Below are 57,671 nucleotides of genomic sequence, written 5' to 3'. Positions count from 1 at the left end.
AAAAAAGCGGCCTCCGATCCTGAGGCCACTTCTGCAAAACTTCTTCGAAGCTGTTTTCTTCATCCGCTTCAATGCCTTATAGGCCTCAATGCTTTCGACCAAAGAGCAGCTCAACGCCTCCAATGATCGTGCGGCCGGGCATACGTACATTTAAGACTTCCGCATATCCCGTATTCGCCAGGTTGCTCATCTGTAAAAACGGTCTGACAACGCCGGCCTCTCGAGCGACCGAAGCATCCCACACGGCATAGGGATCCTTTCCATAGCGCTGAAGAACTCCAAGCCGCGAATGCACCAAGATGGAGCGAGGCGCGTTCCACGTCCATTGCAACCGTCCATTGTTTACCGGGTAGTTGAATACATATCGGGACTCCAACCCGCCAAGGCTATTCTGCTCACCCTTCAGAAGCGACCAACTGAGACCAATCTGAGTGCGCGAAAGGGGTCTCCAATCAGCGCTAGCTTCTACTCCTGCAAAGTGCAATCCCGACAGGTTGGTTGCCCGCCATTGTCCTGCCCCTGATGTGCGGATGTAATCAATGGTGTCCTTCTGTCGAGAATAAAAACCCGTAATGATTGTCGTTAAGCGCTGCGACGGGAACCAACTCAAACCGCCCTCGAAGTTCCATGCCTTTTCGGGTTTTAGATTGGGGTCTCCAATTGTGCTTGGGTCCTTGTAGTAGAGATCCAGGTACGTAGGAATTCGGAAACCGTAGCTTACTGAGGATTGCAGTTTGATACGTTTAGGAAGCCAGAGTGAACCTGCCGCCATCGGGCTCGACACCCACCTGCCACCACTAAACAACTCTTCCCGAATACCCAGGGAAACGGATCCTCTGGCCGGAACTCTCCAATTCACCTGGCCATAACCTGCTCCGCGATTCCTCCCGTGATTTCCCAAATTTGTGCTTTGAATTTGCTCCGTCAACTCCTCAATGCCGCTGAGTAGAACGACATTAGAACGCAGATTGGACCGCCGGCGAAGGGAGCCCTGGAAGCCACTATCCACATGCTGATTTTTATAGCCAAGCGGCTGATTCCTTTCGAGAAGGAAAATATCGGAGTGCCGTCGGTATCCGGCATCAAGCTCGGTCTTGGAATCAAATTGATGATTCATACCAGCAAACCATCCTTTGGTTCGCTCCCAGGAATCATAGTTCCCGAAGAATTGATCAGCGCCGAAAGCGCGATCGTCCCCTGCGGCTAGAATCTCTGTATCGCCAGCACGCGAGTGGAAACGGCTATCAGAGCTGACATTCTCTGTCCGGTAGTCGCGGCCGCGGATAAATCCGGTCGAAAACTCGCGATCCCCTGAAAGTACTTCACTCCACCGGCTTTCAACAAGAGAACCACTCACGGCCTCTCGATTCGTTCCAAAGCTGCCGCCCGCAAGCTGTACCCTGGCGCCACTAAGCTCGGGATGCCATGTCATAAAGTTGACAATCCCACCGATAGCGTCCGATCCGTAAAGCGTCGAGCCTGCGCCATGCAGAATATTGGCGCTCCCAAGACCAATCGACGGAACAGGAATATCCAGATTGAAGTGAGAAGTCTCCGCACTATCCATTCTCAGCCCATTGAGAAGAACCAACGTCTGCTCGAAGGATGCACCGCGGACCAGGATATCCGACATGATTCCCGCCCCTGCACGCTGTTGAATGTCAACGCTGGAATCCATCCGCAGATAATCCTCGACAGAGGGATACGCGAGCCGATGTTGGTCTATATCGATATAGACGACCGGTCGTGACGCCTCGCTCACGCTGATCGGTTCTACATTTCCCAGAACAATCACATTCGTTTCTACTGTCGGAATTTGCTGGCAAGCATTCTGTGCCGGTAGCGCGGTAATCGACACGCCAAAGAGGAAAGTCAACAATCGGAGTTTGGGTTTCATGCCTGCAGCTCTACAGCTCCTATACCTCCCGATTCTGCAAGCAAGGTGTATTCAAAACAATCTCGATTTGATCTGATACTAAATAGTTTAGTTGCTATACTATTGAACGTGCGAATCAATGCATTTCTGGCCGAAAGCCCGATGTTCGCCATCAACCGTGCGTCTCGTACGTTCGACTCGTTTGCGAAACGTACACTTCTTGATAACGAACTGAGCTTCATCGAGGGCCTCATTCTAGCGGCGATCTTCTTCGAATCGCCAGATCCGATCACCCCATCGCAGTTGGCAAAGACCTTCGAAATGACCAGAGGGAACATTAGTCATTGCATTTCATCGTTGGAAGCGAAGGATCTTCTGCAACGCCGGGTCTCTCCGCACGATGCTCGAGCATTTCTGCTAACGCTAAAGCCCGCTGGAAAGCGCACAGCCGTCCGTGTCATCGGTGCATTTGATCGCCTGCAGCAGAGCTTTGAACGTGAGGTCGGAAAGAGAGCCTTAGAAGATGCTCTCCGCGTTGTCCGTCAGATCGAACGGGTTATGAGCTAGGATTCAGACAGAACTCTCCCCGGCCAGGCACCCATACCATCTCGGGTCCATCTTCAAAGCAAAACTGCCCTCTATCACTGCGCATCAATCCGAGGCGCGCGGTATGGCGACCTAATTGCATTCATGAACTGGCAGCAGATGCGGAGAGGATGTTTACCCGTCATTTGCAGGAAAGTTAAACCGCCTGACGGGAAAAAATTACCTGCCCACATTGAGCTCGCATGGCGGAGAGTACGAAAGGAAAGAGATGAAAGCGAATTGGTTCCTTGGTGCAGCACTTGCTGTGTCGGCTTTATCGGCACCCGCATTCGGACAGGTCTCAATTGGAGTCATGATCGGAACGCCGCCCCCGCCGGTGCGGTATGAGGCGCCACCACCTCCTCCAGAGGAGGGCTATGTGTGGGTGCAGGGTTACTGGGTTCCGGACGGACCGCGGTATGCCTGGTATCCGGGACGCTGGATGCGTCCGCCTTACTACGGCGCTGCCTGGCATCCGGCCTATTGGGAACACGACGATGACGGCTACCGTTACCACAGGGGATATTGGGACCACCATGATCGTGGGCGCCATCTCGGATGGTACAAAGACGATCAAGGTGAGAAGCATGGTCACGGGCATGGTCATGGCCACGGCCATGACGACTAGAGCATTTTCCCTGTAGGTGTAGAGGGGGCTCCGAATCTATGGGCATTTTCCAGTGAAAAGGCCGCTGCACACCAATTCCGGAATACCCAGCAACAGGGAAAATGCTCTAAGCTCTGAAATCTGTGAACCCGCCTGTGACGCGATGATGTCGCGTCACGGGCGGCAAGGATCACGAAGAATAGAATTCTCCCTGTATACCCGAAGACTCCCTTATAGATTGACGGCCCTCCATTGGCCGACCAGGTCCTCTGCGGCCTGAGGCCACGTTGGATATTCGAATTGAAAGCCGGCGTCGAGCAGACGACCGGGAACGACCTGGCGGCTCTTGAGGACTAGTTCGGATTCAGTACGCAGCAGGAAGGTACCCAGCTCCAGCATCCACCTTGTCGTCGGCAGACCAAAGCGCGCACTCCATGCTTTTCGAAGAATGCTAAGAAACTCGCGATTCGGTAATGGGTGGGGAGCAGCCAGGTTTACGGCTCCAGTGAGCTCTGTCCTGTTGATAATGAACTCGACTGAGCGAATGAAGTCGACCTCATGAATCCACGAGACGAACTGAGTGCCGGGCAGCGTCGTCCCGCCGAGACCATGGCGAACAAGATTCAAAAATACATCGAAGACTCCGCCTCGATCAGCGCTGAAGGTCATGGCGCTCCGGAGGGTGACCTTTCTGGTTCCAGGAGTCGGGGTGGAGAAGAAACTCTCTTCCCAGGCCTTCGCAACCTGAATTGAAAAGTTCCAGGTGTCGGGAGCTCCTGCCTCGTTGCCGCCAAACTCGCCCGTCGCTTCATCCATTGGCCGGTCAAGTGCGTGGCGGTAAATGGTCGCTGTACTCGCGTTGAGCCAAACTGGAGGCGGATGTTTGATTTCAGCAATCGCTTGATGCAGGACCCGCGTCGACAGCACACGCGAGTCAAGGATCGACCGGCGATTCTTCCGGGTATAGCGGCAATTTACGCTTCTACCGGCGAGGTTGATCAAAACATCGCTGCAATCGAGTTCGTCGAGCCACGGCCCCAAGGCGAGGCCATTCCAATGAACCACGCGCCACGGCGACTTTTGCAACCTACGGCTCAGAACAACCACACTATGCCCATTCCGGTGAAAGTGCCGCGCGAGGATCGTTCCAACCTGCCCGCTCCCTCCAGCGATCATGATCTTCATAGCGCAGTGTCCTTGCTCCACTGGGGAGTGCCAGGCAGGTACAGTTCCCACGCTGAAGACTCCGCAACGCGCTTAATGACAGCATTGCGCTCGCGCACCAGAGCCAGCATGTAGCGCCGCAGGAAAAGAGTCTCGGCAATCGGACCGAACAGCGGAACAGGAGCGGCAATTGAGAAAATGTTTTTCATCTCAGTTCTGCCGGATTCCAGGCTCGCGAACAGGTGATCCGCCTGCATAAGACGGAAAATTCCGCGAACCATTGTGACCTGGAAGTAGCGGGGCGATTCCAGCGCAGTGATCTCGTTGGTGAGGTTGTGCCAGAGCCCAAAGTGCTTGGCACGCCACGTGACCTCTTCCGACAGGCCAACAAGGCCAGAGGTAACGCCTCCGACCGCCAATGCTTGCTCTCCAGAATGAATGTTCGAGAGCAAATGTACTTCGACGCTACGAGATAGATCGAAACAACGTTCGATCGGCGCTTCAATGATGGTGGTCTCTTCGAGTCGAATCATAGGTTGCTTTCACTCCCCGGCAGAAGGTCTACCTGTCGCAAAAGCAGAAGAAGCTTGGTTCTGATTGGCTTCAAAACTGTGCAAGTCCCGATAACGCCTTGTTGATGGCCGAATCATTTTGACCATGTCCAAATAGTGCGCACAATGCAGTACTCGCGTCAAGATATTTTCGAACATGTTCAAAATTTTCGGCCTCTTTTCCGCTCCGAGATCCCCAAGCGGCGAAGCTAATGAGTCATGTATCGGCAGCAAGCTGGAACGGCGAGAACTATCATGTCGGAGTGCGACTTCATCTGGCCAGCCTCGTTGAGGAATTTCGCCAGCACGCTGCGGACACCGCAGTGGTGGCTTATCGAGGCAATCGGCGCTATGCGACAACGTATGGTGAGCTCGCGGAGCTCGCCGGCCGGTCTGCTGCCGAACTCCAGCGCCGCGGAATAGCCCCGGGGGAACGGGTTGTGCTCTGGGGTGAGAACTCAGCGGAATGGATTGGCGTCTTCTTCGGCTGTCTGCTGCGGGGAGTGATCGCGGTTCCATTAGACGCGGCAGGTTCGGCCGAGTTCGCCAATCGCATCGTGAAAGATGTTTCGCCGAAGCTTATCGTGGGTGATCGCGGCCTGTTGGCTTCTGTAGACAGCGATGTTCCGCGGTTATTGTTCTCAGAAGTGAACACGCAGCTGCCAGCCGCGCCGATGTTGTCGGTGAGCGATGCCGTCAGCGGTGAGACACCGTTTCAGATCGTCTTTACATCGGGCACAACCGCGGAGCCGAAGGGAATCGTTCTTACGCATCGCAATGTTCTTGCGAGCCTGCAGCCTATTGAGGCCGAGATTGCCAAATACCTGCAGTACGAGCGGTGGGTGCATCCATTGCGTTTTCTACATACCCTGCCGCTGAGCCATGTTTTCGGCCAATTCATGGGCATGTGGACGCCTTCCCTGCTGGCAGCCGAGGTCCACTTTGGTGAACAGCTTGAGCCGTCGCGGATGATGGAGCTGATACATCGCGAACGCATCTCAGTCCTGGTCACCGTGCCGCGTGTGTTGCATCTGCTTCGGATGCATCTGCTGTCGCACTATGATTCGCTCGCACACGACCTGGAATCCGCAAACGATCTCCCGGTCTGGAAGCGATGGTGGCGCTTCCGGCAGGTGCATCGCGCTTTCGGGTGGAAGTTCTGGGCGGCTATCTCCGGGGGAGCGACGTTAGCTGCCGATCTTGAAGATTTCTGGAACAAACTTGGCTTCGCGCTGATTCAGGGATATGGCACGACAGAGACAACCGCCCTTGTGACGCTCAATCATCCATTTCGCATCGGACGCGGAACAATCGGCAAAGCCCTGCCAGGTCGCGAGGTTCGCATCAGCGACAACGGCGAGATTCTTGTTCGCGGAGACATGGTGGCAACCGCGACGTGGCAGGGGGGCTCATTGCGTCCGCGCCAGGCAGAGTGGCTGGCAACCGGTGACCTGGCGACGAAGGATACGTCCGGCGAGCTGCGGTTCCTTGGCAGAAAGGGAGACGTGATCGTCACCGGTGCAGGGATGAACGTGTACCCCTCAGATCTCGAAGAGGCGATGGCCAAACTACCCGGAGTACGCGGATGCGTCGTGGTCCCGTATGAGACAATCCAGGGCCCGGAGCCGGTTGCGGTGGTGCTCCTTTCAGGAGGCGATTCCGATCTTAACGTACTTGTCGGTCAGGCAAACCGTGGGCTGGCAGAGTATCAGCACATTCGACGAGCATTGCGGTGGCCTGATCCGCAGTTCTCATACACCTCGACGGGGAAGCTCTTGCGCAGGGAGGTGGCAGAGTGGGTTCGCGCGACGCTCTTCAGGCAGGACGGAACTGCGGAGGTCGCCGCGGAAGCCGATGCCCTACTCAATCTGATTGCGGAGATCACCGGCGAATCGATCACGGGCGGCGGCGACAGTCTAAGGCTGTCAGAGGATCTCCATCTGGACAGTCTGGGGCGTGTACAGTTGCAATCGGCGCTCGAGCACCGGTGGGCCTTCGAGCTTGAGGACGATGCCATTGCCGGAGTGGAGACGCTGGGCGATTTGCGGGCATTGCTGGAGCAGAAGGAAGGAACATTCCCAGCGGTAAAGGCAGCTCGTATCGCGGGTGAGGTCGGCCCTGCTTCGGTGAGCCCTGGTGAAGTGGCGACTGCGATGTCCCTGCCTCAAACAGCGCTCCCGAAAGAGCGGTATGTATCTCAGCTTTCGCTTTGGCGATGGCCGTGGAGTTGGCCGATTCATGCGGTCCGCGTTGCTTTTATCGAACTCACGATGCGTCCCCTGACATGGTTGCTCGCGGCACCACACGTAGCGCGAGAGAAGGCTGAGCTACCGCCAGGGCCACTGCTGATCATTGCGAATCATGTGACAGCCTACGATGGCGCACTGATCTTATATTCACTCCCGGCAAAACTGCGGCAACGGGTTGCAATTGCAATGTCTGCTGAGGTTCTTCTGGATCTTCGGAGGGGGCGAAACCAGCAGAGCACGCTTCGTAATCTGCTCGCACCTACGGGGTATTGGCTGGTGACGGCGTTGTTCAATGTATTTCCTCTGCCGCGGCTGCGTGGATTCCGGAAAAGTTTTGCCCATGCAGGCAAGGCAATGGATCGAGGCTACTCCGTACTGATTTTTCCAGAGGGGGCCCGTAGCCCCGACGGGAAGCTACAACCGTTCAGGCCCGGAATCGGCCTGCTGGCGCAGCAGTCGCGCGTACCTGTTGTGCCGGTAGCGTTGATCGGGCTGGGCGAGATGCGCACAGGCAAGACTCGATGGTTCCGGTCAGGACAACTGGAGGTGCATGTAGGCGAGCCTGTAGCCGTCGAGGAAGGTGCAGAGCCCGCGCAACTAACCGCAAAGCTCGAGGAGAGCGTACGGCAGCTTTTATCCAAAGATTAGATCCGTACGGATGTTTGGGATTCGTCCATACCGCATCTCATAGAGCAGGAGGCTGGCAGTGAGCATCCTACTTTGGGCGGTAACTGTGCCTTTGGCCATATTGCTGATTGGGGCACTCTTTCAAGCGATAGGTTCAGCGATTGATCGCCGCCGCTATCCTGCACCCGGCAGCCTTGTTCCGATACAGAATAGCCGCCTCCACGCCTATGCGGAAGGTCAAGGCGAGCCGACGATCATCCTGGAATCAGGAATCGCAGCGTCTTCGCTGAACTGGAGAACGGTGCAATCAGAGTTAGCGCAGTTCGCGCGTGTGATCAGTTATGACCGTGCAGGTTTCGGGTGGAGCGAGGCGGCCCATACCCCGCGTACGATCGACAATTTAGCCTCCGAATTAGAGAAGATGCTTGACGGGCTTGGCATCTGTGGACCTCTTATTCTGGTCGCACATTCGTTCGGTAGTTTGATTGCTCGTGACTACTGTTACCGCAATCCCAATCGTGTGGTTGGCCTTCTGCTACTGGATCCAATCGATTGTGAGCATTGGCGCACGCTGCTTCCCGAAGGCCGGGAAGGATTGGCACTCGGCGCCAGGCTGGCAAGACGCGGCGCCTGGCTAGCGCGGGTAGGTGTGGTTCGTTTTTCCCTGCTATTGCTGTCGGCAGGAGCAAAAACGCTACCGAAGTGGATCGCACGCATGGCAAGTGGCACCGGCGGCGAGGGTGTTCTCGCGCGCGTCACGGGCGAGGTCAGCAAGATGCCACGCGAACTGTTGCCTGCGGTACGCGCACACTGGTCGCGCCCGCAGAGTTTTGAGACCCTGGCCCAGTATTTGTCTCAACTCACGCGGTGCGTGAGTGAAATTGCTTACACATCGCTAGGTCATCTTTCGTTAACTGTGATTTCGGCCGAAAGTGCAACTGAGTCAGAAGTAAGGGAGCATCACAAGCTAGCTTCCCTCTCCAGCAAAGGCGAGCACATCATTGCTGAAAGGAGCGGCCACTGGATACAGTTGGACCGGCCCGATCTGATCGTTAGCTCGTTACAACGCTTCTATGGCGTGTCTCGGAATCCCGTTGTTCCTTTCCTTTAGAGGCAAAGCCGAATCTCCGAATGGTTTGTGCTCAACCGCTACTTCCCTCTTCGTAAGAGCGATTGGCGACCCGAGACGACGAAAGAGAAGATGTCAGATATCCAGCTCGATCTCGTGACACGATTCGGAGCCTGCCCCCTTGATTTGCTCCGCAAGTTCTCGCTGCAGACGCACCTGAACAGTCTTGCGGAGCGGAATCATGGATAATCCGGAAACTAATAGGCGCGTGGGATATCCACCATCCGTAATACCTCAGTCTAGTTTCTGGGGATTTCCGTTAGAGCAGATCTCCTGAAGGTATAGAGCGGAGTTTCGCAGATTTATCCAGAGCTGCGGTGTTAGGAGAATTGCTCTAGAGTACCCGCCTTAGCGCTGTACCTTCGGCGCCTTAATCTTTGGTAATCCTCTTTAAGCAATTTGAGGCCAGCGTGCATCTTAGTCCATGTGAGGTGAGGTTATGCCACTCGGCTCGCCGGCCCCCTGTAAGGTTGTCATTCTTACGTTCCTTCTGTTCTCACCCCCGCTAATCGGCCAGTCCGTCGAATTGGCCGCTGCTAAAGGCAATGACCTTGCCATTGGGATCTCGCCCCCTCCGCGACCTCCAGCCAAGGCTTATCGAGCTCCGGGCAGTGAAGTTTCCGTCACTCTGATGATTCCAGACGGCGATTATCAGCTATTCAGCGCGACGACACGATGCTACGCATGGACGGTGGGAGTTGAATACGAGCGTCCTATGATGCACATGTTCAGAATGCGTGTAGACTATGCCGTCGAGGCGATTCCGGTCTTTCTTCTAAGCCAGCCAGCAAGGTCGGATTTTTGGGGAAATGGTATAAGCCACAATCAGAAGCCAGTCCCTGGCATTTCCATCCTGCCAATCGGGTTTCGGTTCCTGTTGTTCGAGAAAAGCAGAATCAGGCCTTTCGCCGTTGGAAAACTAGGAGCAGCTATTTTCAATCAAAAAGCGTTCTCACCCGCCGCGAGCAAATACAACTTCAATATCCAGGCCGCAGCCGGCCTCTTATTCAGGATGAAAGGGAGATATGACCTGCGCGTGGAACCCTTCGAATTTTTCCATATCTCTAATGGTTATATGGCTGCAAGTAACCCCGGCATGGACCAGATCGCAGTCCGGGTAGGAATTACGTATCACCTTTCATCAACAGCACAGAATTAATATGCATCCGTGCGAATGGCGGTATATGTTCGCATTTCCTACAGATTGTCAATAGAAGTGGGGCCAGGGCCTCGACGGAGAATTCAGAGCAAATCTTCCACCCCGGAAACGAGCAATACCTTTTGTAGACTCAATCATCTACCATAACGACTCCTGACGTTCGAGTGTTCCACGAGTGCTTTCTGTGATTCAACGCCTCTTCTTGCCTTGTCCGTCATCATCAATTGGTGCACAGTCGAGTTACTCGGTGAAAGCAATGAAGCCGCTCCGAGCAGACTTAGGTACAGATATAACTCTTAGTATGACGACACCAGCTAACCTATAGGTTTTCCATTCATGGATTCAAGAATCGTTCCCGCGACGGAGTAGGCGCCACTGAATTAACGGAGTTTCATGCAGAATTCTTTATCCACTCTATCTAACGGGCATGCAGACGCCGGCTTGCGTCGTGTGGTACGGATCGTCGCTCTGGCCAATCTGACATATTTCTTTGTTGAGTTTGCGGTCGCAAAGCGGATTGGATCCGTATCCCTGTTTGCCGACAGTATCGATTTCCTGGAAGATGCCGCTATCAATCTGCTTATCGTCATCGCCCTTGGCTGGTCTCTCAAGAGACGTGCCCGAGTCGGAATGTTGCTTGCAGGTATCATCCTTATTCCAACAGCAGCTCTCCTCTGGACTGCATGGCAAAAATTAATTGCGCCAAGGCCCCCGGAACCGCGGCTGCTGTCTGGCACAGGGCTCGGGGCCCTTGTTGTGAACTTCGGTTGCGCTCTCTTGCTAGCCAGGTTTCGCCATCACAGTGGGAGTTTGACGAGAGCTGCTTTCCTGTCAGCCCGCAATGACACGCTGGCCAATATTGCCATCATCATGGCAGGACTCATCACGCTTGGGTGGCGCACTGGCTGGCCTGACCTGATTGTAGGTTTTGGCATTGCCATCATGAACGCGGATGCTGCGAAGACCGTCTGGAAGGCAGCCAGCAAAGAACGCATGTCCGCTGAAGACCATGGCTGATAATCATAAGATTGGATGCTCGCAAAACGAGGTCCACCGGTTTTGGATCGGCTCTGGGGGACCTGGCTTCACTTGACTCACCTGGACGATCCTGCGTATTTCTTTAGAGCCAACCTCGGGATTGAGTCCGGGTTCCAAAACCAAGGCATGGATGAATACCAGAGTTTGATTGGGGACAAGTTCGCGATGATGGAATTTCATATTTCGAGAGGCGCGCGAGAGCGTTACCAGTTCGCGGGAAACCTCTTTTCGTTTACGGGCAACGTAGTCTTCGCGAATGTGTCGGCTAGCCGTGAGTTTGCGCACCGGATGAATCAGGTCCGTGACGTGCAGAAGCATCCGGAGCGTGCGATGCATGCGGGAGCGCTTTACGCCATGGGGTTGATTGACGAGGCCAGCCATGTACTCCTGGAGCGCTATCGGCAAGAGCTTGATCCCGCCGCAATGACAGATGCCCTCACCTGGTTCTCCGGACACGTCGGATCGCGTGAATTGGACCGGATGCTGCTGAGCTTTGTGGAGCAATTTCCCGGCAGCAGCGTCTATCGCGGGCTGCAAACCCCGAAGGAATGGCTCGCAGGATCGACCGATGGTACACCGCACCGGGCGGTCGCGCTGGAAGAGATGATGCTGCTTTGGCTGGCAAACCGCAATGAGGCCTTCCGGCCATTCGAAGAGTTGTTCGAGGACAGGAGCCTGGCGGAGCAAACCGCCTATCGGAGCGTCGTGGAGAAGCTGCCGGCTTATTTTGCGACCCGCCCCCTTGTGCCGATGGAGGACTCCGAGCCGCAAAGCCTGTTTGACGTATTGCGAGCGCCCGCGGTGGCCGCTCCAGCCTCGCTGAGGGAACAACTTGATCTAATCCGGATAAAGTGGAGACGGCTGATCGGGGGTAGTCTCGATCGCTTATTGTCGATCGCAGGCGAGATCCTGCAGGAAGAAGACCTGGCTATCTGGCTGCAATTCAATCCACCGAACGCTGCGAGCGAAGCGGCTGCCAGGGCCGCTGTGGAGGCCGCAGCAGCAGCGGCAGCGCAACGACGCAGGGAGAGCGGAAAACAGCAATGGCCTTCGAGCGTGAGCCATTCGGAAGTGCCGCAGTTTGGCGAAGCCGTCCATGAAACTGAAAAGTTCAGCCCGGACGTGGCCTGGATGCCCGGCGCCGTGTTGATCGCCAAGAGCACTTACGTCTGGCTCGCGCAGCTCAGTAAGCGATACCAGAGGCCGATTCATCGGCTGGATCAGATCCCGGATGAGGAATTGGACACTCTGGCACGTCGCGGGATGAACTCGCTGTGGCTGATCGGGATCTGGGAACGCAGCCGGGCGTCGCAAACAATTAAGCAGCTCTGCGGAAATCCAGATGCGGTGGCTTCAGCTTACTCGCTCTTCGATTACACCATCGCCGAGGATCTGGGCGGGGAACCCGCGTACGTGAACCTGCGGAATCGCGCCTATGCGCGGGGCATCCGGCTGGCCAGCGACATGGTGCCAAACCATATGGGTATCGATTCGCCATGGGTCGTAGAGCATCCGGACTGGTTCATCTCGCGGCAGGATAGTCCTTATCCTGCTTACAACTTTGATGGCCCTGACCTGTCGCAGGACCCGCGTGTAGAGATCAAGATCGAACGCCACTATTACGAGCAGACGGACGCAGCGGTCGTGTTTCGGCGGCGTGACCGTGCGTCAGGGGAGACAAGGTACATCTATCACGGAAATGATGGCACGAGCTTCCCGTGGAACGATACCGCCCAACTGGACTATCTGAATCCCGCTGTACGGGAACAGGTCATCCAGACCATTCTGCATGTGGCACGCCTGTTCCCGGTCATCCGCTTCGACGCTGCTATGACCCTCGCAAAACGCCACTTTCACCGGCTCTGGTTTCCGGGCCCCGGCAGCAGCGGAGCGATTCCCTCCCGCGCCGAATACGGGATGTCGAATGACGAGTTCAATGCGCATATGCCGCATGAGTTCTGGCGGGAGGTCGTCGACAGAGTAGCTGCCGAGGTTCCGGGAACGCTCCTGCTGGCCGAGGCCTTCTGGCTGATGGAGGGTTACTTCGTCCGAACGCTCGGAATGCATCGTGTCTATAACAGCGCCTTCATGAACATGATGCGTGACGAGGAGAACGCAAAATATCGTTCTGTGCTCAAGAACACGCTGGAGTTCGACCCGGACATTATGAAGCGTTACGTAAACTTCATGAGCAATCCTGATGAGCGGACGACCATTGATCAGTTTGGCGACGGCGACAAGTGCTTCGGAGTTACGGCGATGATGGCGACCTTGCCGGGGTTGCCGATGTTCGGTCACGGTCAGATAGACGGGTTCACCGAGAAGTACGGCATGGAGTATCGGAGGCCGCGGTATGACGAGACTCCGAACCACTGGCTGGTGGAACGACATGAGCGCGAAATAGCTCCCTTGCTGCACCAACGGGCACTCTTTGCCGAGAGCAGCAACTTCCTGCTCTATGATTTCTTTAACGACAACGGCACGGTCGACGAAAACGTCTTCGCTTACTCGAACCGGCGCGGTGACCAACGCGGACTCGTTCTCTACAACAACCGTTACTCCACGACAAAAGGGACCGTCGACTGGTCGGCGGCCTACGCCGACAAGCATTCGGGACAACTGCGCCAGCAACGATTAAAGGATGGTCTGGGTCTAAGCGGCGATCCCGCGATCATACTCAGGTATCGCGATTCCCTGACCGGGCTGGAGTATCTCCGGCGCGCTCAGAATACGGCAGAGCAGGGACTGAGCATCGAACTGCACGCCTACCAATGCCACGTTTTTCTGGATTGGCGTGAGATGCGTTCGACCGCAGACAAACCATGGGACCGCTTGTGCGACGAGCTAAACGGGCGCGGCGTTACCAATCTGGAAGATGAGCTGATCAACCTGGCATTGCGGCCAGGACACGACGCGCTCCGCAGACTGCTGGATCCCGCGCTGGTGCGAATATTCGCCGAGCTGTCCGAACATCCGCATACGGCCAAAGGCTCGGAGAAACAAAGGAATATCGAGCTGCAGAAAGAGGAGTTCCTTCAGAACGCATGGACACGAAGCCAGGATTTCCTGCGTGAGTCGCAGCTTGCGTATGGCGCTCGCAAAGAGGCATCTCTCGCAGTCAGACCGACGGATCCAGCCGTGCTCGCAGAGAAGTTCCGCGAGCGTGTACGTGCCGCGATGAATATCCCAGCGCTCGAAAACCTGTTCCCTACGCCTTGGAAGGTCGGGGCTCGCCGATTACTGCCCAGCCTGAGCCCCGAATTGATCGCCACCGCCATTTGGGGTCCAGTGCTCAGCTGGTGTGTTTTGGAACTGCTCGCAGAATCGATCGATCCGCAGAAACCGGAGCGCGCGGCACTCGATCTGTTTGATCGGCTACGCCTGCGGGAACCTTTGGCACACGCCTTCTCTGCATTGGGATTCGAAGGGGAAGAAAGCTGGCGTGCGGCGGCTCGAATCAAGGTTGCCCTGCTGGTTGAGGCCGAAGTAACCAGGCCCAAAGCCGTCAGCACAATGGCTCAACCTGATAAGCCGGAAACAATGCCAGTTAAAGGCGTAGCTGCATCTGCAATTGCTACGAAAACTGCTCCGGTCAAAGCGCCAGAGGAGCAGGAGCAGAAGCAGGCTGCCGCGGCTCTCTCACCTATCCTGTGGCACGACCCGGATGTGCGCTGGCTAACCGGCGTACACGAGGCGCAGGGGCATACCTATTTCGTCAAAGAATCCTACGAGGCGTTGATTTGGTGGCTCCAGTTGCCAGCTCTGCGTAAGGTAGCTGGCAAAGAAGTGCCAGACCAAAGCGCAATCGCGGAGTTAAGTAAGGCGATCAAGCAGGCCCTGGAGGCAGCTGCGTCCGCGGGCTACAGGCTCGATGTGCTCCTTGGGAGCGGCACCCCTGAAGTGAAGGCATGCTGATCTATCCAGGATTGCCCCGGCTTCCTGGACTTACCGGCGATGCGGAAGTTTCGAACTCAATTGACGATTTCTCTCAAAATCACTCATTGAGACGCCGATTTATGTCCTGAAGCGTTCCAAGTCAGGCACGTTGAGCGCATAGGTCCGAACCTCCCCTTGCGTACCAAGGGGAAACCATGAGATTCTCCCCTTGCAATCAAAGGGGAGCACGTGGACACCAAACTCGAGTTTCTTCGCGGCACACTCGATGTTCTTATCCTCAAGGCATTGGTCTGGGGACCTCTCCATGGCTACGCCATCACCAGCCTTATTCGGGGACACAGTGATAATGCCCTGCTGCTGGAAGAGGGCACGCTCTATCCCGCTCTCTGGCGGTTACAAAGCAAAGGGCTCCTTGCGGCCGAATGGGGACTATCCGAGAACAATCGCAAGGCAAAGTTCTATCGGCTCACATCTGAGGGACGTCGCCAGCTATATCAGGAGATCAAAATCTGGGAAGCGTATGCGACCGCTGTTGCCAAGGTCCTTAGCGCGAAGGAGCCTTCTCTGTCGGAGGTAGCGAAATGATACCCACTCCCATGTGGCGCCGCTACGCACGTTTTTTCGGCGCAGACCCTGCAGCTGACGTCGAAGATGAATTGCGATTTCATCTCGAAACCAAAACGGAAGAGCTGATCGCGCAAGGCTGGCAGCCGGATGAGGCGCGTAAAGAGGCAGAGCGGCAGTTCGGAGATCTTAGCACTATACGGAAGGTTGGCAGGGCCTTCGGACAAAAAGACGAGAAGCGCAAACATTCCAGGGACTATTGGAGCGATGCTCGCCAGGACCTTCGATATACCTTTCGCATTCTTCTTCGTGATCGTGGATTCGCCGTAATCTCGGTCTTTATTCTGGCCCTGGCGATCGGCGCCAACATTGCTGTTTTCAGCGTAGTGAATTCACTGCTTTTACGGCCGCTTCCGTTTCCTGAGTCGGATCGACTGGTATGGATTGCTCCGCCGCCGAGTGAATGCGGCCTTTCCTGCGCTACTTACTCTGCCGACGCATACGACGAATTCCGTGCCGGAAACCGTACGTTTCAGGACGTCACAGGCTACTTTGCCTTTTCGACGGCGGACAATCTGCGCCTGAGAGGTCATGGAGACCCAATCCCAGTGACCGGTCTCGATGTCATCGGCAATTTCTTTCAGGTGCTGGGAGTTCAGCCGGCGATGGGACGTCTCTTCACGGCTGACGAAGGACGTAATGGCGGGCGGCCTGTAGTGTTATTGAGCAATGCCTTCTGGCGACGGCAATTCGCCGCAGATTCAAACATCGTCGGCAAGGCGATCAGCCTGAGCGGACAGGCAGGCGAGTTGGTTACGGTTGTCGGTGTGTTGCCGGCAAGCTTCGACTTCGGCGCTGTGTTTGCCCCGGGTACCAAGGTCGATGTCTTCACCCCCTTGTATCTCGATCAGGCTCGCAATTGGGGCAATATTGTAACTCTTGTTGGCCGCCTCAAGCCGCACGTCACGATCGCGCAAGCACTCGACGATGCCAATCGTATTGCTCCAGATATTTATTTCAACGTGAAATACCCTGAGACAAAGGGCCGCTACAAAGGCAATCTCATTCCCGTGGCGCTCAAGGACCATGTTACGGGCGCGCTACGTCGTTCCCTGATTATCTTATGGTCCGCGGTAGGCCTGATTCTTCTTATTGCTGGAGTGAATCTGTCCAACCTCATGCTTGCCCGCTCGGCCGCCCGCGCCAAGGAGTTCGCTATCCGTGGCGCACTCGGCGCAAGCCGCAGCCGGGTTGTGCGTCAATTGCTGATAGAAAGCCTCGTGCTCTCATCTGCGGGCGCGGTTCTCGGTGTTGCCCTGGCTGCGACTCTGCTCAAATGGCTTTCACATCAGGGTTCGCTGGCGCTGCCACTCCTCAGCACCTTACAGATTGACAGCCACGCGGCAGGCTGGACGGTTCTCATCGTCACCTTCACTGCCCTTCTCTTCGGATTTCTTCCAGGATTAAGGATGTCCAGGATCAATCATCAGGAGGTACTTAAGGATTCAGGGCAAGGAGCGGGTCTTGGTCGCACCCATGACCGTCTACGGTCAATTCTTGTTGTCTCTGAGATCGCCCTTGCATGTGTTCTTCTGATCACTGCCGGATTACTGTTGCGCAGTTTCCTAAAAGTGCTAGATGTTGACCTTGGGTTTCGGCCAGACAGTGCTGCCTCGATCAAACTTGATTATGAAGACAGCGCTCCCACCTCCGAGGCAGCTGCGGCCAAACGCGGCGCGATCTTTCAGCAGGTCATCGCGCAGATCAGCGCGCTACCAGGGGTTGAAGCTGCCGGTATAGCAGACTATCTTCCGCTTGGCCCAAATCGTCAATGGGATGAACCGGCTCCACAGGGAAAGACCTTCGCACCCGGCACGCTTCCCGCTCCTCTTGTGTATGTTGTTTCGCCGGGCTTCTTCCGTGCGATGGGCATTCAGCTCCAAGGCCGAGATTTCACCTGGGCCGACAATCTGCAGAGTCAACGGGTTGTTCTCATCAATCAGTCTGCTGCACGAGTCTACTGGCCAGGCGAAAGCGCCGTGGGAAAGATCCTTATGCGCGGCAACGAGGCAGACCATGTGATTGGAGTCGTGGATGATGTTCGTGAAGAGAACGTTGAGTCAGCGACCGGATCGCAGATCTATTATCCGGCGACACAGCAAAATCCTGCTGGAGCCCAGCTTGTCATCCGCACGAGTCTTCCGCCGGCTTCGCTTGCCACGAGCGTTCTTCATATTCTGCGTGCATTGAATCCCAGACAACCTGCCGCTGAGTTCCGCCCTCTTCGCACAATCGTCGATCGTGCCGTCTCTCCGCGTCGCTTCTTCATGATGCTTGTGGGGGCCTTCGCGTCTCTCGGCATCCTGCTTGCGGCCTTGGGCATTTATGGAGTTATCTCCTACTCGGTCACACAAAAGACGCAAGAGATCGGGGTTCGCATGGCGCTCGGGGCAAGCTCGGGCCGCGTCCAGCGTGATGTCATTCTTAACACATTACGCCTCGCGGCCATTGGAATTCTGGTGGGGACAAGCGTCTCGATCGCATCGTCTCATCTCATCGCATCCCTGCTTTTCGGTACTTCACCTTGGGATATGGCTACCTATACTGCCATGATGTCAGCGATCATTGCGGTGGCCCTGATGTCCGGATATTTACCAGCGCGGAGGGCTTCTCGTGTAGATCCGCTTGCTGCTCTCCGTGTTCAGTAATAACAAAAGCCAACCCATGGCTGTGGCAAAGGCTCTCGCTCCCGCCCTGCAGACGGATCAGAGTCTGGGCGAGTAGATCGGTCATGGGACTTTTTACAATTGCGAGACATCACCAGCGACTCACAGCGGACATACTGACGATCGTAGCGTCTAATTTTTCCAATTGAATCGGAGGTCTGTATCTGAGAGGAGAGATTTCAATCCTCTAGAAGGAGCTGACCGGTGACTGCAAAGACGAGACTAGAGCATTTTCCCTGTTGCTGGGTAGCCCGAAAGAGGAGTAGAGCGGCGTTTTCATTGCGGAAAACGCCCATAGATGCAGAAGCCCTACTCTACACCTACAGGGAAAATGCTCTATCGCTGCATAAATAATTGCAGGACGAGTGATCGCGACAGTGTCCCGTACATCCGAGATGATCGCTTCAGCGTGATATGACCTATCCACCTCGGTTTGGCATTTGCCTCCGGTCCGTAATTTACCCAATTGACCGCCATTGGAAAGGGCGGTATAAATCCTCTATCTGGTGTTCGGGAAGGCGGTGCGAGTCCGCCACTACCCCGTAACTGTAAGCGTTGAGGACGGGCACTTTAGGGTCACTCGGGCGAAAGCCCGGGGAAGGCCGCCTTAGTCCAGCGAAGCGCAAGTCAGGAGACCGGCCAGATACGATCGGGCTGATTCAACTTCGCTGGGAGAGTTGAAGAGCTTATCCACGTGCGATCTGACCGCCCGTGGCAGCTGCCTATTACCAATCCCGCTCGGCGTCCTTGCAGACTCTCTTTGCAAGCGCCAGGAGCGATGTATGCAGAACCCTGAAGCTGCTTCCGTGACTCTCGTGCTCGGCGGTGTGCGCAGTGGAAAGAGTCGCTACGCTCAACAGCTCGCGGAACGCTGGGAGCGTGTAGCGTTTATTGCCACAGCCGAACGCCGCAACGACCCGGAGATGACAGCCAAGATTGAGCGCCACCGCGCCGATCGGCCCACACATTGGACGACGGTTGAAGAGCCCCTTCGGATTGGCGAGACGATTCAGCAATCAGCTAAAGATCACGAGATCATCATCGTCGACTGCCTGACTCTTTTCGCTTCAAACCTCTTGGAATCTTGTGGCGCAGACCGGTCAAAGCAGGAGTTTCAGATCGATCAGCTTTGCGCGACGCTGCGTAACACTGCCTGCTCCGTCGTCCTAGTGTCAAACGAAGTGGGCAGCGGAGTCGTGCCTGCTTACGAACTGGGCCGCCAATTTCGTGACCTTGTTGGCGAAATCAATCAACGTGTGGCATCGGTGGCAGACACAGTGCTGTTCATGGTCGCCGGCCTTCCGCTCGCACTCAAAGGCAGCATTCCACGCGAGGCTGGCGCATGAAAGGCTTTTTGATCGCCGGCACAGCCAGCAGCGTAGGCAAAACTACGGTCACCCTCGCACTCATTGCGATGATGATGCGACGACAGATTACCGTTCAGCCATTCAAGGCGGGACCCGATTTTTTGGATACCGGTCACCACACGCGTATTGCCGGACGAACCGCTAGAAATATCGATACCTGGATGCTCTCGATCGATGCCAACCGTGACGTTCTTCGTCAGGCGTCAACCGGCGCTGAGGTCATTGTGGTTGAGGGCATGATGGGGCTGTTTGACGGCAAAGACGGCATAACCCAAAGCGGCAGCACCGCCGAGATCGCAAAGCTGTTCGAGCTTCCTATCGTTCTTGTGCTCGATGCAGCCAAGACGTCGCAAAGCATCGCCGCCACCGTACTCGGTTTCGAGTTATTCGATCCAGACCTTCGCCTTGCTGGTGTGATTCTCAATCGTGTCGCCAATCAACGCCACTTCGAGATGTTGAGGTCGTCCATCACTTCGTCCTGCCGGACGCCGGTGTTGGGATGGCTACCGCAAGAGCCCGCGATTGCCATTGCTGAGAGACATCTCGGCCTTAGGACGTCTGAGGAACATTACGGGGACGACTCTGCCGGCCTGCAACTTGAGCGATTCGCTTCCGTTGCCGAAGACCACGTCAACCTGGAAGCATTGCTCTCGCTTGAGTGCGGCGTCTACTTTGAACAAGACCTTTCCCTCACCCCAACTTCAGCGGAAACCCGGGTTCGTATCGGAGTTGCGAGAGACAAAGCGTTCAGCTTCTACTACGAAGACAATCTCGATCTATTGCGCGCCGCCGGCGCCGAGATTGTTTCGTTCAGTCCCATGCAGGATGCTGCGGTTCCGGAAGATCTCGACGCCCTCTACCTTGGTGGAGGCTATCCGGAACTCTATGCAGAGGAATTGAGTTCCAATCAAGGGATGCTCCAGTCGATTCGCGATTTCGTATCCTCCGGTAAGCCGGTCTACGCCGAATGTGGGGGCATGATCTACCTGTCCCGCTCCATCGCGAGGACGGACGGAGCGTCCTCTCAGTTCGCTGGTGTGCTTCCCTTCACGTTCGAGATGACAGACAAGCTAGTGCAGTTTGGTTACGTCACCGTGCGGCCTACACGCGACTGTCTTCTTGGGAAAACCGGTACATCCCTGCGAGGCCACAGTTTTCACTATTCACGGATATTGGGAACCCCGACCAGTGACACCTGTTACCACGTTCAATATTCGTTATCCAAACGAGAAGAAGACGAAGGCTACCTCGTCGGAAATATTTTCGCCAGCTACATTCATCTCCACTTCCGCACTTCACCGCATGTAGCGAAGTACTTCGTTGAGGCTGCTTCCACCGCTAGAAATCATGAAGAGGCCGCCCCATGAAAAAAACTTTTGCTATCCTCACTCTGCTTATCGCGACTCTCCCCTGCACCGCAGCTCGTACTGTTACGGATGAGACGGGTCGTGTGGTGACAGTGCCCGACCATCCGCAACGCATCATCTGTCTCGTTCCAAGCATCACGGACACGGTTTTTGCCATTGGCGCAGGCAATGAAGTTGTGGCAATCAGCGACTACGTGAAATATCCCGAGGAGGCCACGAAAAGGCCGAGCGTCGGATCCATCAGCAACCCTTCGGTGGAGGCTATCCTCTCTTTCCATCCTGATCTTGTCCTTGGCATGCCTCATCAAAATCAGCCTGCGATCCTTGATCAACTGCAACGGTTCGGAGTACCTCTCTACATCGTCGATCCGCATGGTATGCAGGGAATTCTTCGCTCCGTCGAGAGCCTGGGACAGGCAACTGCACATGAAGCTCAGGCCACAGCGGTATCGCGGCAGCTAAAACAGCGCATCGATGCCGTCCGCACGAGGGTGAAGGGACTTCCCGTCATCGACGTCTACATGCCCGTTTCATATGACCCTGTCGTCACCATCGGCAAGGGATCGTTTATTTCGGAGATCATCGACGCCGCAGGCGGTCACTCCATCACCTCCGACATCAATCAGGAATGGCCACATATCAGCCTGGAGGCTGTGATTGCCCGCGCTCCAGCGGCGCTTCTCATGATGCGCGGCGGCACCATCACTCTCGACTCGCTCCAGAACCGTCCCGGCTGGAACATCCTTCCTGCCGTCAAAAATCGCCGGGTCTACTACGTGGATAAGAGAGTGAGCTTTCCCAGCCCTGTCGCCGTCGATGCCCTGGAGGATCTGGCGAAACAACTTCATCCCTAGGTGAGCATCTATCGCCGCCTGAACGATACGTGTGTGAGACAACCGAAAAGACGGCCGCTGGAGACGTTCTCCCTGGAAGGTTGAAAGGTACGATGAAACAAACATTTGAATATAAGTCCCGCGTCTGCGGCCCCAGGGGTGGATCACCCTCCATTCGTCTAAAATGTGTTGCCGCCTCTTTATGGTTCTCGCTCCTTGTGCCTGCGAGCCTTGCTCAAATTGCTGCCAGCGCCGCCTCCGCAGAGCAACCCGCACAGGATGCAACGCGCGGCCGTGGCTTCGTATACGGTACCGTTCGCGATCCGCTCGGTGCTGTCGTGCCGGGCGCCCTGGTCGAGCTTCTCGCGGGCTCTTCGGCGGTCGCTACCGGCGTTACTGATGCGCAGGGCCACTACAGAGTTCGAGTTCCTTCAAATGGACGATTCCAGCTGCGCTCGTCGGCTCCCACATTCAACGCTGCAACAACAGCTGCGATGTTTTTCAGCGCCGACGCCGCAACGATGACAGACCTCATCGTTGCTACCCCCACGGACACGCAGCAGGTCTCCATTACAGCGTCCGGCACGCCAACGCCCATCGCTCAGGTCGCCGCATCGGTGACCATCCTCGACAGAGACTGGTTCAAATACACACGCGACATCCAGGAGCCCTTGCGCTATCTCCCCGGCGCGCAGATCACGCAAACGGGGCAAGCAGGTGGGACCAGCGGACTCTACATCCGCGGTGGAAACACGAACGCCAACAAGGTTCTGATCGATGGGATCCCGGCCAATGATCTAGGTGGCTCCGTTGAATTCGCGAACATCGCCAGCACCGGCATCAATCGCGTTGAGGTGCTTCGCGAACCGAACAGCGCGCTTTACGGATCGGAAGCGCTTGCCGGTGTCGTCTCTCTCACAACACGTCGTGGATCTACCCCGCTTCCCCAGCTCGAATATTCCATCGACGGTGGAAACTTCAACACCTGGCGCCAGGAGTCCGTACTCTCCGGCGCCGCGCACCGCGTCGACTATCTCTCGAGCTTTGCGCGCTTCGATACAGATAACAGCCTTGCCTCAAGCGCGTTTCACAATGTAACTTTTGCCGAGAATCTTGGCTACCAACCAAACTCCGCTACGGACATTCGCTTCACGCTCCGCCACGTCTCCGCCGGAGGAGGCAAACCGAACGCGCTTGCACTCTATGGTCTTCCAGACTCAGCATATTCGGCGGAGCACGATCTCTTTGTCGCTGGCACACTCGAAAACCGAACGACGGAACACTGGCACAATCTAGTTCGCTATGGCGGACTTCGCCTGAACTACCTGTATAACAAGTCATACCCAGCAGGTAATCCAGTGAAGAACGCGAGTGGTGTAATCACCAGCTATATCGGAAACCCTGTAACAATCCGCGGCGCGAACGGCTATGTCGTCTCGGGTCAGGCAACGCTCAACTTTCCGGGAACATATCCGAGCATCACAAATAATCTCAGCCAGCGCGATTTTGTCTATGCACAATCGGACTATCGTCTGGATTCGATCTTCGGCCGACCTGTGCATACCCTGCTATTTGGCGGATTCAAATATGAGAGCGAACGCGGAACAAGTGCCTCGACCGGTAGTCCTACCGGGGCGGCCGACCGTAACAACTACTCAACGATGCTGGAAATGCAGGGCGACTTCGCAAGCCGCCTCTTCTACACCGTCGGGACCGGACTCGAGAACAATGCGGTCTACGGCTTCGCGGCGACTCCCCGCGCCTCGGCGGCATATTACCTCGTGCGGCCCACCCACCAGGGACTGCTCGGCGGAACTAAACTGCATACCAGCTTCTCCAAGGGCATCAAGGGACCGAGCATCTATATCCAGAATCACTCTCTGTATGGACTGCTTGCCATCAGCAACCCCGCTCTCATCTCGCAGTATGGTATCTCCCAGGCAGGACCCGAACAGTCACGCAGTTATGACGGTGGGGTCGACCAGGAGTTTGGAAACGGACACGCAAGGCTCGGCCTGACCTACTTTCACAACGAATACAATGGCGGTCTTGAGTTCGTCTCCCAGGCAAATCTTGTAGCCAACGGATTTTCAGGCGCGTCAAACCAAGCCTTCTCTGGCGGCGCATACGTCAACAGTCTCGCCTATCGCGCACAGGGACTCGAAGTCGAGCTCGAGATGAAACTCAGCAAGTCCCTCTTTGCCCGTGGAGGTTACACGTTGCTCGACGCGAAGGTCCAGAATTCTTTCGCATCGTCGGCTCTCAAGCCTACGATTAACCCGCTCTTTCCAGGTATTTTGATAGGCAGCTCTGGCCCCCTCAAGAATAATCGTCCGTTCCGCCGCGCGAGAAACTCAGGGTACTTCGGTCTGCAGTACACCCGTTCGCGTTGGAACGCCCAACTAAGCGGAACCCTCGTTGGACTCAGAGACGACAGCGACTTTCTCTCGGGCACGATGCTGCTGCCCAACCAAAACCTCGGGGGTGCATACCAACGGCTCGAGTTGACTGGCGAGTACAGAGTCTCCCACCACATGACCGCCTATGCAGAGGTACAGAACCTTCTCAATGAACACTACTCTGAGGCGTTTGGATATCGTGCGCTCCCGTTCAACTTTCGTTCTGGACTGCGCATCACGCTTGGAGGCGAATCCTGGAAGCTAAGGTAGACAAGGGGGGAGCGCCCGTTCCCGGCATCGTAAAGCCAGGACAGGAGCGAACGGCTCAGAAAATACCTGGGCTGTTCGCCTCAATGAGTAATCTCGGCTACTTCGGGATTGTCTGCCTGCTTCTCTTTATATTGCTTATATCCTTACTTACCTCCGCATCCATCGGCGCCGTTCACATCCCAACACACGATTTACTTCATGCGGCATTGCGGGACCGGGCACTGACGGAGACACAAAGTACCATCCTCCTGAGCATCCGGCTTCCGCGCGTCCTTGCTTCGGCAATTGTCGGCGCCGCTCTCGCAGCCTCAGGGCTGATGTTCCAGGGGCTGTTTCGCAATCCCATGGCGGACCCATATATCATCGGCGCATCCGGAGGCGCTGCCGTCGGAGCGTGCGTCGGCATTATTTTTCTTTCACAACTCACCTTCTTCGGATTCAGCTCCACCGCTCTCCTGGCGTTCGTCGGCGCAGTACTCACCATGACCGTGGTCTACTCTCTGGCGCGAGTGCGCGGTCGCACCAACGGCGTGACGCTGCTGCTGGCGGGCTTCGCCGTCGGCACGATGCTGAGCAACTCGACCTACCTGCTGCAGCTGCTTGATCCCAACTCATCATCGGGCACCAGAATTGTTGCCGCATGGCTTCACGGCACCATCAGCGTCCCGGGATGGAGACAGCTTGCAATCACCTTTGTGCTGTTCTTTCTCGCACTCATTGCCTGCTATCCCCTGATGCGACGGCTCAATACGCTGGCGCTTGGAGATGAATATGCGCAGCAGCTGGGAGTGCGAGTCGAGGCCACTCGAATCGCCATCATCATCACCGGCTCATGGCTGACAGCACTTGCTGTATCACTGGGAGGACTGATCAGCTTTGCCGGGCTCATTATCCCTCATGTCATCCGGCTTCTTCTCGGCCCCGACAATGTGCGCCTGCTGCCTGTAACGGTCATCAGCGGCGCCATCTTTCTGGTGATCGCCGATACTCTTGCCCGCTCGATCGTCGCGCCATCCGAGCTGCCGGTCGGCATACTGATGGTCTTCCTGGGAGGTCCCTTCTTTCTTTACCTTCTACGGAAGAGGAAAAAGGAGTACGCACTGTGACCCCATTGCTTCGTTTTGAGAACGCGAGCTTCCGATACTCCGGACGACAGGTCCTCGAGAACATCTCCTTTTCTGTGAGAAGCGGGACGTGTACTGCCCTGATCGGTGCTAACGGAGTCGGCAAGACGACACTGCTGCGGCTTGGTTCAGGTGCGCTTACTGCAACGTCAGGTGCGGTACTTGTGAACGGAAAGAAAATCAATGGGCTGTCCCACCGCAATCGATCCCGCCTCGTCGCTCTCGTGCCGCAGGAACTTGATGTGCCATTCGACTTCACCGTCGAACAAATTGTCGCTCAAGGTAGGACTCCATATCTGGGCATGCTTCGGGGGCTACTTCCTGAGGACCGCGCCGCCGTCGAACGCGCACTCGAATGGACAGACACGGCTACGCTGAGAAAGCGGATCTTCAACGAGCTGAGTGGTGGTGAACGCCAACGCGTCAAGATTGCCCTGGGACTCGCTCAGGACCCGCAACTCCTGCTGCTCGACGAGCCGACACAGAATCTCGATATAGGCCGTCAGGTTGAGCTGATGGAACTGCTCCGGCGCCTCCGCGGGGAGGGCCTTGCAGTCCTCGCGTCGATACATGATCTGCACCTGATCCGGTGGAACTTCTCGGAGGTGCATCTTCTCGGTCCCGGAACATCGTTCGTAAGCGGGCCGCCCGACGCCATTCTTACTACGGAAAATCTGCAGAAGGCTTTCAACTATGTCTCTCGACGCCACCAGCTACCATTTCATCCATCCGATCTAGTGGAAACCTTATGACCTTCGAAACACCCCTCCTCCAGGAGCTCGCACGAACGATTGAACCGCCAAGTGAGCAGTGGCGGCAGAAGGCGCTGGCGCATCTGGACACACTCACGAAGCCTCTCGGCAGTCTCGGCCGCCTGGAAGGTCTCGTCGCACAGGTTCTCGCAATTCGCAGGCAGGAGATTGCCTTGCCGGTTAAGAAGGCTGTCTTCGTCTTCGCGGCCGATCATGGAATTACCGCCGAAGGAGTCAGTGCCTACCCGAGGGAAGTCACCCACCAGATGGTCCTGAACTTCCTGCATCATGGCGCCGCAGTCAACGTCCTGGCCGCACTTCACAACGTCGAGCTCTGTGTCGCCGACATTGGAGTCGATGCAGATTTCGAGGACATTCCAGGGCTCTTGCACCATAAAGTGCGTCGAGGCACCCGCAACATGCTTCATGAAGCGGCCATGACACCGCAGGAGACCGAAGAAGCGATCTCAATCGGCGTGCAGCTCGCTTCTGATGCAGCCTCCGCAGGAGTAGCAATGATTGCCATTGGGGAGATGGGAATCGGTAACACGACCTCGGCAAGCGCAATTACCTGTGCTTTGACTAACGCGCCACCGGAAGAGGCCACTGGCCACGGGACGGGGATCTCCACCAATGGCCATCTTCATAAAGTGTCGGTTGTTTGTGCAATCCTGGAAAAGCATTTTGTCGGTAAGACAAAATGCTCGCCCCTTAACATCCTGGCCAGTGTGGGTGGTCTTGAGATCGCCGCAATGGTTGGAATGATTCTGGGCGCAGCACGGGCGCGACTCATCATTGTCATCGATGGCTTCATCTCTACCGCCGCGGCGGCGCTGGCCGTGTCGCTGGCTCCATCGGTCGCGGGTTACCTTATAGCCGGCCATCAATCGCAAGAACCCGGTCACCGCCTCCTGCTTGACCGTCTGCAGCTGACGCCCGTCCTGTCGCTCAATATGCGTCTCGGCGAGGGTACCGGCGCGGTGCTTGCGATGCCGCTCATAGAATCCGCGATTGCGCTCTACACACGGATGGCAACATTCGCATCCGCCGGCGTAAGTGGTGCCTCATGAGCGCAGCGACTCTGCCTCGGCGGACCGTCTCCGAGTTCCTTGCAGCCTTACAGTTCCTGACGCGCCTGCCCGTACCCGCGTGGCCCTACGAAGCCGAAGCGCTTGCACGATCTGTCAAATTCTTCCCCATCATCGGGCTCATCGTCGGGGCGTGCGGCGCGCTTCTGCATCATTTCATCGCTCCACATCTTCCTCGAATTGTAGCCGCGCTCATTACAGTCGTTTTTCTTGTGTGCCTTACCGGAGGTCTGCATGAGGACGGGCTCGCCGACGTCGCCGACGCATTTGGCGGCGGTACTAGCCGGGAAAAGATCCTCCTCATACTCCGCGACAGCCGTATTGGAAGTTACGGAGGCATGGCGCTCATTGTGAGCCTCGTTGGCCGTATGCTCCTGATTACCGCGCTGCAACCGCAGAATGTTTCCGGCTATCTCATTGCGGCGGGTGTACTGTGCCGGTGGACACCACTTCCGCTAAGTTACTTCCTTCCGGCAGCTCGCAACGAGGGAGCGCACCCCGCCGACGGCCAGGGTGCGCGTATCGCTAGCCGTACAACGATTGCTTCACTGATCGCAGGAAGTGTAGTCAGTTCTGCTATTCCTATCGTGCTGCTAAGAGGGCGCGCAATCGCCCCGCTACTGGCAAGCATTGCTATTACATGGCTTACCGCCATTTATTACAAGCGGCGCATCGGAGGTGTTACCGGTGACTGTTTCGGCGCCACAATTCAGATTACTGAGATTGGCGTTTATCTCTGTGGAGCGTGGATTCTATGAGCCATCTTGTATTCGTCCGTCACGCCGAAACCGACATGGCAGGCAAGTTCTGCGGACATTCGGATCCTTCCATCAATGAAGCAGGCCGGAAACAGGTCTTGGACCTCATATCGCATCTCGGCGACAAACAGAAGTTCGATGCCATCTACAGCAGCGATCTGAGACGAGCCCTGGACACAGCGACGCCCATCGCAGCGGCCTTCCACCTGCCACTTCATAAAGACTCCACTCTGCGGGAGATTTATTTCGGTGATTGGGAGGGGCTGACGTGGAAAGAGATTGAAGAGCGCGATCCGGACTACGCCCACAAGTGGCTTAAGTGCTTCCCTTCTATGCCATCACCCAATGGCGAATTGTTTGCCGCCTTCGAAGACCGAGTCATGCAAGCCGTTAGATGCCTACGGGATGGAGAGCCAGACAGGAAAGCCGTGGTCGTCACGCATGCGGGTATAATGCGTCTCGTGCTCTGCGGACTTCTGGGCTGCGGGCAGCAAGAAGCATACGAAATCACCAGGGAATACTGCTGCTCATTTGAACTTGGAGATGCTGCAACAACCCGTGAGGTAGTGCGATGACCACGAAACGCGTGCACATTCGCGAACTCGCCGGCTGGGATCTGGATGACTACCAATATCGACCGCTTATCAATGGCGACAAGCTTCTACGAGCCCGGGCATTCCTGCAGCATCGACCCGCTTTCACACAGCTCGATCCCGTGTGTGCGTCAGAATCGCATCAGTTGAAGGATCTTCTTGAGCCACATGCCTCCCGCTCCGATCTCCTCGAGGAAATGTCCGGACTCTCATGGACCTTGGGCATTGTGGACCTGAGATCGCTCATCGCGTTTCAACGCAGGTTATATTTCCCACAAGAAATCTCTCATCCTCTTCCTCCCGCCGCGGGTGACTGGCCGGCTCTTATCGAGCATTCATTCGGAACAGTAAAGCCGCCGGAGTTTGACAAGACACATGATCCATCGAGGAACACCCTGGTACTGCGTTCCGACAACCCAAACACCCATATTCGGATGACGAATGACGCGACATTTCCGATCACTGTTCACACCGGGAGTCCTTTTTTCGAGGTCGCCAGCTATGCAGGCCGTTGGTTCCTGCGCGACGGTTATCACCGGGCCTATTCTCTTCTCAAGGCAGACATCCACCACGTGCCCGCAGTCATCATTAATGCCGAGACAATCGAACAGGTTGGCGCCAATCAGCCATGGTTCTTCCCGGAAAAGATCCTCTTCTCCCAGGCTCCTCCACTCGTGACGGACTTTCTTGAAGATGACCTCGTCAACGAATACGATCGTCCTCGACTGATCAGAACGCTGCGTTTAACCATTGAAGACACTCTGGTTCCAGAGTCAAAAGCAGGAGAATAAACATGAGCATCGCAACCAAACGTGGTGACGGAGGAGAGACTGGCCTGGCCGGTGGTATTCGCGTCTCTAAGGCAGACCTTCGTGTTGAGGCCTACGGCACGGTCGACGAACTGAACTGCGCTCTCGGATTCGCTCGCAGCATCTGTCAACAGAAGGAGATCGCAGACTGGACCGAAGCGATTCAGCGCACGCTCTTCCGGGTAGGCTCCGCACTCGCGACACCACCGGAGAGCAAAAAGCAACCACCTGTGATCAGCCAGGAAGACGTCGATATGCTCACTGGTCTCGTACATCAGATCGAAGCTACGGAAGGTATTCTTTCTGATTGGTCACTACCCGGGGCTCACACTCAATCTGCAGCCTACGAGGTCGCCCGAACCGTCTGCCGTCGAGCCGAACGTGCTGCCGTCCGATTCGTCGAAAACGGTGGAATCGTTCAACCGACCATCCTGCCGTACCTCAACCGGCTATCGGATGTTATCTGGCTCTTCGGCCGGAGGATCGAAGTGTTGGCTGGTGTCGAGTCGCGGCTCCGTCCCGAGTCAAAAGGCGGTCCCAGATGGTCGAGAGCCTGGTGATGTCGGCAGATCAACCTTTCAGCGATGCCGATCGTCTGGCTATCTATCGAGCTATCGCCCTGCGCAGAGACGTCCGGCGTGGATTCACCAGCCGTCCCCTACCCGACGAGATACTCAAGAGGCTGCTCTCCGCGGCTCACAATGCGCCTTCGGTTGGATTGATGCAGCCGTCGCGCTTCATTGTGATCCGAAATGACACCACTCGCCGGGCCGTTTACGACATTTTCAAGGATGCAAACGCGCAGGCACGAGAACTCTATGAGGGTGACAGGAAGGAGCAATACGATTCCCTGAAGCTTGAGGGCATTCTCGAAGCTCCACAGAATATCTGCGTTGTCTGCGACACACATAGCCAACGGGGTCACGGCCTCGGCCGTCTCAGCATGCCCGAGACCGCTGCTTACTCGACGGTTTGCGCGATACAGAACCTGTGGCTTGCGGCGCGTGCTGAAGGCATAGGAGTTGGCTGGGTTAGTATCCTTGATCCCGCACGCCTGCGGGCGGTACTCCGCATCCCCGAACACATTCTTCCAGTCGCCTATCTCTGCGTTGGCTACGTTGAGGAATTCGGAACTGAGCCTGACCTGCAGCGCGCTGGATGGGAGAAGCGCGTTCCCCTGGAGACCACGGTCTTCTACGATTTCTATCATGCAGAGAGTCGGCCATGACAGCACGTTCCATTATGCTGCTGGGAACCAGCTCGCATGTCGGCAAGTCACTGCTCACCGCGGCGCTTTGCCGCATCTTTGCCCAGGAAGGCTATCGTGTAGCGCCCTTCAAGTCACAGAACATGTCTCTCAACTCTGCGGTGACACACGAGGGACTCGAGATAGGCCGCGCCCAGGCGCTCCAGGCTGAGGCCGCTTGCATCCTGCCATCCGTCCACATGAATCCCATCCTGCTCAAGCCAAGCGGCAGTATGACCTCGCAGATTGTTGTCCATGGCAAGATATGGGGCAATCTCTCTGCTGCTGACTATCACCTGCGAAGGGTCAGCGAACTGTTTCCGCTTGTGTGCGAGAGCTATCAGACACTCGCCTCGCAGAACGATGTCATCGTCCTCGAGGGAGCGGGATCCCCCGCCGAGATCAATCTCAAGTCTCAGGACATCGTTAACATGCGCATGGCCGAGTTCGCAGATGCGTCATGCATCCTGATTGGAGACATCGATCGCGGCGGCGTCTTTGCATCGCTCCTCGGCACCGTTGAACTGCTCGAGTTCCATGAACGCGCTCGAATCGCCGGATTTATCATCAATAGATTTCGTGGCGATGTGAAACTACTGGAGCCCGGTATTCGCATGATTGAGGATCGCCTTGGCAAGCCCTGCATCGGTGTCGTGCCATATATCCCCGGGCTCTCGCTTGACGAGGAAGATAGCCTGGGGCTTCCCGATCTTGATTCCCAGCCGAACCTATCGTGGCAACCATCCAACGATCCGTCGAGGCGTTTGAGAATCGCCGTGATAGCTTTACCATCTTTTTCAAACTTCACTGACTTCGACGCGCTGAACGCAGAACCTTGTGTATCTCTGCAGTTCTGCAGAACGCCCGATCAACTCGGCGGTGCCGACGTTATCATCATTCCCGGCAGCAAACAGACTGCCGACGATCTCCTTTGGATGCGCTCCCAGAATATCGACACTGCCATATTGAGCTACGCCGATACATGCTTGATTGTCGGAATATGCGGCGGCATGCAGATCCTTGGCACAGAAATAGCTGACCCTCTCAAGATGGAGAGCGCATCCACCATCAACGGTCTCGGGCTGCTCGCCATACGCACGAGTATGCAGCCTAACAAAATGACCCGTATTAGTTATGGTCATTTACTCACGCCTTCTCTCTTCGGGCAGCCCGTCACTTCAACAAGTGTGAGTGGCTATGAGATTCACATCGGCGAGACTGAGTATCTCGATGGAGCGGCTCCATTTGCGCGCCTGGCTAACGAACGCGGCGACAACCCTTTTCTCGATGGCTGCATAACGGACAGAGGCAATGTATTTGGAACTTATCTCCATGGCATCTTCGACGCAGATGATTTCCGTCATTCATTTCTCGCAGCGGCTCGAAAGTTTTGTCATCTTTCTGCTCCGCAAAAGCTCGAAAACTGGAAGCAGCGACGAGAGCAATCTCTCAACCGCCTCGCAGCTACCGTGCGAGACTCAATTGATTTGACGAAGATCTTTGATCTTACCGGTCTCGCATATCGTGAAGAGCTGCATAAAAAGGAGCAGCATTGAACCGTGCGACTCTCCTCATCTCGACGTATCTGGCTGACCAACTCGCAGGAGACCCTGAGTGGTTTCCCCATCCGGTCAGGCTGATCGGTTCCGCGATCTCACGTGGAGAGGCAGCCCTGCGCTGTCGAGATCAGTCAGCTCGTTCCGAGCTGATCAACGGTGCGGTGCTCACCATCGCGATCGTTGGATCGACCTATTGGCTTACCGCGGCCCTCCCTCGCATAGTCCGTCGGCGCTCCGCACGACTAGGAGAAGTTGTGGAGTTGCTTCTGGGCTGGACCTGTCTCGCAGCGCGCAACCTCGAGCAGGAGGCGAGAGCAGTCACGCAGGCTCTCGATGCAAATAATCTCCCCCTTGCACGTAAGCGGCTGTCAAGGATTGTAGGCCGTGACACCGAGCATCTGAACCCCGAGGAGATCAGCCGCGCCGTCATTGAAACGGTTGCAGAGAGCGCATCCGATGGCATTATGGCGCCGCTCTTTTATATGGCTCTTGGTGGTGTACCGCTCGCCATGGCCTACAAGTCCATCAATACGCTCGATTCCATGATCGGTCATGCCGATGATCGCTACTTCTACTTTGGTAAATTCGCGGCCCGTTGCGATGACGCAGCGAACTTTCTCCCATCAAGACTTTGCGCTCTTAGCATTATTGGAGCCGCGCAACTTGTAAAGGGTGCGGAAGCATCGTCCGCATGGGACACATGGCGGCGCGACAACACAAAGCACAAGAGTCCCAATGCAGGCCAACCGGAAAGCGCGATGGCGGGAGCGCTGCATGTCGCTCTCGGCGGCGATAACACCTATGCAGGGGAACTGATTCGGGGGCAACGGATCGGTGACGAGTTTGCTGCCCCCGATTCAAGAAAAGTAGTCCAGGCCATCCGCATCGTATCGGTCGCAACCGTCATTGGTCTTGGCCTTGGCCTATTCATCACGGCCCTTCGAAAGCCCAGGAGACGCGATTAATGCATAGTTCAGGGCACTATCCACAACATGGTGGTCAGCTCCAATCAATCTCGAACAGGTTCGGCATTCCCGTATCCTGCCTTCTCGATTTCAGCGCCAACATTAATCCGGATGGCCCTCCTGCATCTGTCCTGTCCGCCTTGCGAGCAAGCCTCGAAGAGATCGAAACAATCACCGCTTATCCAGACCTCGACTCGACGAATCTCAAAGAGGCCATCGCAAACTACTCAGAGGTTTTACCTGGCAACATCATCGTCGCGAATGGTTTTGTACCACTTCTCGAAGCCGCCCTACGTGCGTTCTCGATACGCCGCTGCCTGCTTGTCGTGCCTGCGTTCGTGGAATACAGGAGGACGCTCGAACGTCTGGGAGTCGAGATTGAGATAGAGGTTGCATCTGCAGAAAGATCTTTTGAATACGACGTAAACAGGATGCTTGACCGGGGGTGCGATGCCATTCTGCTGGCGAATCCGCAAAACCCTTCGGGCATCTGCCAGCACCCGTCATTTTTCGAAAGGCTCGTTGAAGAAGCCTCTAAAAGAAACATTTATATCCTGCTCGACGAGGCGTTCATCGACTACGTACCTGAACTCTCCCTCACAGCAAAAGCGCAACGATCAGCGAACCTCATCGTCTTCCGTTCGGTGACGAAGTTCCATGGCATTCCGGGGCTGCGCGTCGCTTATGCAGTTGCACATCCATCGCTGGCGACGTCGATAAGCGAAGCCCTCCCGCCCTGGCCAATCACGACGCTCGCTTCGCGAGCAGTCATCGCAGCTCTCGACGACCACCCTTATGCATTACGCACTCGATCAAACAATCTCGAACGAAGGAGAACGCTTGAGCGAAACCTGAGACGACTGTCGCTTCCTATTTATCCCGCAGCGGCAAACTTCCTTCTCTTTCGTATCCCACCCGAGATTGATGCCTTTGCCTTTTGGCAGCTCATGATTACGGAACACCGGGTGGTGCTACGGTCCTGCGCCGACTATGAAGGTTTATCTGAAGGGCATTTCCGTGTCGCGATCAAAACGCCCACGGAAAATAACCAGCTAACAGTTGCAATCGAAAAATCCTTATCTGAGCTGAATCACAGCTCCTCTTGATCGGCGAATCGAAAATTCGCTACGGTGGTGCTGGATACCGCTCTGAGCCGCGAGTTCCGCTGCACTCCATCAGCCCGAGCTCTCGCGAGATGCGATGAGGCGCGAGGCGACGGACTCCGAAACGGCCAGCACCCTGCCCTACAAACTCAAATCGATCACCTGGAGAGCGTAACCTATACCGCTGAAATTTCCGGGGAGAGCTTCCAGTAGGTTGCGTATCTCTCGTGCGCGATCTTGTAGTAAGGCTTAAGACGGACCTTCGTATCAGATCCACTCGCGGGGATGTCGAAGTGGAGCGCCTCTCCAGCAGGCTTTGCTTGTCTCACAAGATCGTGCGGGTCCCCTGATAAGGTTGGTGGCGTGAAAGGCATATTGAGGACACTGCCGTAGAGCCTCTCATTAACATTCAGATCACTGCCCGTGGAGATACCCTCGCGGCCCAGCGCTCCTGCCAGGAGAACAGGGCCGTACACAAAAGCAACTATCCGCTCCTCACCGGGTAGCGCGACTGCTCGCAGGTGCATTGGAAGATCGACCTCTACCACGTCCCCGTTGTGCCACTCGCGGTCCAGCTCCATATAGGAGCTTGCGTCTTTTGACGTGAGAACCGTCTTGCCGTTGATCTTGACCGTGACGCTCTTACACCAGTAAGGATGCCGTATTTTCATCTTGAAATGAATCGGTGCGTCTGTCTTCCACTGCAGCTTAGTGCTGGCTTGCTCGGGAAATTGCGCCGTCTGTGCAAGCGATACTCCTGGCCGCAGGCGAACCGTGGAAGGGATGAAGAGGTTGATGTATACCGCATCCGCACTCTTGAAGTATATGGACTCATTGTACTTCGCATGATTCTCCATGCCTGAACCTGTGCAGCACCAGAACGAATCAACGGGAGTGCAATAGAGCTTCATATATCCCGGACGGTTCCCCTGGAAGTAGGTCACCATTCCTGTGTCCGGGTCTTGCGATGCAAGGATGTTGTTGTAGAGAGCACGCTCGTAGAAGTCCGCATAAGCCGCGGAGGGATTATCTTCAAACAACATCTTCGTCAGCTTGAGCATGTTGTATTCACAGCAGGTCTCGGAGGCTTTCGCTGAGAAAACATGCTCACTGAACTGTGCCGGCGGAAAGAAGTGCTCGTTGTCGCCGTGGTTTCCGTTCACGAAGGAACGCGTGTTCACAACCGTCTTCCAGAAGAATTCGGATGCGACTTGATAGTCCTTCTGCCCTGTCTCCTGGTAGAGCCTGCGGAAGCCGATGATCTTCGGGATTTGTGTATTGGCATGGAGACCGTCGAGATAGTCACGCTTCATGGCGAGAGGGATGAGGATGCTCTGGTGGCAGAAGCGGTTCGCAAGTGAGAGATACCGCTCGTCACCGGTCATAGCGTAGGCGTCGGCAAGCACCTCGTTCATGCCCCCGTGCTCACTTTCGAGCATCTTTTGAAACTGCGCGTCAGTGAGCGGAGAGGTCGCGGTGAGGGCCCAGTCGCAGAATCGGACCAGCACTTCCCTTGCCGTGGGGTTGTTCGTATAGAGGCAGGCATCGCGCAGACCGGCGTAGATCTTATGAAGGGTGTACCAGGGAACCCCGGTGTACTTCCCTTCACTTAGGACGGTTTCCATCAGGGAGTTGCCTTCAGGGAACGCTGTGATCAGACCGGATTTACTGGCAGTCTGGCAGTCGCGTAACTCGGAGACGATGTAATCCGTCCGCTGCTTGAAACGAGCATCTTGCGTAGCGCCATACATCAGCGCACAGCCGGAGAGGTAATGACCCAGCGTATGGCCCTGGCAGTGGATGTCGGCCCACGTTGAATTCGATTCCCAGCCGCCATACACCTCTGCCTTCGGCGGCAAACCAGCATTCACGCGGAAGGTATGGAGCATGCGATCTGGTTCAAGTGACAATAGATATTGCTGGCAACGAAGCCGTGCCTGAAAGAATGGCCCGGGCATTAGCTCCACATCGTTCAGCGCGAATGGTGTCACCTGCCGGGCCACAGGCGACGGGGCAGGATTGAGCAATGGAACCTGCGTCGCCGCTGCTTGCGTGGCGAACACGTTGGGAGTCGTGGCCGTGAACCCGAGGCCACCGATTCCCTGAAGCATCTTTCGTCGTGAGAGCTTTGATTGCATCATTTCGCTTCTATCGGTTGGTTGCTCAGATCAGCATACGCCATAGAGCACTTACGGCGGAAAACGTCCCCCTCACTGGTTAGGAGGGGGCGACTCTTTCAGAATCTCCTCAATCTGCTGTCTGGCGACGGGCAAATGGTCTTCGTTTTGTTTCAGCCACGCGCGATAGTCCTGCTCGATCTCGGGCGTCCATCGGGTATCGATCTGACCCGCAGTGTATTTCTTTTCATTCAGACGTTGATGTCCGAACGTGTCCCGCAAGCGTGTACGTTCTGAATCCTTTACGACTCTCTCCGCCAACTGCGGGGGAATGAATAGAACCCCACCATTGCGGCCGAGAACCACATCACCTGGCATGGCAAGCGCATGGCCAATACGCACCGGACCGTTGATGCTGACCATGGTGGAGTTGAGGCGAGCGCCCGTAGCGAGGCTTCCGAAGTGATGAGACGGATCATACGAACGGACAAACGAGTCAAAGTTAGGGAGCTCGTTCAGCCCATTGATATCGCGAACGGCGCCGTCGTAGACGATCCCGTTTCCAGAGCGCGCATAGATGGCATTGCCGACGTTATCGCCGATTGACGGCCCGTCCACTTTCAATCCAAAGTGATCGGCAACATAGACGTCTCGCGGTTGAAGCATATCGACAGGCCAGGCGTTCATGGCGCCCTTGCGCTTGCCCTTCTGGTCTTCTTCGATCACCTTCTGGATGTCTGGCCGACCGGGCATCCACATGGCAGTCAAAGCTCTTCCTACCAGCACTCGGTCGGGGTGAATGACAAACCAACCGTCCTCATACTCGTGATTGAAGTTGGCCGAGCGAAGCGTAGCCCAGGCCTCTTCCAGAGTCACGTTCTTCATACGGTCCAGGATGCCGTCGGGCACCTTGGGACGTCCGTCAGGAAAGCGCTCCCCTTTCCATTCCGGCGTGTACTTGATGACCTCTTCCGGAGTGAAGAAGCCTTCCTGTGCTTTAACGGCAGGCCCTGCCGCGATTAGAACGCAAAACACCAGAGATGCGCCGCTTATCATTTTTTTTATTGCACACATGCGATTCATTACTCCTTGGGCTAGAGCATTTTTCCTGTAGGTGTAGCATAGGGATTCTGCATTTATGGGCGTTTTCCGCAATGAAAACGCCGATTCACTCCTCTTCCGGGGTACCCAGCAACAGGGAAAATGCTCTACATACCCGGTTCGAACCATGGCGTGTTGGGGATCTGTACCTTCTTCGCTGCTTCTTCATTCATCTCGACCCCCAGACCTGGCTTGTCAGTGACGGTGATGTATCCCTTCTGAATGATCTCGCCTTCCTGGACGAAGCTCTTCCAGGTGTCCAGGTTGTCGATCCAGTGCCACTCACAGACAAGGAAGTTGGGGATAGAGGCGCAGACGTGCGCCGAAGCCATCTGGCCGATGGGCGAAACAACACAGTGCGGAGCGAAGGGGATCTCGTAAGCGTGAGACATGTCGGCGATCTTTTTTGCTTCGGCCAGACCGCCTGTCTTCTGGATGTCGGGCATGATGATGTCCGCCGCACGCTTCTCAAAGATCTCTTTGTATCCCCAGCGCATGTAGATGTTCTCGCCAACGCAGATAGGCGTGGTTGTCGAGTGCCGAATATCCACCAACGCATCGATATCTTCAGGCGGAACGGGCTCTTCCAGCCAGAGCAAACGGAAGGGCTCCAATACCTTCGCGACCTTCTTCCCGGTCGGCGCATCGTAACGCCCATGCATATCGCATGCGAAGTCCATGCTTGCGGGAATGATGCCCTTGACGTGCTCGACCCACTTCACCATGCGATCGATCTCGGCATTGTTCGCTGTCCAGTTGACGCGGTCGAAACGATTTGGGTCGGCGGCGTCATCAAGATCGACCTTCATCGCGGTGAAGCCCTGTGACTTGATCCAGTCAATCTTCTTCTCCGACTCGGGGGTGAGGACATCGTCCCGTCCGGAGTCACAATAGATACGAACCTTATCGCGGAACTTCCCACCGAGCAGTTGGTAAACCGGCAAACCCAGCGCCTTGCCGGCCAGGTCCCAAAGCGCGATCTCAACTCCGGTAAGAGCCGTAGTGTATTGGCCGCCCTGCGCGCCGGCGAACACTCCGGAGGTACGAATCCTCTCCCAAAGTGCTTCAACGTTCAGCGGATCCTGCCCTACCAGGCCGCGGCGGAAGCTCCGAATCAGCGCAGCAGACCCAACGGCAGCGTCAGTCGATTCTCCCTGACCGATCAGTCCCGCATCGGTGTAAATGCGGACATGCGTCTGCGGCCCATGCACACTGACCTGTGCCGTACGAACATCGGTGATCTTGAGCCTGGGACGTTTGAAGGGAGAGCTGCTCGCCTGGATAGCCTGTGAGAGCGCCGGTAGAGAAAACGTTCCCAAAGAACCCAGTGCCAGGCCGCCGTGCTTCAGCATTGATCTTCTGGAGAGATTTGCCATTGTTCCACCTTTCTCAGTTCTTGAATCTGTTGTGGCGACCGTAAGCGTTTCAGAGAATACGGCCGAACAGCCGACTTATTCAGATTTACAGCGTCAAAACAATACTTACGTCAACGTAACTCGGTCAGTGATGAAAGGCTCACCCTCCACAATGGATTTAGCGTGGGTCGATGGTTCGTGAACCTGCAGTAGCCGTTAGATCAGCGAAGGGTCCCGGCATCCGGTTTGTCTCAGTGATTGGGTGGCCGTAGAAGTCCACATCGATTCCGCCGTACACCGGTAGAGCTTTCACATCGCCCTTCACCGCCACGCTCATCTCAAGAGCATCAGGGTTGAATGTCGCTGCGACCTCCGCCGTAGTTCCCGTCTTGTCCCAATCGTGCTGATCGCGCCAGGACTCCAGGTTGTCCCACTCCGGCGGATCCGGGAATTTCACACGCAGGTAGGGCTGCATTCCCGCCCGTCGGCCCGGCGCGAAGCCGTAGACGTTTCCGTCCGCAGTGTTACGTGGATTGTTGAACTCGATAGCCGACTGGCCGATGCCCGAGAACACATTTCCGAAGACTCTCAGATCGTGTACGTCGTTCGTGTGGCCATTGATTGGACGCGGTGCGCCGAGGCCTGACGCAGTATCGATGCACACCTTGGCGCAGTCCACGAACAGGTTGTACGCGATGATGACATGGTTCGTGTCGCGGATCAGAACTCCGCCGGTGAGGTGGTCGAAGATATTATTATCAATCTCGTTCAGCGCGTCGCTGCCCTCGATGTGAATAGCGTGTGGATTCACATCGCCGGGGATGTCTGCGAAGACGTTCCCCGTAAGCCGATCATTTGTGTTGCCGATATCCAGCCAGATGCCGTTGGCATGCCGGATGTGCCGTACCACGTTATTTCGGAACAGCAGATTCCGGGTCCGATGCATCTTTGTCCCGCCGGACTCCGACATTCGGGCGGCATCCTGCCAGCCAATCCACTCAAAGAGATTCTTCTCCACCAGCACATTCTGTGGGCCGCCCGTTCCACCAAGCCCCTCGATTCCGCAGTACCGGAAGACATTGTGACGGATAACGTCGAAACCAACTGGCTGCGGCGGCCGCGCCGCTGCCCAGTCAACGTCACCAATATCGAGCCCCACACTATTGGCCCACTCGAAAGAATTGTCTTCAAAGATGAAGTGATTGCCGTGATTGGTCGAGACCAGCCCTCGCTGAGGGTTTGGGTAACTGTTTCCGGCATACCGAAACTTGATGCCCTTCACCCGGATATATGACTGGTACGGCTTTGCAGGAGAGAAGACCGACTCCTCGTTCGTGATCTCGATCACGTGCTTCGCCGGATCATCGTCATTTGCCAGCCGGATATGCAATGTCAGTCCGTCTGATTCGACCCACACTTTCCCGGCATAGGGCGAAAACTCCTGGAACAACGGTGTCCAGCGGATGTCGCTGAAGAAACTCAGCGAGCGCGGCGAAAGCCCCGCGAGAGCCGATGGCGATTCCACCTGCTCCAGCGGCTTGCCATCCACAAAGACCAGCCCCCGCCGCCGGAAGTAGTTCCACATATTGTCCTTGGCGTAGTTGATCCAGTAGCGGTCGTCAGTCACGTTGTCGAGAGCGAACGGGTTATACCCAAGCGGGAACATCTTGGGATCAAGGTGAAGCTGGTATGCCTTCACAGGCTGATTCGTCTCCCGGTCCGGGCCGATGTTCCAGCCCTCGCTGGGCTGCCATCCTGCCGTCACGACCGCGCCTGATACAACGACATCCGCGCCCGGCGCCGCCTCGTAACTGATCATCGCGTCGGGACTTGTGCCTCCCCGCGCCGGGCGGATCGCCTCGCGGTACACTCCGCTGGCGATGATGACCTGTTCACTCGGCTGCAGCACCTGTGCTGCATGGTCGATGGTACGGAACGGATGCTCCTTTGTACCTGGGCCACTGTCGGTTGCATTCCTGGCGTTTGCGTCAACGTAGTAGGTCTTCGTGAAGTGAAGCGGCTTCTCCCATACTGGGAATTCAGTACCGTCCGGAAGGCGAGAGTTATCGGCGAAAGCGGCAGATGTTCCAGTGAGGAGGAGCAGGGCAAGAAGCGAGGCGTGTTTCATCTGCTCGCATACCATGTGCTTCTCTTGAGACAACAGTCGTAGCGGATTCATTGAGAAAACTCCTATCGCTTTGTTGAGGCGCTCCCCGAGGAGCCGCCTATACACGTAATGGGACTAAGGCATCCTCTTATTGAGAGAGCGCGAAGGCGACGTAGCTTTTCGGTCCTGCGGGCGGATTGACTCCACCAGGAGCCATCCTGAGCCCCTGCGAAAATGCAGGGCCTGCAGTAAGTGCGAACAAGATGTACTCGCGCCCATTCACCTCATACACAGCCGGAACACCCACTCCGCCATTGGGCACCATTTTGCTGAAGATGACCTTGCCGCTCTTCTGGTCAAGTGCGTAGAGCACTCCCTGGTTATCCACGAAGACGATTAGTCCGGATGCGAGTACAACAAATCCGCTCTTGGGAAAGATATTGCCGCGCAGTTGATCACTTGGACCTGCCTGTGGCATATCGCCATAAGGTGTCTGCCATGCGATTTTGCCGGTGTTCAGATCGTAGGCAGTGATCGTGCTCCAGGGCGGCTTGATGATGTACCCCTCTTGCCCGTACCCCGTCTTGTACCGTTGTGGCTTCGGATTCAGGTCAGCGGGATACTCGGGTTCGATGCGTTCCGTGAAGGCATTCCCGCCGATCCCCGTTCCGGGCGGCGCCAGATCCGGCTGATTCAGGAACGTGACCACGTCGGTAATACCCTGCGCGGGAATAGAAGAAAACGCCGGCATTGAGCCTCGTCCGTGAGTGATGATGGTGCTCACTCCTTCCGGACCGAGCCTGCTAACAACGGTGTCGAGCGCGGGGCCGCGGTCTCCTTTCAGATCCGGACCATGGCAGATCAGGCAGGTCTGCTCATAGATGGTTCGGCCCAGCCGTGCCTGCATGACTGCTCCTCCGGCTAAGGTTGGAGTCGGCCGGGGCGTAGCCGAGGCAATCCTTCCCGGGATCAGGCCACCGTTGTTGGCGGAGGTCGACTCCCCCGCCGGCACCATCTTGAGAATGGAAGGCAGGTTTCGGGTCTCGATAAAGACCATGCCCTTAGCTGCATCCGCACCGCTACCGAAGAACGCCGCTCCACCAGTGACGCTGGGAATCTGAATGGTCTCGTACTTATCGCTGGGCGGGGTGAATAAACCGCCCCTTGCCCTGGAGATTCTGTCCTTCCACCAGACCGCCTCTTCGGGCGTCATAAAACCGGTGTATAGGTCATTTACAGTCATACTCTGACGAGCAAACGGCGGCACTACAGTGGGAAAGGGCTGCGTAGGCGATGTCTGCTCGCCGGGCAGATCGGACTGGGGCACTGGGTGCTCGACGATTGGCCAGAGAGGCTTGCCCGTGACGCGGTCAAAGACATAGAGGAAGCCGTTCTTCGAAGCAAGAGCGACGACGTCGACCATCTTGCCGTTATGACGGACCGTGACTAATTGCGGCGCCTGGTTGGGATCGTAATCCCACACATCGTGATGAACGGTCTGGAAGTGCCACAGATACTTGCCGGTACGCGCGTCGAGAGCCAACAGGCTATCCGCGAATAAATTATTCCCATGCCGGTCACCTCCATATAACTCATACTTCGTCGATGAGACCGGGAAGTAGACGATGCCGCGCTTCACGTCTATGGTGAACTCACCCCACACGTCTACACCGCCCAGGTATTTGTACCCATCCTTCGGCCATGTTTCGTAGCCCATCTCGCCAGGGCGTGGGATAGTGTGGAAGATCCAGACCAACTTACCCGTGTGAATGTCGAATGCACGAATATCGCCGGGAGGCGCGAGGTAGCCTTCGCCAGGAAAGCTACCAAGGATGATCAGATTTTCGAATGTCCTTCCCGGGGTTCTGGAACCGAGAGAGACCGGCGTGCGATCGATACCTGTTTTCAGGTCCAGCCGCCCATGGTCGGCGAACGAGTCGATATCCTTGCCGTTTATCGCGTCAATGCAATAAAGGAAGCCGTTTGTGGTGACGAAGATTCGACGATCTTTGCGATCTTTGCTCTCCCAATAGTTCAAGCCACGCTGGCCACCAATGCCGGCGCGTACACCACCACCGGCGAATGGATGCGACCAGATCTCTTTGCCAGTCGTGGCATCCAAAGCGACCAGCGCACCTTGGTGCGCAGCAACGTACGCGATGTTATCCACTACTAATGGACTGAAGGTGTAGTTGCCATCGCCTGCCGGAAAGTTCCATACCATTTCAAGCTTGCTGATGTTGGCCGGCGTTATCTGCTTCAAAGGAGAAAAGTGCGAGCTGTCCGGACCGCCCAGATAGTCTGTCCAGCCGATCGTAGACTGCTGTGCATTTGCGCCAACGGCTGCAATGATGACGGTCCCAGCGAATCCTCTAAGAAAGCAGCCAAAGCACAACATATACTCTCTCCCCATCCTGAAACGAATGCGGCAAGCCGAACTTACTTCCTTGCTTTCGGCTTACCCCAGAAGATAAAGGTCCCTCGATTGGTCGACGTAACGATATCGACAGCGCCATCGTGATTCAGATCGGCCGCCAGAATCGTAGACCCGGCGCCAGACCGGTTGTGAATCAGTTCAGGCTTAAACTCGGCCCCTCCGGGGGCCTTCGGATTGCGCGTCGTGCGGAACCAGTACAGCACCGCCGGCCCAAACGGGTCTGGATCGGTATAGCTCTCCTGGTGCGAAAAAACGCGTTTCCCCACAATGAAATCGGGAATGCCATCACCGTCCACATCTGCGAATGTTGCTCCATGCGGCTCGGAGAACGTTACATCGCCGGCGTTCTTAGTGGAGTAGTCGTCTATGATCATGTGCTCGACAAAAGAGATCGTGCCGCTTTTGTCGCGCTTTTGTTCGAACCAGGCGATGCCCCACCCATGTGCCTCCAGGCTGGTGACGACGTCGTTGAGCCCGTCTCCATTGACGTCACATACAGCCATCTCCGCCCCGCCTACGCTGCCTCCGGCGCGCGGCCAGCGCCCCAACTCCGCGGGATGATAGGGCCAAGGTTTGTCCGGCATTCCGGATTGAGGCTGTTCCCACCAGCCATGCGGAGAGACGATATCCATACGGCCGTCGCCGTTGATGTCTCCCACGCCGATGCCGTGCTGCGCAGGGACGTTGTAGCCTTCCTCAGAGATCTTGTGCACGATCCAGGGCGCCGTCGGATTTTTGGGATCGGGAGTGGCCCAGCACACGTAACCGCCGCCAACGTAGACGGCATCGGGTATACCGTCTCCGTTGACATCCTTGAAGGCGACGATCTCGCCCCATACGGCGGGCAGTACATCATAACGGTCCCATCGTCGCAGCTCACCCTTCGGATTCACATAGAGCGACATGGACCTGCCTTTCGAGACCAGCAGGTCCGGCCAACCGTCGCCGGTGTAGTCATAAGCAAAATTCACCATGTTAGGTGTAAGTTGCGAGGTCACATCGGACGTCTTGCTGAGAAAGATCTCGCGGGAGACCTTGTAATCAGGACCGAGATAATAGAAAGGACCGGAGATGATATCGAGAACGCCGTCGTGGTTGACATCGGCGGCCGTCGCCGACCACCCATAATAGAAGTCATTGATGTGCTGCATCCGGAATCGGTTGGAGATTTGCTCGTCAGGCAAAACACGCCGTCCCAGGTCCTTCAGCTCTACGTCTTTGAAACGTATCTCCCCAGTGCCGCCAACGTAGAACGCCACCGGGCCGAAGGACGCTACATCGTCATCGGCCTCGCCGTTGGTCGTCCCACTCTCAGGTCCATCGTGCAGCCACACACGCATGATGTTGGCATCGAGAATGATCTCCAAGGGCGTCCATTCACCAACATGGTAGGAGTAGTCCGGCCGCGTGTAGGGGGAACCTGGCGGAAGACCGTTGCCGGGAAAACGCATTGGACCGCCGCCCGGCCGAGCTGATGTCGCCGGAGGCGAAGTGCGCGGCGCCGCGGGAGGAGCCATGACACGCACCATGCCACCTGCAGGTTTGAGCGGCTCGCGTGAAAGTTCGCGCCCTTGCGTATCAAGCTTCAAGTCAAAGCTACCTGCGGGGTTTTGCCCATCCGGCAGTGCCACGTATGCGCCATGAATTCCGTCCGCCGTCGTCTGCGTGCGCAACAGCACTCCCGCCTTGCAGCCGCCGGTGCAGCGGAAGGTTGCAGCGAACTGTGTGTCTTGAAGTGATCTATCCAGAATGAGCCAGCCGCCCGCCGGACTGCGCGGAACCCCCACAATCTCCCCGTTCTCTGCATGCCAGTCGACGTCGCCAAGCGTGCGGAACTGCGCCAACGATGATCCCTGGAAGGTCCAGTCCGGTACGAAGTTCCTGTTTGCCTTCGCAGAAGGAGCTAAGAAGACCATGCCAAAGATTGTTACGACTGCTGTAAAGCCGACCAGCTTCCACATATTGAACTTTCCTTAGCGGACACTCCAGCGGCCTTGTCACCGATCAAAAGTTTCGAAAAAACGTTTACTTAAACGTGACAACCGCTTCGGGGCAAAATTGTATAACACGCGATTGTTTTTGCGTATTACGCAACATTTCCCAGGTCGCACATTGCACTATGCGAATAACCGGAGGGCTACGATGCGGATTTCAAAAGCAACATTGGGGATGCTTGCAGTCGCCCTCGTATCTGCAGGCGCTTCCGAGACGAGATGCGATCAGTCAAACGTACTCCACAGATCGAACGTCCTCATATGGACCTGGAATGAACCAGGTCTACTGAGTCCCGGTCATTGTGTAGTAGTCGATTGTGTCTGTCCAGGTGAACTCGTTGCCGGGCTGGACGTTGATGGCAATGTACGGCTCAACGGCGAGGACTGTGCGAATGGACCACAGGAGCTCGCGGCTGAGCGGGCGGTCGTTCGAGATCTTCAGGCCCGCGCCAACTCTCTTGTTCTCCATCACGACCTCATTGTCCCTGGCGGAATCACCGAAGCCCTGAATAGGAACTACCGCTTCGTCTGTACCAGAGAGCGGCTTGAGGTAGACGATCTGATTGTCGCGCACCACAGTGAAGTTGTTGACGCGCGGAGCACCACCGGGCGCCGGAGGCGCAATGTGAATCGAGAACGGCACGCGGAAGGTGAAGTCCGGGCCGGGCGCCTGACGGTCGAGCACAACAAAATTGTGATTGTAGACATTGGAGTCAATGACGAGTTTGCCGGTGTTCTTGAGGCTATGTTCAATGGTCAGCTCTGGCTTGCCTTTTTCCAGACGCACCGTCTTGCGGTAGATGTAGCCATAACCGGAGCCCGGGTCAGAGAGCTCCTGCGTAAAGACGATCTGATTGCGCGACTTGCGGATCGTCCACTTTCCCGGGTTAAGCACAGGGTATGGCTTATAGCTGTTGTAAGGGCCGTCCTCCTTGCGCAGCACGCCGACACCGATCTTGATGAAGGTGCCCCCGGGCTTGGCATCGTCGAACCCTAGCGGCTTCTGGAATTCATTCGCCGGCCCCATGAGCGCGCTGCACGGCCCGGACACAACCAATCCATCGCGGTGGACCCAGTTGATGACACTGGGATCGATCTTGTCGTACCACGGTCCGTAGTACTCGTGCCCTTTGTAGATGAGGCTATAGATGGCTCCAGACCAGTCGAAACGCGTCGAGCGGTAGTAGCCTTTGTCTGCGCTGGGCAGATAGAGCTTCGCCGTGACGATGCCGTTTGTAATTCTGGCCTCGAGCGGATTGGCCGGCGGCAGCGCCGACGACATGGACGGATCGGCCGCGTGGGTGGCCGCTGCGCCTGCCAGGACGAAAGGCCACATCAGCAGGAGCGCGGGAGTGTAACGGATCATGGATACTCCTCCTGGCATCAACATCGATTACGGTCGTGATACTGCGAATGGTTTTATATCCGGCCGCGAGTTCGCTGATATGCGATACGCGGAGCGCTCTGCGTCTCCATCGCATCTGTTTCGCATCACCAAAGATGGACCCGAACTCGACCACAGCACTATATACCTGCAGCGAACCGGTCATACCTGTCGCAAACCCACCGATCGCCGATCAAAGCTCCCAAAGTAAGCGTTTACTTGCTAGGATTGGTCGCCACAAAGTTCAGGCGATAGAGCATCGCCCAAGAAGGAGGCTGGAAATGCGGACTCTTACCGCGTCGATCTGCGGAATGGGATTTTTGATTTACGGAATTGCCGCAACGGGTCAGGTAGCCGCGCCGGCGCAGGCCACCCCCGTTACCGGCACAGCGCAGATTGAACATGGAACCGCCGTCTTTAGCAGGAAGTGCGCCGCCTGCCATGGCGAGAATCTACAGGGCTCATTCAACGCACAGGCCCTGTCTGGCAATACCTTCCAGTCGCAGTGGCAATCGAGGACGGTTGCGGAGCTATTTGGAACTATCTCCGAAACCATGCCCCTGACGAGCCCCGGATCGCTTAGCCGTGAAGATGCCCTTGCCGTACTGGCGTTTATCCTCCAGCGCAATGGGGCGCCGGCGCGGCCTCAGGCACTGACCGCCGGCTCGCCTGCTGCCATCGGCGAGGTCCTCAGCGGGAAGTCTAACCCAAGTGCACCGGCGGTAATGGGCGTGCCGGACCAGGTTGGCGGCCGTTACGGCAGCAACGGCCCTCGTGAAATTCTGACCATCACCGACCGCTTAGGATTGGGACTCGATGCGGCTGCGCAGATGCACCTGAAGGAGCTTAGCTCTCCACTCGATCGGGTCACTCCCGTCACCGATGCGATGCTACGCGATCCATCTCCCAATGACTGGCTGATGTGGCGTCGCACCTACAACGCCTGGGGCTACAGTCCGCTCAACCAAATCAATCGTGACAACGTGAAGGACCTGAAGGTGGCATGGACCTGGGGCCTGAACTCCACCGGCTTTACCGAATTCACGCCGCTGGTGCACGACGGTATCCTCTACGTCTGGAACTACGGGGAGACGGTGCAGGCGCTCGATGCGCGCAACGGGAACCTCCTCTGGCAGTTTCATCACGACATTCCCGCCTCATACCACCGCGATGTCTTCTACAGGACCAAGCGGGCCCTCGCCCTTGGCGGCGACAAGCTCATTTTTCCGACGACGGACATGCACATCATTGCCCTCGACACAAAGACGGGCAAGGTGGTCTGGGACGTTGCGACAGACGATTACGTCAAGAGCCACCGCGTTTATAACGGCGGTCCTTTAGTGGTCAACAACAAGGTCATCATGGGCGCCAGTGGCTGTGCGCCCGGCAACTCAGGCTGCTTTGTCGCTGCATACAGCCTCGACAACGGCAAGGAGTTGTGGCGTTTCAACACCATTGCGCAGCTTGGCGAGCCGGGCGACGAGACCTGGAACAACGTGCCTGCTGACAAGCGATGGGGAGGATCGGTCTGGATACCGCCCAGCTACGACCACGAACTCAATCTGCTCTATGTGGGCGTCGGCTCGCCCTTCCCCTGGTCGTCGATCGACAGAGGCACCTACAACCCCGCGGGTGGCGGCACCCATGGCGACTCGCTCTACATCGAGTCCACACTGGCCCTCAATCCGGACACAGGCAAGCTGGTCTGGTATCACCAGTACCTGCCCAACGATACCTATGACCAGGACTATGCCTTCGAACGGATCATTGTTCCTGTAGAGTGGCAGGGGCGGCAGCGCAAGGCGGTGCTCACGGCCGGCAAGCCCGGTGTAATCGAGGCAGTGGATGCCGCAACCGGCCAATGGCTCTTCGGACGCGATCCCGGCGCACAGAACATCTTCACCTTCGACCCAAAGACCGGCACCAAGACGCTGCTTCCTCCTGTGCTTCCCCAGGGAGTGCGCCGCTGCCCGAGCAACAATGGCGCCCGCAACTATCTGGCCGGCTCTTACGATCCGAACACCAATCGCTACTATCTCTCCATCAATGATGTCTGTACCGGGAAGGGCGGAGATTTGCCGGATCGCATGGTCGGTCTCGATCTGAAGAGTAAAGAATTCACGATGGACATCAAATCTCACGTGATGCAGTCATCGGCCAAGCTCACGACCGCGGGCGGCCTGCTGTTCTCCGCTTCTGCCGACCGCTATTTCCGTGCCTTCGATGACCGCGATGGAAAGGTGCTTTGGGAGACACGCGTTCAGGATGTGCCCAACGCCTTCCCGATCACCTACATGGTCGATGGCAAGCAGTACATCGCTATGATCGCCGGCAATCCTGGCCTGATCGGCAGCAGCGCGGTTCGAGCATCGGCAGAATACATGCGCCCTGAACCGACCTCTGTTTTATGGGTATGGCAACTGCCTTGATTCGCGGAAGTTGCTGAACTGATCAGGCTTCCAACCTGTCCTGCGGTCCCCGGTCACCCTCTTGATGAGTTAGCGCCCCATCTGGGCGAGGATGCTCTGTGCCTGATGCCCGATATCGGGATCGGCCCCTTGTGCCGCCGCGGTCAGGTGAAGTACAGCGTCGTTGCGTTTCCCTTGCTGCAGCAGGATGAGCCCTAGTGCAAGATTGGCATCCTGCTGCGAAGGATTGATCGACAGCGCCCTCTCATACGCGGCAGCCGCGTCAGTGCTGCGTCTCTGCGCGCTGCGCAGGTCACCGAGATCAACCCAAATCTGCGCGCTATCTGGCGCTTCCGCTGCGGCGTCCTCTAACTCGGCTCCCGCCTCATTCGCCCGCTTCGTCAAGACGAGGAGCAATCCCAGCCCGTGGTGTGCTTCGGCATATCGGGGTCTGAGAGCAAGAGCACGACGGAACTGGAACTCAGCCTCGCGAAACTCGTTTCTATTTACCAGCAGGGTTGCGAGATTGTTGTGCGGCTCCGGCAGAAGCGGTTCAAGGCGAATTGCTTCGCGGAAGTTCTGCTCGGCATCCTGCGTGTCGCCGGACCGAACGCCGCAGAGCCCCAGAAGGTTGCGAGCCTCCACATTTTCAGGATTGACGGCGAGAGTCTTATGCAAGGCGGCCTGTGCTTCCGGGATTTTGCCCTCTCTGAGATATGTATTGCCGAGCTTCAGTAGAAAACGATCATCATTGGCGTATCGTCTCGCGCCGCGCTCGAGCATCGCGATAGCTTCGTCTTTGCGATCAGCAGCGAGCAGGACATTGGCCATTCCTTCGAGTGCGTCGTGGTCCTCCGCGCGCCGATCAAGCGCCTGTTGAAACGCCTTCACCGCGGCATCCGTCTGCCCAGCCTTAGCGTAAGCCTTGCCCAGCGTCACATACGGCTCAGGCCATTTGGGATGTTCGCGATCTAAGATGGCACGCAAGTTTCCAATTCCGTCGACCCCGGCATCATTCACCTGAGCAACTGCAAGATAGAGAGCGGCGTCACTCTGCGTCGCCGGCTTTGGATAGTAAATCCCAACCTTGGTGTGGTCCGGCAAGAATGCCTTCTCCGGAATCGGCGCCTGCAGGTCGCCCGGCGGAAGGCGGCGCTGGATCCAATGATCCGTCAGCACCACATGGACGGAAGTTTCTGGCCGTCGCTTCGGCATGTGGCATGTAAGACAATTGCTCCCCGCCTTTATCACCACGCCTTTGTGAGCAGCGTCCTTCGCCAGGTCTACCGTTGAGGTGTGGCAGCTCTGGCAAACCTCGACATAAGAACGCGTCGCTGCCTCTCCGCGTGGAATATCGTGCGGATCATGGCAGGTCAGGCAGGTCATCTGTGACTTTTGAAAGCACATGGACTGGGGAAGCTGGTACGACGCATGGGCTGTCTCGAAGCCAAAGTCGTTGGCGTCCTTCGATCGCTCGAAATAAGTTTTGTAATCCGCCAGCGGCTTACCCGGCTGATAGGAATTCAGATCGCGACCATAGTTACGTATGGAATTTGGTATATGGCGCGCACTCGTCTCCAGATGGCACTGCATGCAGACCTCAAGCTGTCGTTCACGACTTAGCTTGTTCGGATTGACAATGGTCTCGGATATCCGATCGTCGCTGGCCTTGGCACGCGCTGCAGCGATATGTGCCGCCCCCGGCCCATGGCAGCGTTGGCAGTCGATCCCCTCCGGCAGCGTTGCCGGAAACACCTCTTCGTCGTCCTGTGTTTTTCGATCCTCTGCCAGCGGATACGCCGTGTGGCAGAAGATGCACTCCGAACTCACGGCGCCGTGCATGTCCGGCTGGTCGGGCTGGTCGAACCCCGGACTCATGTTCCAGGATCCGCCCTTCTCCAGATACCAGTTGACCGGCAATTCCACCAGCCTTCCCTGCTCGGTCCGGTGCAGGTAAGCGCGCGCATGGTTTCCGGAACCGACAACATAGTCGATCTGCTCCTCCAGAACGTCTGCTTCCTTGCCGTCGAGGCCGATTGCAGAGCGCCGCATGTAGAACTTCCCATCGCGATCGATCATCGTGTAGGTCAGCCCGGTGGCGTCGTGGACAAACCGATTCGCGCGCTTGAAATCCTCGATTACGGTCTGTTCACTCGGCCGGTGAAAGCTGCGCGCCATCCCCGCGAGCCGGTAAGTCTTCGCAATATTGGCATGACACTCGCTACAGGCAGAGGAATCGACATAACCCGCCCTACGAAGGTCTGACTGTGGCGATCGAGGAATGGGCGTCCACGTATACCAGATGGCGCCGGCCCCGAGTAGAGCTACCGATCCTGTGGCAAGAATCCACCAGCGGTATCGCGATCGTCCGCCGTCCGGTCCCGCGGAGTCGGGTCCTCTCAATGCGCTGCCCATGCACGGCAGACTATCAGGGTCTCTATGCTTTGCGGCTGCCGGCATGCACCGTTCGGGTCAGCATCGACCGGACAAGTGAGGAAGCTGCGGAAGTCAAAGTCAAGGCCCATTTTCGTGGGCTGCCGCGGTCAGATGTGGCCTGGAAATGCGAACTACGAGTGAGTGGTAGCGGCGGTACCCCAGTGACTTCCCCGTTGCAACTAAAGGTGGTCCGCCCACTTGAGCGGGAACTGAAAGCATGCTGGTCAAAGGTTCTGAAGAAACGTTTACTTGAATATTTTCTTACGGTGAGTAGTAGCAGCGGTACGCCAGTGACCTCTGCGGAACTCAAAGTGGTCCGCCCACTTGGGCGCCGCCTTGCCAGGCGAAAAGCACGGTGGTCGAAATTTTCTCGATAGAACGTTTACTTCAACGTTGACAATCGCTCCGCGGTCGGCCTACAGTGCCAACCACTATTGTGTAGCGCGACATAGTCTTTGCGTATTATGCAATATCTCAGGTCGCAGATAGCACTGTACGAATTACTGGAGGCTACAATGCGGATTTCAAAAGCAGTATTGCGGATACTTGCGGTTGCCCTCGTGTTTGCAGGCGCTTCCGCAATTTCAGCAAACGCTCAAAATATCTTCGGCTCGATCGTTGGGACGGTAAGCGATCAGTCAGGGGCCGTGCTTCCGAATGCGGCCATCACTGTCACCGATATTGCCACAGGTGATAAGCGCAGCGTCACCAGTGATGGCCAAGGCAACTACCAGGTGCTCTCGCTGAAACGCGGTGAATACACAGTCGATATCGAAGCCCCCGGCTTTAAACATTTCTCGCGCAGCCCCATTGAGGTGGTTGTCGACCAGGTAGCGCGCGTCGACGTCGCTATGTCCGTCGGCGACCAGAACCAGACAGTGACGGTGAGCGATGCGCCGCCCATCATGCAGACTGACAGCGCATCGCTCGGCCAAGTGATCGGAGGCACCGCTGTACGCGATCTTCCTCTCAACGGCCGCAACGTGCTGGCACTTGTGGCGTTGGTGCCGGGCGTTGTGCCGCAAGGTGCGTCCAACATGAACCTGAGCGGACAAAATGTGTTCGCGGCCGGCAACTACCAGATCGGCGGCGGCAACTCCAACCAGGGATCGGTCCTGGTGGACGGTGTCTCAGTGAATACGTCCTATGGCAATGCCGTCGAACTGGTAATGGACCAGGACAGCATCCAGGAATTCAATGTCCAGGTGCACAACAACACCGCTGAGTTCGGCAAGTACACCGGCGGCGTGATCAACATGAGCACCAAGTCCGGCACCAACGCCTTCCACGGAACGGCGTATGAGTACCTGCGTAATACGGCGCTCAACGCCAACAGCTTTTTCGCGAAGAGAAATAACTCCGGCAAGCAGGCATGGCACCAGAACCAGTTCGGTGCCAATATTGGCGGACCGCTGATGAAGAATAAGCTCTTCTTCTTCGGCGCTTACCAGGGCTACCGCCAGACCAACGGCCAACTGGTTAATGTCACAGTTCCTACGCTGGCGGAGTTGAAAGGTGATTTCTCCGGCATCAGTGCTCCAATCTACGATCCGCTGACGACATGCGGAGTTACGCTGAGAAACGGCACAGTGAATCCACCTTGTACAGCGGCCCAGAACGCCGGGACAGCTCCGACACGGCAACAGTTCTCCTACAACGGCACCCCGAACGTCATTCCTCCGAGCAGGATGAGCGGGGTTGCCAAAAACCTGATCGCATTTCCCATCTACGGGGAACCGAATGTGCCAGGAACACCGACCGCCCAGGGCCCGGTGAACAACTTTTCGCGCCTGGCCACCGCCGGCGGTAACAATGACCAGTACACGATCCGCGGCGATCAGAACCTCAGCTCCAAACAGACGATGTTTGAGCGCTACACCGCATGGAGCTCGAAGAACATCGACCCCCAGCCCTTCCCCAACAATAACCTGTACTACATTGCTCTGGCGCCGGAGGTCTTTACCACCAAACAGATCGTCTTCGGCGACACGTACGTCTTCAGCCCCAAGTCGGTGGCCGATGTGCGCCTCGGCTATCTGCGGTGGAACTACAACCGTATTCCAACCAACTTTGGCATCGACGAATCCAAGGCCTTCGGCTGGCCTTCCTATATGAATTTCGGCTCGCTGAATAACCTGCCGAAGTCCACCTCGGTGCCGATGATTAGTACTGGAGGCCCCATCAGTTATTACGAGGGCTCCGCGGGATACATCTTCTCGATCAACAACAACTACTCAATCGCATCGACCTATCAACGGATATGGAACCGGCACACGTTCAAGTTCGGCATTGATCTGCGCCGGCTGGAGATGAACTACTTCCAGAACAATAATCCGGGCGGCATCTTTACTTTCGACAATATCTTTACCTCGCAGAGCACGGGATCGCCGGGAGCGACCGGAAACCCGCTCGCCTCCTTCGAGTTGGGATATGTCTCGACCAGTACCGCACAGACAGTGCAGATTGCGCCGCCCACCTATCAGACCCTCTACTACCAGGGCTACTTTGCCCAGGACACCTGGCAGATCACCAATAAGCTGACCGCAACCCTCGGGCTGCGCTACGAAGTGCCGGGCACCTTCCGCTCGCGGCGCGGTTGGGCCAACACCTTCAATCCCACTGAGATCAACCCCGTCGTGAACAGACCGGGAGCCTACGACCTGGTGAGCTCGCCGCAGCACCCCGCGGCCGGCGTCTACAACGAGAACTGGACCGATTGGGCGCCGCGCATCGGCGTTGCTTATCGCGTCAACAACAACAACGTCATCTGGGCAGCATTCGGCAAGTTCTTTGTCCCGGCGGACCTGCAGTTTCCCAGCGCACCGCTGCAGGCGGGCGTCAACTTCCTGAACAACCTGATGGTCAATACAGTTGACGGCCAGCAGACGCCGTATGACACGCTGGACAATCCATATCCGGGCGGCCTGCAGAGCCCGCCGCACCGGAACCCGAACTACCAGCAGGTGCTGCTGGGCGGCAATGCTCAGGCCCTCTACGCCGATGAACCAAACGGCTACACATACCAGTGGAACCTCTCTGTCGAGCATCAGTTCCCGCTTGGTATCGCTCTGACAACAGCGTATGCCGGCCTGCGTGGCGAGAATCTGCCGATCAGCATCCCCATCAACCCGTTGCCAGACAGCGTTGTGGCGCAGGCGGCTGCAGATCCCGACTGTTCCTCAGGCAATATCGGAAACTGCTTCCTGAACGCGAAGGTGGCCAATCCCTTCTACCCGACCATCACCCAGGGAACGTTGAAGAATGCCACCATAACCAGGAATCAGTTGCTACGCCCATTCCCGCATTACGGCAGCATCAGCAACAGCGGTCACTATGCCGGCCTCAGCAACTATCATTCGCTGGAGGTGAAACTGCAGAAGCGCATGGCCAGTGGCGGGCAACTGCTCGGGTCGTACACCTTCTCCAAGCTGCTGACCAACGCCGAGTACCTCACCTCATGGCTGGACGCAACCGGAACGGCAGGCTACTCGGACTACAACAATCTCGCAGGCGAATACGCGCTGTCGAGCTTCGACGCCCGCCAGCGTCTCGTAGTCAGTTATGTCTATCCGCTGCCAATCGGAAAAGGCCAACGGTTCCTATCTAACCTCAACGGAATCGGCAACGGACTGCTTGGCGGATGGGGCGTGGAGGGCATTACCACCTTCCAGAAGGGACTTCCGCTCGCTCTCACAAATGCCACCAATACGCTCTCAACCTACGCGTTCCTGGGATCAATGCGTCCGATGTACGTCCCTAGCGCTAACGGTTGCAATGGGACCAAGACGACCAGCGGATCAGCGTATGACCGCCTGGGAGGAACTGCGGCAAAGACGACCTACTTCAATACGGCCTGTTTTGTGCAGCAGAGTGTCAGTAACCCATACGTCTTCAATCGCTTCCAATACGGCAACGAATCGCGAACGGATAGCACGCTGCGCGGCCCGGGCCAGGCCAACTGGGATATGTCTGTCTACAAGGACCTCTCCATCAACGAGAATGTGAAATTCAGATTCCGCGTGGAGGCATTCAACGTCTTCAACCGCGTGCAGTTCGGTAATCCGAACACATCCGTTGGCAATACTCTCTTTGGCAACATCACAACCCAGCTGAACAATCCCAGGGCACTCCAGGTGTCCGGGCGATTTTTGTTCTAACAATCCTCCAAAGCCCTGCCACATATCCTTTGTGGCTGGGCTTTGCTCTTTACGCAATGGAGCATTTTCACTGTAGGTGTAGGGCAGGGCTTCCGCATTTATGGGCGTCTTCCGCAATGAAAACACCGCTGCACTTCTCTTCCGGGATACCAGCAACAGGGAAAATGCTCTAGAACTCAACCGTCCTGAGCAGTGTGCGAAATAAACGAAAAAGCTTGACTACTGCTCCCACATTGGCCGTATATTTTCCCGATTTCAAAACCAGCATCGCGAGGGTCATCGAAAGTGAACATTTTCAGGAGAGCCATACGCCCATTAGAGAAAACGTTTCCTCGAGGAAGTTCTACATTTCTTTCTCTCTTGTTCCTTATATTGATGTTGTTGTCTGCCGTCAGCACATTCGGACAAACGGCCGGCGTGGTCTCTGGCCACATCAGTGACAGCACCAGCGCAGCTGTACCAGACACGAAGATCGTGCTCCGTAGCACCTCGACCGGGACTACACGTGAGACAACGTCTACCAGCACCGGTGACTACACTTTTTCGGAAGTGCCTGTTGGGCCCTACACCCTCAGCGTCAGTCGCGAGGGTTTCAAGACCACGACGAGTGAGGAGTTCCAGGTACAGGTCCAGCAGACGGTTCGCCTCGACGTGATGCTCCAGCTCGGTAACGTGACTGAGACGATAGAAGTACAAGCAGCGGGAACACTGCTGCAGGCTGAAAACGGAACCGTAGGTACCGTGATCGAAAACAAAGCGATCAATGAGCTCCCGTTGAATGGCCGCAACTACCTGGCCCTTGTAGCACTGTCGTCCAACGTGAATACGCTGTCACCCTCTTCGGGACAGGCCAACAGCCGCCTTGGCGGCGACCGCGCAGCACAGGCCCTGGCAGTAGGCGGACAGCGCATTATGTTCGACTACTACACGCTCGACGGCATTCTCAACACTGATCCGGACTTCAATACCTACATTGCCCTGCCCTCCATCGACGGTATTCAGGAATTCAAGACGCAGACCGGCGTCTACTCTGCCGAATATGGACATCAGGCATCGCAGGTCAACGTTGTGAGCAAGAGCGGCACCAATGCATTTCATGGATCTGCATATGAGTTCATCCGTAACAACTACGTCGACGCGTTGCCGTACTACTTCTCTTACAATCCCACAGCTCCTACCGTGAACCCTTTCAAGTGGAACGATTACGGTTTTGTCTTTGACGGCCCGGTACGCATTCCGAAAGTCTTCAACGGCAAGGACAAGTTCTTCTTCATGGTCGACGATGAATGGAGACGCATCCGCTCCAACGGGACGGCCACAGCAACCGTTCCCACGGCGGTACAACAGAATGGCGACTTCTCAACGTATGCGACCAGGATCTACGATCCCGCTACGGGAACGTCGACAGGTATGAACAAACAGCAGTTTTCCTGCAACGGCGTGCTGAACGTTATCTGCCCCAGCCGCATTAGCGATGTATCGAAGCGGCTGCTGAAGTACTATGCGGTGGGACCGACGCCAAGCACAGGAAATCCTAACTACCGTTACCCGACGAACAGCCCTCAGAATCGCCAGTCCTTCACCGCCCGCGGTGACTACTACATGTCTACCCGTTCCCAGTTTGCCTTCCGCTTTAGCCAAGGCGACGAAGACATCATCAATACCGGCCTGTCGGGCGCGGGCAGCAAGACCATTACCCAGTACTACCAGTACATGGGATCCAATACCTTTACGTTCACGCCACATCTCGTCAATGAAGCAAGGTTCGGA

The 57,671-nt window shown here is 56.5% G+C and carries 38 protein-coding genes and 1 riboswitch (1 of these 39 cut by a window edge); of the genes, 27 read left to right on the top strand and 11 right to left on the bottom strand.

Features of this window, described 5'->3' with window-relative positions; genetic code table 11:
• Positions 1–85: 85 nt before the first annotated feature.
• The gene (locus OHL21_RS15540; protein WP_263418196.1) at positions 86–1,897 is read right to left on the bottom strand and encodes a TonB-dependent receptor plug domain-containing protein; all 1,812 of its coding nucleotides are present in this window, start codon (positions 1,895–1,897) and stop codon (positions 86–88) included.
• Between the two features lie 45 nt (positions 1,898–1,942).
• On the opposite strand from OHL21_RS15540, the gene OHL21_RS15535 reads away from it, so the two are divergent.
• Together OHL21_RS15535 and OHL21_RS15530 are read left to right on the top strand one after the other, a co-directional pair.
• On the top strand, positions 1,943–2,443 hold the full coding sequence (locus OHL21_RS15535; RefSeq protein WP_263418195.1) for a MarR family winged helix-turn-helix transcriptional regulator: 501 nt from the start codon (positions 1,943–1,945) through the stop codon (positions 2,441–2,443).
• 247 nt (positions 2,444–2,690) lie between these two features.
• Positions 2,691–3,089: a hypothetical protein gene (locus OHL21_RS15530; protein WP_263418194.1), complete on the top strand. Its 399-nt coding sequence runs from the start codon at positions 2,691–2,693 to the stop codon at positions 3,087–3,089.
• Positions 3,090–3,299: 210 nt separating this feature from the next.
• On the opposite strand, the gene OHL21_RS15525 is transcribed toward OHL21_RS15530, so the two are convergent.
• Complete coding sequence (locus tag OHL21_RS15525) at positions 3,300–4,253, bottom strand: TIGR01777 family oxidoreductase (RefSeq protein ID WP_263418193.1); 954 nt, start codon at positions 4,251–4,253, stop codon at positions 3,300–3,302.
• Positions 4,250–4,765, bottom strand: coding sequence for an SRPBCC family protein (locus tag OHL21_RS15520; protein WP_263418192.1), 516 nt, complete (start codon positions 4,763–4,765; stop codon positions 4,250–4,252). The genes OHL21_RS15525 and OHL21_RS15520 overlap by 4 nt, the downstream gene beginning before the upstream one ends.
• 230 nt (positions 4,766–4,995) lie before the next feature.
• On the opposite strand from OHL21_RS15520, the gene OHL21_RS15515 reads away from it, so the two are divergent.
• From OHL21_RS15515 to OHL21_RS15410, 22 genes are all read left to right on the top strand, one after another.
• Positions 4,996–7,680 (top strand): AMP-binding protein, encoded by a 2,685-nt coding sequence (locus OHL21_RS15515; RefSeq protein ID WP_263418191.1) that lies wholly within the window; start codon positions 4,996–4,998, stop codon positions 7,678–7,680.
• A gap of 58 nt (positions 7,681–7,738) precedes the next feature.
• Entirely contained in the window at positions 7,739–8,770 is a 1,032-nt protein-coding gene (locus OHL21_RS15510) for an alpha/beta fold hydrolase (RefSeq protein WP_263418190.1), read from the top strand.
• Positions 8,771–9,227: 457 nt separating this feature from the next.
• Positions 9,228–9,947, top strand: a complete 720-nt coding sequence (locus OHL21_RS15505) for an acyloxyacyl hydrolase (protein WP_263418189.1) — start codon at positions 9,228–9,230, stop codon at positions 9,945–9,947.
• A 393-nt stretch (positions 9,948–10,340) separates the two neighbouring features.
• Positions 10,341–10,964, top strand: a complete 624-nt coding sequence (locus OHL21_RS15500) for a cation transporter (protein ID WP_263418188.1) — start codon at positions 10,341–10,343, stop codon at positions 10,962–10,964.
• Positions 10,965–11,153: 189 nt separating this feature from the next.
• Positions 11,154–14,900: an alpha-amylase family glycosyl hydrolase gene (locus OHL21_RS15495; RefSeq protein ID WP_449649507.1), complete on the top strand. Its 3,747-nt coding sequence runs from the start codon at positions 11,154–11,156 to the stop codon at positions 14,898–14,900.
• 210 nt (positions 14,901–15,110) lie between these two features.
• Positions 15,111–15,467, top strand: coding sequence for a PadR family transcriptional regulator (locus OHL21_RS15490; RefSeq protein ID WP_263418186.1), 357 nt, complete (start codon positions 15,111–15,113; stop codon positions 15,465–15,467).
• A complete protein-coding gene (locus OHL21_RS15485; protein WP_263418185.1) occupies positions 15,464–18,154 on the top strand; it encodes an ABC transporter permease in 2,691 nt (896 codons plus the stop codon). The genes OHL21_RS15490 and OHL21_RS15485 overlap by 4 nt, the downstream gene beginning before the upstream one ends.
• A gap of 505 nt (positions 18,155–18,659) precedes the next feature.
• A riboswitch (cobalamin riboswitch) is annotated at positions 18,660–18,830 on the top strand.
• A gap of 124 nt (positions 18,831–18,954) precedes the next feature.
• Positions 18,955–19,518, top strand: a complete 564-nt coding sequence (gene cobU, locus OHL21_RS15480) for a bifunctional adenosylcobinamide kinase/adenosylcobinamide-phosphate guanylyltransferase (RefSeq protein ID WP_263418184.1) — start codon at positions 18,955–18,957, stop codon at positions 19,516–19,518.
• Complete coding sequence (locus OHL21_RS15475; RefSeq protein WP_263418183.1) at positions 19,515–20,906, top strand: cobyrinate a,c-diamide synthase; 1,392 nt, start codon at positions 19,515–19,517, stop codon at positions 20,904–20,906. The genes cobU and OHL21_RS15475 overlap by 4 nt, the downstream gene beginning before the upstream one ends.
• Positions 20,903–21,760, top strand: a complete 858-nt coding sequence (locus tag OHL21_RS15470; RefSeq protein ID WP_263418182.1) for an ABC transporter substrate-binding protein — start codon at positions 20,903–20,905, stop codon at positions 21,758–21,760. The genes OHL21_RS15475 and OHL21_RS15470 overlap by 4 nt, the downstream gene beginning before the upstream one ends.
• Before the next feature lie 197 nt (positions 21,761–21,957).
• Positions 21,958–24,408, top strand: coding sequence for a TonB-dependent receptor (locus OHL21_RS15465; RefSeq protein ID WP_263418181.1), 2,451 nt, complete (start codon positions 21,958–21,960; stop codon positions 24,406–24,408).
• A gap of 83 nt (positions 24,409–24,491) precedes the next feature.
• Complete coding sequence (locus tag OHL21_RS15460; RefSeq protein WP_263418180.1) at positions 24,492–25,514, top strand: FecCD family ABC transporter permease; 1,023 nt, start codon at positions 24,492–24,494, stop codon at positions 25,512–25,514.
• Positions 25,511–26,284, top strand: coding sequence for an ABC transporter ATP-binding protein (locus OHL21_RS15455; protein WP_263418179.1), 774 nt, complete (start codon positions 25,511–25,513; stop codon positions 26,282–26,284). The genes OHL21_RS15460 and OHL21_RS15455 overlap by 4 nt, the downstream gene beginning before the upstream one ends.
• Positions 26,281–27,354: a nicotinate-nucleotide--dimethylbenzimidazole phosphoribosyltransferase gene (cobT, locus tag OHL21_RS15450; protein ID WP_263418178.1), complete on the top strand. Its 1,074-nt coding sequence runs from the start codon at positions 26,281–26,283 to the stop codon at positions 27,352–27,354. The genes OHL21_RS15455 and cobT overlap by 4 nt, the downstream gene beginning before the upstream one ends.
• Positions 27,351–28,130 (top strand): adenosylcobinamide-GDP ribazoletransferase, encoded by a 780-nt coding sequence (gene cobS / locus OHL21_RS15445; protein ID WP_263418177.1) that lies wholly within the window; start codon positions 27,351–27,353, stop codon positions 28,128–28,130. The genes cobT and cobS overlap by 4 nt, the downstream gene beginning before the upstream one ends.
• Positions 28,127–28,705, top strand: a complete 579-nt coding sequence (locus tag OHL21_RS15440; RefSeq protein ID WP_263418176.1) for a histidine phosphatase family protein — start codon at positions 28,127–28,129, stop codon at positions 28,703–28,705. The genes cobS and OHL21_RS15440 overlap by 4 nt, the downstream gene beginning before the upstream one ends.
• Positions 28,702–29,514 carry a hypothetical protein gene (locus OHL21_RS15435; protein WP_263418175.1) on the top strand — a complete coding sequence of 271 codons (813 nt, stop codon included), beginning with the start codon at positions 28,702–28,704 and terminating at the stop codon, positions 29,512–29,514. Before OHL21_RS15440 ends, OHL21_RS15435 begins: the two co-directional genes overlap by 4 nt.
• A gap of 2 nt (positions 29,515–29,516) precedes the next feature.
• On the top strand, positions 29,517–30,092 hold the full coding sequence (locus tag OHL21_RS15430; RefSeq protein WP_263418174.1) for a cob(I)yrinic acid a,c-diamide adenosyltransferase: 576 nt from the start codon (positions 29,517–29,519) through the stop codon (positions 30,090–30,092).
• Positions 30,074–30,760 carry a 5,6-dimethylbenzimidazole synthase gene (bluB, locus tag OHL21_RS15425; protein WP_263418173.1) on the top strand — a complete coding sequence of 229 codons (687 nt, stop codon included), beginning with the start codon at positions 30,074–30,076 and terminating at the stop codon, positions 30,758–30,760. Before OHL21_RS15430 ends, bluB begins: the two co-directional genes overlap by 19 nt.
• The gene (locus OHL21_RS15420) at positions 30,757–32,334 is read left to right on the top strand and encodes a cobyric acid synthase (protein WP_263418172.1); all 1,578 of its coding nucleotides are present in this window, start codon (positions 30,757–30,759) and stop codon (positions 32,332–32,334) included. The genes bluB and OHL21_RS15420 overlap by 4 nt, the downstream gene beginning before the upstream one ends.
• Complete coding sequence (gene cbiB, locus OHL21_RS15415; RefSeq protein WP_263418171.1) at positions 32,331–33,302, top strand: adenosylcobinamide-phosphate synthase CbiB; 972 nt, start codon at positions 32,331–32,333, stop codon at positions 33,300–33,302. Before OHL21_RS15420 ends, cbiB begins: the two co-directional genes overlap by 4 nt.
• Complete coding sequence (locus OHL21_RS15410) at positions 33,302–34,408, top strand: pyridoxal phosphate-dependent aminotransferase (protein WP_263418170.1); 1,107 nt, start codon at positions 33,302–33,304, stop codon at positions 34,406–34,408. Before cbiB ends, OHL21_RS15410 begins: the two co-directional genes overlap by 1 nt.
• A 173-nt stretch (positions 34,409–34,581) precedes the next feature.
• Here the strand turns inward: OHL21_RS15410 and OHL21_RS15405 are convergent, their stop codons facing one another.
• The 7 genes from OHL21_RS15405 to OHL21_RS15375 all read right to left on the bottom strand — a co-directional run bounded on the left by OHL21_RS15405 (position 34,582) and on the right by OHL21_RS15375 (position 46,882).
• Entirely contained in the window at positions 34,582–36,546 is a 1,965-nt protein-coding gene (locus OHL21_RS15405) for a glycoside hydrolase family 127 protein (protein ID WP_263418169.1), read from the bottom strand.
• 69 nt (positions 36,547–36,615) lie between these two features.
• Entirely contained in the window at positions 36,616–37,557 is a 942-nt protein-coding gene (locus OHL21_RS15400; protein WP_263418168.1) for an RraA family protein, read from the bottom strand.
• A gap of 173 nt (positions 37,558–37,730) precedes the next feature.
• Positions 37,731–38,975 (bottom strand): mandelate racemase/muconate lactonizing enzyme family protein, encoded by a 1,245-nt coding sequence (locus OHL21_RS15395; RefSeq protein WP_263418167.1) that lies wholly within the window; start codon positions 38,973–38,975, stop codon positions 37,731–37,733.
• Between the two features lie 181 nt (positions 38,976–39,156).
• Entirely contained in the window at positions 39,157–41,157 is a 2,001-nt protein-coding gene (locus OHL21_RS15390; protein ID WP_263418166.1) for a right-handed parallel beta-helix repeat-containing protein, read from the bottom strand.
• 76 nt (positions 41,158–41,233) lie between these two features.
• Complete coding sequence (locus tag OHL21_RS15385; RefSeq protein ID WP_263418165.1) at positions 41,234–43,483, bottom strand: outer membrane protein assembly factor BamB family protein; 2,250 nt, start codon at positions 43,481–43,483, stop codon at positions 41,234–41,236.
• Between the two features lie 41 nt (positions 43,484–43,524).
• Positions 43,525–45,483 (bottom strand): FG-GAP-like repeat-containing protein, encoded by a 1,959-nt coding sequence (locus tag OHL21_RS15380; protein ID WP_263418164.1) that lies wholly within the window; start codon positions 45,481–45,483, stop codon positions 43,525–43,527.
• A 316-nt stretch (positions 45,484–45,799) separates the two neighbouring features.
• A complete protein-coding gene (locus OHL21_RS15375; RefSeq protein ID WP_263418163.1) occupies positions 45,800–46,882 on the bottom strand; it encodes a hypothetical protein in 1,083 nt (360 codons plus the stop codon).
• Positions 46,883–47,181: 299 nt separating this feature from the next.
• Here OHL21_RS15375 and OHL21_RS15370 point away from each other — a divergent pair, with 299 nt between their 5' ends.
• On the top strand, positions 47,182–49,329 hold the full coding sequence (locus OHL21_RS15370) for an outer membrane protein assembly factor BamB family protein (protein WP_263418162.1): 2,148 nt from the start codon (positions 47,182–47,184) through the stop codon (positions 49,327–49,329).
• 69 nt (positions 49,330–49,398) lie between these two features.
• On the opposite strand, the gene OHL21_RS15365 is transcribed toward OHL21_RS15370, so the two are convergent.
• Positions 49,399–51,723 carry a tetratricopeptide repeat protein gene (locus OHL21_RS15365; protein ID WP_263418161.1) on the bottom strand — a complete coding sequence of 775 codons (2,325 nt, stop codon included), beginning with the start codon at positions 51,721–51,723 and terminating at the stop codon, positions 49,399–49,401.
• A gap of 536 nt (positions 51,724–52,259) precedes the next feature.
• Between OHL21_RS15365 and OHL21_RS15360 the strand changes: the two genes are divergently transcribed.
• Both OHL21_RS15360 and OHL21_RS15355 read left to right on the top strand, forming a co-directional pair.
• On the top strand, positions 52,260–55,901 hold the full coding sequence (locus OHL21_RS15360; RefSeq protein WP_263418160.1) for a TonB-dependent receptor: 3,642 nt from the start codon (positions 52,260–52,262) through the stop codon (positions 55,899–55,901).
• A gap of 381 nt (positions 55,902–56,282) precedes the next feature.
• A protein-coding gene (locus tag OHL21_RS15355; protein ID WP_263418159.1) for a TonB-dependent receptor crosses the window boundary here: on the top strand, positions 56,283–57,671 show its start. The gene runs 2,052 nt beyond the window's last position; the window shows 1,389 of its 3,441 coding nt (coding positions 1–1,389); the start codon lies at positions 56,283–56,285; its stop codon lies off the right edge, out of view.

The sequence above is a fragment of the Terriglobus albidus genome, assembly GCF_025685425.1.
Taxonomy (GTDB): Bacteria; Acidobacteriota; Terriglobia; order Terriglobales; family Acidobacteriaceae; genus Terriglobus; species Terriglobus albidus.
Note: the sequence above shows the minus strand (reverse complement) of the source record. Positions and strands in the feature narration are given on the sequence as shown.

Excerpts from the sequence above, each read along its gene's own strand:
- OHL21_RS15540 (WP_263418196.1), bottom strand. The coding sequence starts at position 1,897 with ATGAAACCCAAACTCCGATTGTTGACTTTCCTCTTTGGCGTGTCGATT.
- OHL21_RS15530 (WP_263418194.1), top strand. The coding sequence starts at position 2,691 with ATGAAAGCGAATTGGTTCCTTGGTGCAGCACTTGCTGTGTCGGCTTTA.
- OHL21_RS15525 (WP_263418193.1), bottom strand. The coding sequence starts at position 4,253 with ATGAAGATCATGATCGCTGGAGGGAGCGGGCAGGTTGGAACGATCCTC.
- OHL21_RS15520 (WP_263418192.1), bottom strand. The coding sequence starts at position 4,765 with ATGATTCGACTCGAAGAGACCACCATCATTGAAGCGCCGATCGAACGT.
- OHL21_RS15515 (WP_263418191.1), top strand. The coding sequence starts at position 4,996 with ATGAGTCATGTATCGGCAGCAAGCTGGAACGGCGAGAACTATCATGTC.
- OHL21_RS15505 (WP_263418189.1), top strand. The coding sequence starts at position 9,228 with ATGCCACTCGGCTCGCCGGCCCCCTGTAAGGTTGTCATTCTTACGTTC.
- OHL21_RS15500 (WP_263418188.1), top strand. The coding sequence starts at position 10,341 with ATGCAGAATTCTTTATCCACTCTATCTAACGGGCATGCAGACGCCGGC.
- OHL21_RS15495 (WP_449649507.1), top strand. The coding sequence starts at position 11,154 with ATGGAATTTCATATTTCGAGAGGCGCGCGAGAGCGTTACCAGTTCGCG.
- OHL21_RS15485 (WP_263418185.1), top strand. The coding sequence starts at position 15,464 with ATGATACCCACTCCCATGTGGCGCCGCTACGCACGTTTTTTCGGCGCA.
- cobU (WP_263418184.1), top strand. The coding sequence starts at position 18,955 with ATGCAGAACCCTGAAGCTGCTTCCGTGACTCTCGTGCTCGGCGGTGTG.
- OHL21_RS15475 (WP_263418183.1), top strand. The coding sequence starts at position 19,515 with ATGAAAGGCTTTTTGATCGCCGGCACAGCCAGCAGCGTAGGCAAAACT.
- OHL21_RS15470 (WP_263418182.1), top strand. The coding sequence starts at position 20,903 with ATGAAAAAAACTTTTGCTATCCTCACTCTGCTTATCGCGACTCTCCCC.
- OHL21_RS15460 (WP_263418180.1), top strand. The coding sequence starts at position 24,492 with ATGAGTAATCTCGGCTACTTCGGGATTGTCTGCCTGCTTCTCTTTATA.
- cobT (WP_263418178.1), top strand. The coding sequence starts at position 26,281 with ATGACCTTCGAAACACCCCTCCTCCAGGAGCTCGCACGAACGATTGAA.
- cobS (WP_263418177.1), top strand. The coding sequence starts at position 27,351 with ATGAGCGCAGCGACTCTGCCTCGGCGGACCGTCTCCGAGTTCCTTGCA.
- OHL21_RS15440 (WP_263418176.1), top strand. The coding sequence starts at position 28,127 with ATGAGCCATCTTGTATTCGTCCGTCACGCCGAAACCGACATGGCAGGC.
- OHL21_RS15435 (WP_263418175.1), top strand. The coding sequence starts at position 28,702 with ATGACCACGAAACGCGTGCACATTCGCGAACTCGCCGGCTGGGATCTG.
- OHL21_RS15430 (WP_263418174.1), top strand. The coding sequence starts at position 29,517 with ATGAGCATCGCAACCAAACGTGGTGACGGAGGAGAGACTGGCCTGGCC.
- bluB (WP_263418173.1), top strand. The coding sequence starts at position 30,074 with ATGGTCGAGAGCCTGGTGATGTCGGCAGATCAACCTTTCAGCGATGCC.
- OHL21_RS15420 (WP_263418172.1), top strand. The coding sequence starts at position 30,757 with ATGACAGCACGTTCCATTATGCTGCTGGGAACCAGCTCGCATGTCGGC.
- OHL21_RS15410 (WP_263418170.1), top strand. The coding sequence starts at position 33,302 with ATGCATAGTTCAGGGCACTATCCACAACATGGTGGTCAGCTCCAATCA.
- OHL21_RS15405 (WP_263418169.1), bottom strand. The coding sequence starts at position 36,546 with ATGATGCAATCAAAGCTCTCACGACGAAAGATGCTTCAGGGAATCGGT.
- OHL21_RS15395 (WP_263418167.1), bottom strand. The coding sequence starts at position 38,975 with ATGCTGAAGCACGGCGGCCTGGCACTGGGTTCTTTGGGAACGTTTTCT.
- OHL21_RS15390 (WP_263418166.1), bottom strand. The coding sequence starts at position 41,157 with ATGAATCCGCTACGACTGTTGTCTCAAGAGAAGCACATGGTATGCGAG.
- OHL21_RS15385 (WP_263418165.1), bottom strand. The coding sequence starts at position 43,483 with ATGTTGTGCTTTGGCTGCTTTCTTAGAGGATTCGCTGGGACCGTCATC.
- OHL21_RS15380 (WP_263418164.1), bottom strand. The coding sequence starts at position 45,483 with ATGTGGAAGCTGGTCGGCTTTACAGCAGTCGTAACAATCTTTGGCATG.
- OHL21_RS15375 (WP_263418163.1), bottom strand. The coding sequence starts at position 46,882 with ATGATCCGTTACACTCCCGCGCTCCTGCTGATGTGGCCTTTCGTCCTG.
- OHL21_RS15370 (WP_263418162.1), top strand. The coding sequence starts at position 47,182 with ATGCGGACTCTTACCGCGTCGATCTGCGGAATGGGATTTTTGATTTAC.
- OHL21_RS15365 (WP_263418161.1), bottom strand. The coding sequence starts at position 51,723 with ATGGGCAGCGCATTGAGAGGACCCGACTCCGCGGGACCGGACGGCGGA.
- OHL21_RS15360 (WP_263418160.1), top strand. The coding sequence starts at position 52,260 with ATGCGGATTTCAAAAGCAGTATTGCGGATACTTGCGGTTGCCCTCGTG.